Annotated in this window: 51 protein-coding genes (2 of these 51 only partly in view); 31 read left to right on the top strand and 20 right to left on the bottom strand. The window is 68.1% G+C overall.

Annotated elements, in window-relative coordinates:
• The 6 genes from ACFXHA_RS28230 to ACFXHA_RS28205 all read right to left on the bottom strand — a co-directional run.
• Positions 1-761, bottom strand: the 5' portion of a protein-coding gene (locus ACFXHA_RS28230) for a protein phosphatase 2C domain-containing protein (RefSeq protein ID WP_379361931.1). It extends 142 nt beyond the left edge of the window; 761 of the gene's 903 nt are visible here — the first part of the coding sequence; the start codon lies at positions 759-761; its stop codon lies off the left edge, out of view.
• 17 nt (positions 762-778) lie between these two features.
• On the bottom strand, positions 779-2,998 hold the full coding sequence (locus ACFXHA_RS28225; protein WP_379361929.1) for a tetratricopeptide repeat protein: 2,220 nt from the start codon (positions 2,996-2,998) through the stop codon (positions 779-781).
• Complete coding sequence (locus ACFXHA_RS28220; RefSeq protein ID WP_379361927.1) at positions 2,998-4,188, bottom strand: hypothetical protein; 1,191 nt, start codon at positions 4,186-4,188, stop codon at positions 2,998-3,000. The genes ACFXHA_RS28225 and ACFXHA_RS28220 overlap by 1 nt, the downstream gene beginning before the upstream one ends.
• 134 nt (positions 4,189-4,322) lie before the next feature.
• A complete protein-coding gene (locus ACFXHA_RS28215; protein WP_379361925.1) occupies positions 4,323-5,177 on the bottom strand; it encodes a PaaX family transcriptional regulator C-terminal domain-containing protein in 855 nt (284 codons plus the stop codon).
• Positions 5,174-6,385 carry a saccharopine dehydrogenase family protein gene (locus ACFXHA_RS28210; protein ID WP_379361924.1) on the bottom strand — a complete coding sequence of 404 codons (1,212 nt, stop codon included), beginning with the start codon at positions 6,383-6,385 and terminating at the stop codon, positions 5,174-5,176. The genes ACFXHA_RS28215 and ACFXHA_RS28210 overlap by 4 nt, the downstream gene beginning before the upstream one ends.
• Positions 6,382-7,398 carry an alpha/beta hydrolase family protein gene (locus ACFXHA_RS28205; RefSeq protein ID WP_379362298.1) on the bottom strand — a complete coding sequence of 339 codons (1,017 nt, stop codon included), beginning with the start codon at positions 7,396-7,398 and terminating at the stop codon, positions 6,382-6,384. Before ACFXHA_RS28205 ends, ACFXHA_RS28210 begins: the two co-directional genes overlap by 4 nt.
• 108 nt (positions 7,399-7,506) lie before the next feature.
• Here ACFXHA_RS28205 and ACFXHA_RS28200 point away from each other — a divergent pair, with 108 nt between their 5' ends.
• Positions 7,507-8,358 (top strand): acyl-CoA thioesterase, encoded by an 852-nt coding sequence (locus ACFXHA_RS28200; RefSeq protein ID WP_379361922.1) that lies wholly within the window; start codon positions 7,507-7,509, stop codon positions 8,356-8,358.
• Between the two features lie 13 nt (positions 8,359-8,371).
• Here ACFXHA_RS28200 and ACFXHA_RS28195 read toward each other — a convergent pair whose 3' ends face one another.
• Complete coding sequence (locus ACFXHA_RS28195) at positions 8,372-10,063, bottom strand: APC family permease (protein WP_379362297.1); 1,692 nt, start codon at positions 10,061-10,063, stop codon at positions 8,372-8,374.
• A gap of 192 nt (positions 10,064-10,255) precedes the next feature.
• Here ACFXHA_RS28195 and pdxT point away from each other — a divergent pair, with 192 nt between their 5' ends.
• From pdxT to ruvB, 8 genes are all read left to right on the top strand, one after another.
• A complete protein-coding gene (gene pdxT, locus ACFXHA_RS28190) occupies positions 10,256-10,891 on the top strand; it encodes a pyridoxal 5'-phosphate synthase glutaminase subunit PdxT (RefSeq protein ID WP_379361920.1) in 636 nt (211 codons plus the stop codon).
• Between the two features lie 53 nt (positions 10,892-10,944).
• On the top strand, positions 10,945-11,697 hold the full coding sequence (locus ACFXHA_RS28185) for a YebC/PmpR family DNA-binding transcriptional regulator (protein ID WP_379361918.1): 753 nt from the start codon (positions 10,945-10,947) through the stop codon (positions 11,695-11,697).
• A 71-nt stretch (positions 11,698-11,768) separates the two neighbouring features.
• Positions 11,769-12,296, top strand: coding sequence for an O-acetyl-ADP-ribose deacetylase (locus tag ACFXHA_RS28180; protein ID WP_379361916.1), 528 nt, complete (start codon positions 11,769-11,771; stop codon positions 12,294-12,296).
• Between the two features lie 84 nt (positions 12,297-12,380).
• Positions 12,381-12,827: a hypothetical protein gene (locus ACFXHA_RS28175; protein WP_379361914.1), complete on the top strand. Its 447-nt coding sequence runs from the start codon at positions 12,381-12,383 to the stop codon at positions 12,825-12,827.
• Between the two features lie 21 nt (positions 12,828-12,848).
• Positions 12,849-13,211 (top strand): hypothetical protein, encoded by a 363-nt coding sequence (locus tag ACFXHA_RS28170; RefSeq protein ID WP_379361912.1) that lies wholly within the window; start codon positions 12,849-12,851, stop codon positions 13,209-13,211.
• 120 nt (positions 13,212-13,331) lie between these two features.
• On the top strand, positions 13,332-13,916 hold the full coding sequence (ruvC, locus tag ACFXHA_RS28165) for a crossover junction endodeoxyribonuclease RuvC (RefSeq protein ID WP_379361910.1): 585 nt from the start codon (positions 13,332-13,334) through the stop codon (positions 13,914-13,916).
• On the top strand, positions 13,913-14,518 hold the full coding sequence (gene ruvA / locus ACFXHA_RS28160; protein ID WP_379361908.1) for a Holliday junction branch migration protein RuvA: 606 nt from the start codon (positions 13,913-13,915) through the stop codon (positions 14,516-14,518). Before ruvC ends, ruvA begins: the two co-directional genes overlap by 4 nt.
• A 6-nt stretch (positions 14,519-14,524) precedes the next feature.
• Positions 14,525-15,613 (top strand): Holliday junction branch migration DNA helicase RuvB, encoded by a 1,089-nt coding sequence (gene ruvB / locus ACFXHA_RS28155; RefSeq protein WP_379361906.1) that lies wholly within the window; start codon positions 14,525-14,527, stop codon positions 15,611-15,613.
• A gap of 20 nt (positions 15,614-15,633) precedes the next feature.
• On the opposite strand, the gene ACFXHA_RS28150 is transcribed toward ruvB, so the two are convergent.
• Positions 15,634-16,602: an NADP-dependent oxidoreductase gene (locus tag ACFXHA_RS28150; protein WP_379361904.1), complete on the bottom strand. Its 969-nt coding sequence runs from the start codon at positions 16,600-16,602 to the stop codon at positions 15,634-15,636.
• Between the two features lie 70 nt (positions 16,603-16,672).
• On the opposite strand from ACFXHA_RS28150, the gene ACFXHA_RS28145 reads away from it, so the two are divergent.
• The gene (locus tag ACFXHA_RS28145) at positions 16,673-17,671 is read left to right on the top strand and encodes a GlxA family transcriptional regulator (protein WP_379361902.1); all 999 of its coding nucleotides are present in this window, start codon (positions 16,673-16,675) and stop codon (positions 17,669-17,671) included.
• A 279-nt stretch (positions 17,672-17,950) separates the two neighbouring features.
• Here the strand turns inward: ACFXHA_RS28145 and ACFXHA_RS28140 are convergent, their stop codons facing one another.
• Positions 17,951-19,576 (bottom strand): DUF222 domain-containing protein, encoded by a 1,626-nt coding sequence (locus tag ACFXHA_RS28140; protein ID WP_379361900.1) that lies wholly within the window; start codon positions 19,574-19,576, stop codon positions 17,951-17,953.
• A 152-nt stretch (positions 19,577-19,728) separates the two neighbouring features.
• On the opposite strand from ACFXHA_RS28140, the gene ACFXHA_RS28135 reads away from it, so the two are divergent.
• Positions 19,729-20,946: a hypothetical protein gene (locus ACFXHA_RS28135; protein ID WP_379361898.1), complete on the top strand. Its 1,218-nt coding sequence runs from the start codon at positions 19,729-19,731 to the stop codon at positions 20,944-20,946.
• Here the strand turns inward: ACFXHA_RS28135 and ACFXHA_RS28130 are convergent.
• Together ACFXHA_RS28130 and ACFXHA_RS28125 are read right to left on the bottom strand one after the other, a co-directional pair.
• A complete protein-coding gene (locus ACFXHA_RS28130) occupies positions 20,940-21,509 on the bottom strand; it encodes a DivIVA domain-containing protein (protein ID WP_379361896.1) in 570 nt (189 codons plus the stop codon). The genes ACFXHA_RS28135 and ACFXHA_RS28130 overlap by 7 nt on opposite strands.
• Before the next feature lie 72 nt (positions 21,510-21,581).
• Complete coding sequence (locus ACFXHA_RS28125; protein WP_379361894.1) at positions 21,582-22,247, bottom strand: TetR/AcrR family transcriptional regulator; 666 nt, start codon at positions 22,245-22,247, stop codon at positions 21,582-21,584.
• 53 nt (positions 22,248-22,300) lie between these two features.
• Between ACFXHA_RS28125 and ACFXHA_RS28120 the strand changes: the two genes are divergently transcribed.
• From ACFXHA_RS28120 to ACFXHA_RS28095, 6 genes are all read left to right on the top strand, one after another.
• Positions 22,301-23,794, top strand: coding sequence for a flavin-containing monooxygenase (locus tag ACFXHA_RS28120; RefSeq protein ID WP_379361892.1), 1,494 nt, complete (start codon positions 22,301-22,303; stop codon positions 23,792-23,794).
• 204 nt (positions 23,795-23,998) lie between these two features.
• A complete protein-coding gene (yajC, locus tag ACFXHA_RS28115; protein WP_379361890.1) occupies positions 23,999-24,364 on the top strand; it encodes a preprotein translocase subunit YajC in 366 nt (121 codons plus the stop codon).
• A gap of 105 nt (positions 24,365-24,469) precedes the next feature.
• Complete coding sequence (gene secD, locus ACFXHA_RS28110) at positions 24,470-26,167, top strand: protein translocase subunit SecD (protein WP_379361888.1); 1,698 nt, start codon at positions 24,470-24,472, stop codon at positions 26,165-26,167.
• A 2-nt stretch (positions 26,168-26,169) separates the two neighbouring features.
• Complete coding sequence (gene secF, locus ACFXHA_RS28105) at positions 26,170-27,399, top strand: protein translocase subunit SecF (RefSeq protein ID WP_379361886.1); 1,230 nt, start codon at positions 26,170-26,172, stop codon at positions 27,397-27,399.
• 20 nt (positions 27,400-27,419) lie between these two features.
• Positions 27,420-29,138 carry an ABC transporter substrate-binding protein gene (locus ACFXHA_RS28100; protein ID WP_379361884.1) on the top strand — a complete coding sequence of 573 codons (1,719 nt, stop codon included), beginning with the start codon at positions 27,420-27,422 and terminating at the stop codon, positions 29,136-29,138.
• A gap of 35 nt (positions 29,139-29,173) precedes the next feature.
• Positions 29,174-29,746, top strand: a complete 573-nt coding sequence (locus ACFXHA_RS28095) for an adenine phosphoribosyltransferase (RefSeq protein ID WP_379362296.1) — start codon at positions 29,174-29,176, stop codon at positions 29,744-29,746.
• 4 nt (positions 29,747-29,750) lie between these two features.
• Here the strand turns inward: ACFXHA_RS28095 and ACFXHA_RS28090 are convergent, their stop codons facing one another.
• Entirely contained in the window at positions 29,751-31,166 is a 1,416-nt protein-coding gene (locus tag ACFXHA_RS28090; RefSeq protein WP_379361882.1) for a lipase family protein, read from the bottom strand.
• Positions 31,167-31,361: 195 nt separating this feature from the next.
• Here ACFXHA_RS28090 and ACFXHA_RS28085 point away from each other — a divergent pair, with 195 nt between their 5' ends.
• Entirely contained in the window at positions 31,362-32,552 is a 1,191-nt protein-coding gene (locus ACFXHA_RS28085; RefSeq protein ID WP_379361881.1) for a PucR family transcriptional regulator, read from the top strand.
• On the opposite strand, the gene ACFXHA_RS28080 is transcribed toward ACFXHA_RS28085, so the two are convergent.
• Positions 32,549-32,827, bottom strand: coding sequence for a hypothetical protein (locus tag ACFXHA_RS28080; protein ID WP_379361879.1), 279 nt, complete (start codon positions 32,825-32,827; stop codon positions 32,549-32,551). The genes ACFXHA_RS28085 and ACFXHA_RS28080 overlap by 4 nt on opposite strands.
• Positions 32,828-32,951: 124 nt before the next feature.
• Between ACFXHA_RS28080 and ACFXHA_RS28075 the strand changes: the two genes are divergently transcribed.
• The 5 genes from ACFXHA_RS28075 to ACFXHA_RS28055 all read left to right on the top strand — a co-directional run bounded on the left by ACFXHA_RS28075 (position 32,952) and on the right by ACFXHA_RS28055 (position 40,995).
• Complete coding sequence (locus ACFXHA_RS28075) at positions 32,952-34,931, top strand: peptidoglycan DD-metalloendopeptidase family protein (protein ID WP_379361877.1); 1,980 nt, start codon at positions 32,952-32,954, stop codon at positions 34,929-34,931.
• Positions 34,932-34,975: 44 nt separating this feature from the next.
• Positions 34,976-35,455, top strand: a complete 480-nt coding sequence (locus ACFXHA_RS28070) for an RrF2 family transcriptional regulator (RefSeq protein ID WP_379361875.1) — start codon at positions 34,976-34,978, stop codon at positions 35,453-35,455.
• Between the two features lie 62 nt (positions 35,456-35,517).
• Positions 35,518-36,723, top strand: coding sequence for an MFS transporter (locus ACFXHA_RS28065; protein ID WP_379361873.1), 1,206 nt, complete (start codon positions 35,518-35,520; stop codon positions 36,721-36,723).
• Between the two features lie 161 nt (positions 36,724-36,884).
• Complete coding sequence (locus tag ACFXHA_RS28060) at positions 36,885-38,483, top strand: ABC-F family ATP-binding cassette domain-containing protein (RefSeq protein WP_379361871.1); 1,599 nt, start codon at positions 36,885-36,887, stop codon at positions 38,481-38,483.
• 151 nt (positions 38,484-38,634) lie between these two features.
• Positions 38,635-40,995, top strand: coding sequence for a RelA/SpoT family protein (locus ACFXHA_RS28055; protein WP_379361869.1), 2,361 nt, complete (start codon positions 38,635-38,637; stop codon positions 40,993-40,995).
• On the opposite strand, the gene ACFXHA_RS28050 is transcribed toward ACFXHA_RS28055, so the two are convergent.
• Positions 40,971-41,603 carry a hypothetical protein gene (locus tag ACFXHA_RS28050; protein ID WP_379361867.1) on the bottom strand — a complete coding sequence of 211 codons (633 nt, stop codon included), beginning with the start codon at positions 41,601-41,603 and terminating at the stop codon, positions 40,971-40,973. The genes ACFXHA_RS28055 and ACFXHA_RS28050 overlap by 25 nt on opposite strands.
• Positions 41,604-41,662: 59 nt before the next feature.
• Positions 41,663-42,637 carry a dimethylarginine dimethylaminohydrolase family protein gene (locus ACFXHA_RS28045; RefSeq protein ID WP_379361865.1) on the bottom strand — a complete coding sequence of 325 codons (975 nt, stop codon included), beginning with the start codon at positions 42,635-42,637 and terminating at the stop codon, positions 41,663-41,665.
• 100 nt (positions 42,638-42,737) lie between these two features.
• On the opposite strand from ACFXHA_RS28045, the gene ACFXHA_RS28040 reads away from it, so the two are divergent.
• The 3 genes from ACFXHA_RS28040 (at position 42,738) to ACFXHA_RS28030 (ending at position 44,945) form a co-directional block, all read left to right on the top strand.
• On the top strand, positions 42,738-43,643 hold the full coding sequence (locus ACFXHA_RS28040; protein ID WP_379361863.1) for a patatin-like phospholipase family protein: 906 nt from the start codon (positions 42,738-42,740) through the stop codon (positions 43,641-43,643).
• A gap of 49 nt (positions 43,644-43,692) precedes the next feature.
• Positions 43,693-44,001, top strand: a complete 309-nt coding sequence (locus ACFXHA_RS28035; protein ID WP_379361861.1) for a pyrimidine/purine nucleoside phosphorylase — start codon at positions 43,693-43,695, stop codon at positions 43,999-44,001.
• Positions 44,002-44,072: 71 nt separating this feature from the next.
• Positions 44,073-44,945: an LLM class flavin-dependent oxidoreductase gene (locus ACFXHA_RS28030; RefSeq protein ID WP_379361859.1), complete on the top strand. Its 873-nt coding sequence runs from the start codon at positions 44,073-44,075 to the stop codon at positions 44,943-44,945.
• Position 44,946: 1 nt separating this feature from the next.
• Here the strand turns inward: ACFXHA_RS28030 and ACFXHA_RS28025 are convergent, their stop codons facing one another.
• Positions 44,947-46,095: an epoxide hydrolase family protein gene (locus ACFXHA_RS28025; protein WP_379361857.1), complete on the bottom strand. Its 1,149-nt coding sequence runs from the start codon at positions 46,093-46,095 to the stop codon at positions 44,947-44,949.
• Between the two features lie 62 nt (positions 46,096-46,157).
• On the opposite strand from ACFXHA_RS28025, the gene ACFXHA_RS28020 reads away from it, so the two are divergent.
• Complete coding sequence (locus ACFXHA_RS28020) at positions 46,158-47,102, top strand: helix-turn-helix transcriptional regulator (RefSeq protein WP_379361855.1); 945 nt, start codon at positions 46,158-46,160, stop codon at positions 47,100-47,102.
• Here ACFXHA_RS28020 and ACFXHA_RS28015 read toward each other — a convergent pair.
• The 4 genes from ACFXHA_RS28015 to ACFXHA_RS28000 form a co-directional block, all read right to left on the bottom strand.
• Positions 47,050-47,967, bottom strand: a complete 918-nt coding sequence (locus ACFXHA_RS28015; RefSeq protein ID WP_379361853.1) for an oxygenase MpaB family protein — start codon at positions 47,965-47,967, stop codon at positions 47,050-47,052. The two genes, ACFXHA_RS28020 and ACFXHA_RS28015, sit on opposite strands and share 53 nt — an antisense overlap.
• Before the next feature lie 84 nt (positions 47,968-48,051).
• Positions 48,052-48,882 (bottom strand): alpha/beta fold hydrolase, encoded by an 831-nt coding sequence (locus ACFXHA_RS28010; RefSeq protein WP_379361851.1) that lies wholly within the window; start codon positions 48,880-48,882, stop codon positions 48,052-48,054.
• A gap of 139 nt (positions 48,883-49,021) precedes the next feature.
• Complete coding sequence (locus ACFXHA_RS28005) at positions 49,022-50,089, bottom strand: NAD-dependent epimerase/dehydratase family protein (protein ID WP_379361849.1); 1,068 nt, start codon at positions 50,087-50,089, stop codon at positions 49,022-49,024.
• 46 nt (positions 50,090-50,135) lie between these two features.
• Positions 50,136-51,803: a fatty acid CoA ligase family protein gene (locus ACFXHA_RS28000; RefSeq protein ID WP_379361847.1), complete on the bottom strand. Its 1,668-nt coding sequence runs from the start codon at positions 51,801-51,803 to the stop codon at positions 50,136-50,138.
• Positions 51,804-52,223: 420 nt separating this feature from the next.
• Here ACFXHA_RS28000 and ACFXHA_RS27995 point away from each other — a divergent pair, with 420 nt between their 5' ends.
• The 4 genes from ACFXHA_RS27995 to ACFXHA_RS27980 form a co-directional block, all read left to right on the top strand.
• On the top strand, positions 52,224-53,270 hold the full coding sequence (locus ACFXHA_RS27995) for a 3-oxoacyl-ACP synthase III family protein (RefSeq protein ID WP_379361845.1): 1,047 nt from the start codon (positions 52,224-52,226) through the stop codon (positions 53,268-53,270).
• 4 nt (positions 53,271-53,274) lie between these two features.
• The gene (locus ACFXHA_RS27990) at positions 53,275-54,201 is read left to right on the top strand and encodes a hypothetical protein (RefSeq protein WP_379361843.1); all 927 of its coding nucleotides are present in this window, start codon (positions 53,275-53,277) and stop codon (positions 54,199-54,201) included.
• Between the two features lie 239 nt (positions 54,202-54,440).
• Positions 54,441-56,615 (top strand): LuxR C-terminal-related transcriptional regulator, encoded by a 2,175-nt coding sequence (locus ACFXHA_RS27985; RefSeq protein WP_379361841.1) that lies wholly within the window; start codon positions 54,441-54,443, stop codon positions 56,613-56,615.
• 166 nt (positions 56,616-56,781) lie between these two features.
• Positions 56,782-57,671: the 5' portion of a lipase family protein gene (locus tag ACFXHA_RS27980; protein WP_379361839.1), read on the top strand. Its footprint extends 475 nt past the window's final position; 890 of the gene's 1,365 nt are visible here — the first part of the coding sequence; its start codon is at positions 56,782-56,784; its stop codon lies off the right edge, out of view.

The following is a 57,671-nucleotide window of genomic DNA, read 5'->3' as shown; positions in this document are numbered from 1 at the left end:
AGGGTGGTGGCGGCCGGGAAGTAGTTCCACAGGCCGTCGCTGCACACCAGCACCACGCCCGGCCCGTCCGGGATGAACGTGCGGACATGGGGTTCGATGCGGTCCGCGTCCGCCCCGAGCCAGGCGGTCAGGGTGTGCGCGTCCGGCATGGACATGGCGGTCGCCTCGTCCACGCCGAGCTCCACCAGTCCGGCCGCGACGGAATCGTCGGTGCTCAGCTTGCGTGCCGGAGTGCCAGACGGTTCGCCGGTCAGCCAGTAGACGCGGCTGTCGCCGATGGACCCGACGGTGACCGCACCGCTGGTGACCACCGCGGTAACGATGGTGCACGACGGTGTGCGGTCACCGTTTTCGCCCAGCGCCGCTACCGCGTCGGCGGCCGCGCCGATGGCCAGGATGGTCGCCGCTTCGGCACCCAGCCCGCCGGTGAGCTCCGCGGCCAGCCGTTGCGCGGCGGTCGCGGCGGCACGGGCGGAGGCGTCGTCGGCGTGATCGGAGCTGGACACGCCGTCGCACACCACCAGGACGCGGACCCCGGACTCCAGCACCCGCAGCGCCATCGCATCCTCGTTGTGCGCGTGGCGTTTTCCACGATCGGTGACCGCGGCGACCACACCCAGATCCAGTTCGTGCCGATCGGGGACGGTCGCCACCACCTCGCCGGTCAGGTTCGCGCCGCAGTCCTCACAGAAGCGGTCGTCGTCGGCGACCGCGATCCCGCATTCCGGGCACACGCCGGTCTCCTCCGCTGTGGTCGTCATCACCCCTCGCATTCCCCTCACACCCAACTCAGAGGCCGAATCGCATTGGCCTGGTTGACCAGATCCCGCCGGGTCAGTTTGTCCGAGGACAGCCGGGCCAGTTCCCGATACCGCGATTCCAGCGCGCGGCGCAGCTCGTTGTCGTCGAAGCGGCAGCCCAGCACGGTGGCACCGGGTTCGACCGAGCGAGCGACGACCAGCACGCGGGCGGCTTCGAGCACGGCGATACCACGCCACGCCTTGTGTTCCGGATCCAGCGGCAGCGCCTCGAGCCGATGCCCGGCGGCCATCACATACCGTCCGAACCCGCCCGCCAACTGCGCCCCGAGCGCGGCGAGCTGGGCGGCGGTGTGATGGCTGGAGCTCGACGGCACCGAGTCGGCGGCCGTGATCGCGCCGTCGAAATCGCGTTCCTGCAGCCGGGTGCGTGCCAAACCGAAGGCGGCGCTGGGATACCCGTGGTCGGTGCGCCACACCTGTGCGTACAGCCGCGACGCCGCGTCGTGCTCGCCGGCGCACTCCCGGGCCGTGGCCAGCGCCAGCTGGGCGGCCGCCTCACCGGGCAGCATGTCGTACACGGTGTCGAAAGCGTCGCGCGCGGTGGTGAAGTCGCGTCGCGCCAGGGCCGCCAGTCCGCGATACCAGGTGATCCGCCAGTCGGCGTCCTCGGACTCCTCGAGGGCCGCGAGTTCGGTGAGCGCGGTGTCGATGTCGCCGGACTCGATGCGGGCGCGGATCAGCGCGAGGGCCACCTCCGGGGAGGAGATCGGCGCGGCCTGCAGCGCGGCCACCAGCAACGCCGGATCCCCGATGGAGGTGGTGGCCAGGAATCCGGCGGCCGGATCGGTGGGGTCCACCATCGGCACCGGCAGCGCCGCGGTGATCGCGTCGGTGGGCGGGGTGGCGGGCCACTGCTGCGGGTCCGACCCGAAAGCCGCGCGCTCCCCGCTGAATACGGTCGACAGCGCCGGGCGCGGTTGACCGTCCTCGGCCGCCACCACCTCGCGCAACACCCCGGTGACCTGTTCGGCCATTTCGGAGGCCGAGCCGAAGCGCTCGTTCGGGTCGGTAGCCGTGGCGCGTTCCAGCAACCGCCGGAACGACGGGAACTGCCCCAGCAGCGGCACTTCCGCAGCGGGCGGCAGCGTGTAGCGGTAGGCGCCCCGGTAGTCGAAGTTGAAGGTCAGCACGGCCAGTGTGCGGGCCACGGTGAACAGGTCCGATTCCACCGACGCGCCTTCGTCTTCCAGCTCGGGCGCACAGTAGCCGTCGGTCTTGAATCCGGCGCTGTCCTCGTCGTCGATCCGCCGCACCGCGCCCAGGTCGATGAGCTTGAGTTGCTCCTCGGTCTGGATCATGTTGTCGGGCTTGAAATCGCAGTACAGCAGGTCCATGCCGTGCAGATATCCCATGGCGGGCAGGATCTCGAGAATGTAGGCGAGCCCCTGCGCCAGCGGCATCGGCTGCAGCTGCCCGGCCGAATCCCGCTGGGAGCGGAGTTCTTTGAGCGAGGCCCCGCCGATGTACTCCATCACGATGTAGCCGACCGGCTCGTTGGTGCGCGGGTCGGGATGCTTCACAAAGTTGAAGATCTTGACGATGTTCGGGTGTTCCACCGTCGCCAGGAACTGCTGTTCGGCGAGCGCGGCGGCCAGGGCGTCGGCGTCGCCGGTGTCGAGCAGGCCCTTGAGCACCACCCAGCGATCACTGACATTGCGGTCGCGCGCCAGATAGATCCAGCCCAGTCCGCCGTGCGCCAGGCAGCCCAGCACCTCGTACTGCCCGGCCACCAGATCACCTGCGGTGAGCTTCGGAGTGAAGGAGTAGGCGCTGCCGCACTGCCGGCAGAAGCCCTCGGTACGCCCGGGCACGCCGTCGCGGCCGCGCCCGACCCGCTGATTGCAGCTGCTGCAGAAGCGTTCGTGCTCGGGCACCTGCGGATCCGACATCACCGCGGTCGACGGATCCCGGTACGGCACTTGCGGAATCTGCACCAGGCCCGCGCCCAGCCGACCCCGGCTGGATCGGGCGGTCCGAGTCGAGCGGGACGACGAGCGCGACGACCCACGCCGGCTCTGCCGCCCGGATCGGGAGGAACCCACTCCGGTCCCCGTCCCCGTCCGAGAACTCGGCGGCGGACCAGCGGCCACCGCCTGCGCTACGGGCGCGAGCCCGCACTCATCGCAGAAGCCATCCTCGATCGTGCCGCCACAATCGGGCCGCGAACACTTCGTCATCATCCTGCCGTCTTCTCGGAGATCGCCCGCTGATACTCGGCCACCGCCCGCGTGGCGGCGGCGAGATCACACGGCGCGGAATGCAATAGCTCATAGGCGCGCTGGTAGCACGCGTTAACCGCCGGGTCCTCGCTCAGCCGCAGCCGCGCGCCCTTGGCCCGGTAGGCGTCCACCCGGCCGCGCAATTCGTCGCGCCGATCCAACAGCGCCTGCGCCTGATCGCGCGCGGCATCGGCGGCGGTCCCGGCCTTGTCGATATCCCGGGCCAGGGCCACCACGTCGTCATTGAGCCGGGTCCAGTGCCCGCCGGCGTGATCGAGTCGGGCCAGCCGATCCCGCAGTGGGCCGGTCGGTTCCAGTGCGGGCGCGGTGAATCCGAGGATCTTCACGGAGGTGATCGCGGCCGCCGCCTGCGCCGCGCGGGCGACCGCTTCGGCCTCGTCGATGGCCGCGCCCAGCTGTGTCATCCGTCCGGCGACACCCGCACGGCGGGCCCGCAACTCCTCGAGCTTGGCCAGCACGTCGTCGAGATCCCGGGTCAGCCCGTCGGGATCGCCGTCGGCCAGCCCCAGCGGATCCGACATGCCCTGCGCGCGTGCGGTGTTCAACCGCGCTTCGACGGCATCCAGTCGCCCCGGCAGTGAATGGCCGACCTCGGCCAGCTCCAGTTCGTCCGCCAGCCGCCGCGCCTCGGCCAACCGCGCCCCTGTCCGATCCACACCCGGCAGAAAGGTCGACGACACCGTTTCGGCCGCCGCCGCCAGCCGCGCCACCTCCCGGTAGGCCGCGTTCATCTCGGCCACCAACTGCGCGAGCGTTATCGACCGGGTCACCGAGGCCGGGCCGAGCAGGTCCCGTTCGCCCAGCGGAATCGGTTGCGGCGCCAGCTCGACCGACGGACCACACAGCAACTCCGTCAACTCCGCCAGCTCCGCCGGATGCGGTCGGGCCCGCCGCCCGCGTACCTCGTGCGCCCGCGTGACGACCCGCTCCAACAGCCCCAACTGTGCCCACAACCAATCCAGCCGGGCCCGGCCCGCCGCCCATCGAGCGGCGCTGACACCTGTCAGCGGTACCCCGTCGAGAAACCGGACTCCCGGATGTTGCTCCAGCTCCGCGAGATTCACGCGGATCTCACCATGGTCGGCATCGAGCCGGGCCAAGGCCTGATCGACCTCGGCAATTGCCAACACTGGCACCCCCTGTTGCAGCGATATCCCTCATCCGGGCGTGAGCCCGTCAGCACATGCTGCCACCGCTGGGCGTAAGCAAACCGTAAGGATTTCTTGGAAGGTGGTGCGGCGGTCGCGCCGGGGCGGGGAGATTAGGTGGTTGCGGTGATGTCGGCCACCACGCCCGCATACCAGCGGAAGAGTCGAATCGGCGGCAGCGCAGCGGAATCCAGTGCCACCCAGCATTCGGCCACGGCCTTCCGCGCGGTCGTCCCGACCCAGTGGCGGGGGAGCAGTTCCGGCGGCAACAGCGGATCCGGTTCGAGTGCCCTGCTGAATTCGGCCGCCAAAGCGACGGCCAAGGTGAGGCATTCCGTGGGGTCGGCCGAAGGCAGTGTACGCAAGGTGTGTTCGGCGCTCGCGAGCAAGCGCTCGTGCCCGGCGGCCAGCCGCTCCAACGGCCACAGTCGCGCCGCCAGCGCCCGGACGGCCGTCACGCCGCCCACCTCGAGATCGCCGGTAGTCGCCGTCGTGAGCTGTCCTGCCACCCCGAGTCCGGCTGCGGCCGAACGAATCCGGTCCTCCCAGGCGTGCACCGAGACATACAGCCCACCCTGGATCGGCGCGCCCCCGAGCCCCACGATGGCGTCGCGCAGCCCGTCGCGGGCGGTGCGCTGGGACTCGGGCACCGCGAACGCCGCCAGATGCCACACCCCGTCCCAGCCCGCCTGCCCGCGATCCTGGGCATACATCAACCGCAGGTACTCGAGGTCGGGTTCCAGCACACCCCGGGTGTCGGCGGTGGCCCGCAGTACCGCCTTGCGTCCGCGTCCCTCATGGGTGAACTGCCCCTCGGCCACCAGCCTTTTGATGCACAACCGCACTTGCTGATCGCTCATGCCGAGCGCGGCCGCCACGTCGTAGAGTTCCCCGGCATCGATGGTGGCGTCCTCTCGGACCAGGCTCTCCACCAGCGTCCGCGTCGGAATCTCTGTCGCAATCGTCACTGCACCACCGGCTCTCGTTCGATGATCACGGGTGACCCGGCCACCCCGAGCTCTCGGCCCAGCTCCCGGAAGAACCGTCCGGCGTCGATGACCGCCTCGGGCGGATGCACCCCCGGCCGGCGAGCGCAGCCCTCGATCACCTGGGACATGCCCAGCGCCAGCGGTATCCCGGTGGCCCGCGCCATATCGTCGAACAGCCTACGGATGGCCGCCCCGGTCGCCCCGGAGCGGTCCAGGTGCGCCAGCACCCGGCATTCACGACCCGCCCGCCACCCGGACACGGCGGCGAAGAACGGCGGCAGGCTGCCGGGCCCCTGCGCGCGCACGGCCTTCGGCAGCGACCTCGCCAGCCGGCCCAGTGTCGGCTGCTCCAACAGTGCGGCGGCCGTCTCCTCGGTGAGCAGGCCCGCGTCGATGTCTCGGCGCAGCACCTCGAGATAGCCGAGCGTCCACGGCGTCACCACCATCAGATTGGCGGCGTCACCGACCGGCTCGAGGCTGCGCTGCAAGGTGATCGGCTCGGGATGCCCAACCGTGTACGCGGTCCCGCGTCGCCCGCCGGGCAGCTCCAGCGCGACCGGCCGCAGCGGGCGCTGCTTGGTCAACCGCCCCGCCGCCACCGCGGCAATGGTGCCGCTGCTCTGCTGCATCCAGTGCACGGCCGCCGCACTGGGCCGACCGTCCGACGACAGCGCGTTCTCCCCGCCCTTGTCCGGAACATCCACCGGCCAAGCGGTATACGCGTCGATCACGGTGTCGAGCCCGTCCGCTGCCAGCGCCGCGAGCAGATTGCTCACCCCCGGGCTGGCACCCATGCCCACCACCGCGCACACCCCCGCCACCCTCGCCTGCTCGTCGAGGTCGAGCATGTCGAGGGTCGGCTCCCAGTCATCACAGATATCCAGGTAGTGGGTGCCGGTATCGATCGCGGCGCGCAGCACCACGCGGCCGAAACGGTAATAGGGGCCAACGGTATTGAGCACCAGATCCACCTGCGACAGCGCATCCCGCAAGGCGGGCCCGTGCGTCACGTCGACCGTCAGCGCCGACACCGGCACCCGCGCATCGCAATAGCGCCGCGCGGCGGCGGCCGCGGCGGCACCGTCCCGGTCGGCGATCACGATCCGCTCGACTCCCAGCATCCGCGTGGCGGTCTCGACGGCGGCCGCGCCCATCGCGCCCGCTCCGCCCAGGGCGAGGACTCTCATGAGGCACTCCTGTGGTTCGGTGGTTGTTCGGCGTACCGGCGCAGCGCGTCGAGATAGCCGGGTGCATACAGGGATCGAGGCGCGAACACCGCCACCAGGAACGGCCGCACGCCGTCGGGCCGGTCGAGATCGAATTTCACGATGTTGTGCGAGGCATCGGGGAACGTCCGCACGGTGAGTAGATCCGGTGGCACCGATTCGCGGTAGACGCGCTCGGTTTCGGCGACATCGACATTGAGATCCCGCTCGCCGAGCAGTAGCAGCACCGGAATCCGCAGCCGCGGAAGGGTTTCGGAGACATCGGCGCGATAGTTCTGCCGGACGAACCACCAGCGATCCTCCGACATCGGCGGGGAATCCGTAGTCGCCGAACGATATCGGTCGTAGTTCGCGCCCTCGCGCAGCAGCGACAGATCGTTGTCCCGCCGCCGCAGTTCGGCGGCCACTTCCGCCTCGGGGGCATGCCGCTCCCGCAGCTCGGCCCGCAGGTTGTACTCACCCTGCCGCATCCAGTTCACGGCCGCGCCGACCAGCACCATGAACCGCAGCTCAGGATGCCGAACCGCGACCTCCGGCAGCACCCAGCCCGCCTGACTGATGCCCCACAGCCCGATCCGATTCACGTCGATCTCCGGCCGCTTGCGCGCCCAGTCCAAGGCCGCCTCGGTCTCGGTGGCCCGATCGTGCATGCTCTGATCGAGCCAATTGCCCGCCGCGCCATGAATTCCCGGCTTGTCCCATGCCAGCGACGCGTATCCCGCCGCGGCGAAGCTCTCCCACAGTGGCCGGTAGAACCCGTCGCGGTCGGCGTTCGCCGGTCCGTCGCCGTGCACGAAGACCACCAGCCCGAACGGCCCGTCGCCGTGCTTCGGCAGTGCGAGGGTGCCCTGCAGCGTCTGCGCCGCGCCGGTGATGGTGACCCGCTGCTCGCGAATATCGAAGTCGTTCGCCGCGATTACCCAGGCACCGGCCGAAACGGCCAGCGCGGCAACGCAACCGGTGGCGATGAGGATCCGTCGCTTCCAACCCATAAATCTATCGTATCAAAAACGAACGTATGAGAAATGATAGATAGCTGAGGATTGTTAGCCTGAGCGCGACCAAGGCGAAGGGACGAGTGCATGGCGACGATCGAAGAGGCGCTCGAAATAGAGCAACTCGAACGCGACATCTTCCGCGGCGCGTCCACCAAGACGCAGTTGCCGCGCACATTCGGCGGGCAGGTGGCCGGGCAGGCGCTGGTCGCGGCGGTGCGCACGGTGGATCCGCACTTCCAGGTGCACTCGCTTCACGGGTATTTCCTGCGGCCCGGCAATCCGGAACGGCCGACCGTCTTCCTGGTCGACCGCATCCGCGACGGGCGCTCCTTCGTCACCCGTCGGGTGACCGGGGTGCAGAACGGCGAGGCCATCTTCACCATGTCGGCCTCCTTCCACGTCGGCGACGAGGGCCCGGTGCATCAGGACGTGATGCCGAGCGTGCGGCCGCCGCTGGAGCTGGCCGATGCCAAGGAGTCGATGAGCCCGGAACGCCTGTGGGCCATGCGCGAATGGGAGCACTGGGACATCCGGACCATCCCGCAGGAGGAGGTGGACCGCCGCGAGGGCACCATCGCCCAGCAGCAGGTGTGGTTCCGCTACCGCCACCCGCTGCCCGACGATTCGGTGTTCCACGTCTGCACGCTCGCCTACATGAGCGATATGACGCTGCTGGGTTCCTCGAAGGTCATCCACCCCGACGAACCCACCCAGAACGCCTCGCTCGATCACGCCATGTGGTTCCTGCGCCCGTTCCGCGCCGACGACTGGCTGCTGTACGACCAGCAGTCGCCCAGCGCGGGCGCGGGCCGGGCACTGACCGGCGGGCGGATCTGGAACCAGGCGGGCGAACTGGTCGCCGTGGTCATGCAGGAGGGCCTGATCCGCACCTTCCGCGACCCGCAGGCCGCCTCGTACCCGCCCGGAACTGCCTGATTCACAGTCGTTTTCACGCCGTCTGCACGCGCAAGTGGCACACCACGGTGTCGTTCATCTTGCGCAGCACGCGCTCGAGCTCGTCACTGCGGTGACTCGGCAGCACGTGATTCCAGCCTGCGGGCGGCTCGATCTCGGCGATCACCACGACCTTGCGGCGGCCGGTGAAGTTGTCGCGCACATAGCGCGCCACCGGCCCGCCGACGGTCGAATCACCGTCCTCGAGCAGTACCAGCCGCACATCCGGATGCCAGGTCTCCCACTCCTTGGTGAAGACCGTGATGTTCTCGCCCGGCAGACACACGTGCACCGCGATCACGTCCCGGCCCAGCGACATGGCCGCCGAGAGCGCTTCCCGGCTGAGTTCCGACACCTCCGACACCGGCACCACGATCGCCGTCTCGGTGGCCTTCGGTTCGGCGGGCAGACACCCCGCGCCCCGGCAGCCCTCGATGCGGGTGTAGACCGTGCGGATCCGTTCCATGGCGATCACCAGCAGCGGCAGCACCACCACGATCAGCCATGCGCCCTCGGTGAATTTCATTGCGGTGGTGACGATCAGCGCCACGAAGGTGAGCACAGCGCCGAAGCCGTTGAGCGCCGCGCGCCATTGCCAGCCCGCCGTGCGCACATCCAGCCAGTGCAGGACCATGCCCCCCTGGGCGATGGTGAATCCGACGAACACACCGATGGCGAACAGCGGTACCAGCGCGTTCATATCGCCCCGCGACGCCGCCAGCAGCACGGCCGCGGACACACCCAGCGCGATCACGCCGTACCGATACACCTGGCGCTGCGAGCTGACCGCGAACCGGTGCGGCAGGCAGTTGTCGTCGGCGAGGATCTTCGTCAGCGTCGGCAGCCCGCCGTAGGAGGTGTTGGCGGCCAACGCCAGCAGGATCACGGTCGCGAATTGCACCACGTAGTAGGCGATTCCGTGGCCGAGCGCGGCTTCGGTCAACTGCGACAGGATGGTGGTGCCGTCGATCGGGTGGATCGAGAACTTACCGATCAGAATGGCCAGGCCGATCAGCATCAGGCCCAGCACCACGCCCAGGGCGACCTCGGCGTTCTGCGCCCGCTTCACCTTGGGGGCCGCGAAGCTGGGGACGGCGTTGGCAATGGCCTCGACACCGGTCAGCGCGGCGCAACCGCTGGAGAAGGCCTTGAGCAGCAGCAGGATTCCGATGGTGCGGGCGTTCTCGGCCACGGCCGCACCGGTTTCCACGGTCGCCGGGTGCGTGCGCAGCAGGCCCGCGACGATGACCACGAAGATGCCGAGCACGAACACCACGGTCGGGGCCATGAAGGCCCGCGCGCTCTCGCGGATGCCGTACAGGTTCAGGATGGTGATGCCTACCAGGACCGCCAGACAGATCCACACGGTATAGGGGAACAGCCCGGGGAACGCTGATGTCAGGGCGGCCACACCGGCCGCGATCGACACCGCCACATTCAGGATGTAGTCGACGATCAGCGAGGCGGCCGCCACCAGACTGGTCCGTCGGCCCAACCGCGCCTTGGCTACCGCGTACGCGCCGCCGCCGTTCGGGAAGGCGGCGATGACCTGCCGGTAGGAGAACGTGAGCACGGTCAGCAGCACCACGATCGCCAGGGTCACAGGCAGGGTGAAACCGAGCCCGACACTGCCCGCGGCGGCGAGGACCAGCACGATCGCCTCGGGGCCGTAGGCGACCGAAGCCATGGCGTCCAGGGAGAGTCCGGCCAGACCGGTCGAGACAGTCAGCCCGTGCCGAGGTGGCGGCGCGTCGACACCACCACGCGGTCCGGGCGAGGTTTGCGGTAGCAAATCAGTCACATCGGGCAGTGTTCACCTAAACGACCTTGTCGACACCCCTCCTAACGAATCTCTGACACCCCGGGTGAGCAGGGCCACATGACCGGGCAAACGTATGCTCGGGGCGTGAAACCGACGATTGGTGTGCTGGCTCTGCAGGGTGACGTGCGTGAGCACGTGCATGCGCTCGAGGCGTGCGGGGCGATTGCGGTGGCGGTACGCCGCGAATCCGAGCTGGCGGCGGTCGACGGTCTGGTCATTCCCGGCGGCGAATCCACCACCATCAGCAAACTGCTGGAGGTCTTCGACCTGCTCGAACCGCTGCGGCAGCGGCTGTCCGAGGGCCTGCCCGCCTACGGCTCGTGCGCGGGCATGATCCTGCTGGCGAGCGAGGTGCTCGACACCCGCCCGGACATGCAGGTGCTGCGCGGCATCGATATGACGGTGCGCCGCAATGCCTTCGGCCGGCAGGTCGATTCCTTCGAGACCGATCTGGAATTCGCGGGCCTGGATTCCGCTGTTCGCGCGGTCTTCATCCGGGCGCCGTGGGTCGAAGCGGTCGCCGACGGTGTCGAGGTGCTGGCCACGGTCCCCTCCGGTCCCGCCGCCGGTCGCATCGTCGCCGTCCGCCAGGGCAATGTCATCGCCACCTCCTTCCATCCGGAGGTCACCGGCGATCTGCGGGTGCACAAGCTGTTCGTCGACACCGCGGTGCGTCCGCGCGCCGGAGTCTGACGTACTCTCGAATGTCGGACACCATTCAGCCCCCTGAAACGAGGAAGTAGGGAATGAGCGGCCACTCCAAATGGGCCACCACCAAGCACAAGAAGGCCGGCATCGACGCGAAGCGCGGCAAGCTCTTCGCGAAGTTGATCAAGAACATCGAGGTGGCGGCCCGCACCGGTGGTAGTGACCCGGACGGCAATCCGACTCTGTACGACGCCATCCAAAAGGCGAAGAAGTCGTCGGTGCCCAACGACAACATCGAGCGCGCGCGCAAGCGCGGCGGCGGTGAAGAAGCGGGCGGCGCCGACTGGCAGACCATCATGTACGAGGGCTACGGCCCCAGTGGTGTCGCCCTGCTGATCGAGTGCCTCACCGACAACCGCAATCGCGCGGCCGGTGAAGTGCGCCTGGCGGTCACCCGCAACGGCGGCAATATGGCCGACGTCGGTTCGGTGTCGTACCTGTTCTCCCGCAAGGGCATCGTGACTCTCGACAAGGCCGGGCAGACCGAGGACGACATCCTCATGGTCGTGCTCGACGCCGGCGCCGAAGAGGTCAACGATCTGGGCGAGGAGTGGGAGATCATCTCCGACCCCAGCGACATGCTCGCGGTGCGCAGCGCGGTGCAGCAGGCCGGGCTCGACTACAACTCGGCCGAATCCGGCTTCCAGCCCTCGATGACCGTTGCCGCGGATGCCGACCTGGCCCGCAAGGTGTTCAAGCTCGTCGACGCCCTCGAGGACAGCGACGATGTGCAGAACGTCTACACCAACCTCGACGTGAGCGACGAGGTGCTGGCCGAGCTGGACGCCTAGCCCGGCAGAGCCACGACTACGCGGGCCGCATTCCCACCGGGAATGCGGCCCGCGTCGTGTTGAATCGCCTCATGCCTGAATTGCGCGCCGTGCGAGGCGATATCACCGAACAGCAGGTGGATGCGATTGTGAATGCCGCGAATTCCTCTCTGCTCGGCGGCGGGGGAGTCGACGGCGCGATCCACCGCAAGGGCGGTCCGGAGACCCTCGCGGCCTGCCGGGCGCTACGGGCCTCGCACTACGGAGGCGGTCTGAAGACCGGTCAGGCCGTCGCCACCACCGCCGGAAACCTCCCTGCACAGTGGGTGATTCACACCGTCGGCCCGGTCTGGTCTGCCACCGAGGACCGTTCGGCATTGCTGGCCTCCTGCTTCCGCGAATCCCTGCGCGTGGCCGACGAACTCGGCGCGCGGACCATCGCCTTCCCCGCAATCTCCACCGGCATCTTCGGCTGGCCTATGGACGACGGCGCCCGCATCGCCGTCGACACCGTGCGAACCACCCCGACCAAGGTTGAGCAGGTGAGTTTCGTGCTGTTCGGTGATGACGCCCTGAAAATCTTCGCGGGTGCGCTTCAGGGTGATCAAGGCCCGAAATAGGGGATTATCCCGATATGCACGAAAGCTCCTGTGCGACAAGATCGTTACCGGGTCGGGTCGCAGTTGAATGGAGTTGATTCACGCATGGCTCAACGGTTGTTGATCGGTCTCGGCGTGGCCGCCCTGATCACCGCCGCGGCGAGCGCGCTCGCCCCGGCGGCCTTCGCCACCGACCTGGCGGACGGCGTCTCGTGCGGCGATGGCAGCTGTCGCAACGACACTGACGATATCTATCGCATTCAGGTACGGGTGCACTGTTCGGGCTGGGGTGACGGGTACGAGACCTCGGTCTGGGTGAACAGCCACACCACCGAGCAGACCCAGGTCGGATGCAGCGGGCGCTGGGTGGACGGCGGTTACAGCATGGGCTCGCCCTCGATGAAGCCCGACGGCAGCTTCGGCTCGCCCACCATGGAAAAGCAGCCCGACAAGTTCGAGCCGAGCTACCTGACCGGCATCGACTATCTCAGCGCGTCGGTCGACAACACCAGTCGCCGCCGCCCTGACGCGCCCGCTGCCAACGGTTCGTGACATCGATAGGAGTTGATACACATGACTACTCGATTGCTGATCGGACTGAGCGCGGCCGCGCTGTTCACCGGTGCGGTGGGGGCGCTCGCCCCCGCGGCCTTCGCCACGGACCTGGCCGAGGGCGTCTCGTGCGTGGATCTCACCTGCCGCAACGACACCGACGACATCTACGTGGTCCGGGTTCGGGTGAACTGCACGGGCATGGTCGGCCCAGAGACCATGTCGATCGCCGTCAACCGCCACTCCACCCGGCACGTTTACGTCTCGTGCCCGGACAGCAAAGGGCCGTGGTCGGACAGCCCGCCTCGTACGAACTGGGTGACGAGCGTCGAATACCTGAGTGCCGTGGTCAACAACAGCATTCCCACGGGCTCCGCCGGGTAGTGCTGATCGCGGCCGGATAAGCCGAGCCCGCACCGGGATCGGCCGTGTCGATGGACAATGTCGCGGCGAGGGTCCGTTAGACTCTCGAACAGTTGTTCGTTCACGGTGAGAGGGGTTTCGGTGCGGGTGATGGGTGTCGACCCCGGTCTCACCCGGTGCGGGATCAGCATGGTCGAGGGCAGCATGGGCCGCCAGGTGACGATGATCCAGGTCGACGTGGTGCGCACCCCACCGGAAATGGATCTGGCGCAACGACTTCTGCTCGTCTCCGACGCGGCCGAGGCGTGGATGGATACGCATCGGCCGGAAGTCGTTGCCATCGAACGGGTCTTCTCGCAGAACAATGTGCGCACCGCGATGGCGACCGCGCAGGCCGGTGGCGTCATCGCGCTCGCGGCCGCCAGACGCCGGATCCCGGTGCACTTCCACACCCCGTCTCAGGTGAAGGCGGCCGTCACCGGCAACGGTTCGGCGGACAAGGCGCAAGTGACCGCGATGGTGACCCGTATCCTCGGGCTGTCCGTCGCGCCCAAACCCGCCGACGCCGCCGACGCGCTCGCCCTGGCCATCTGCCATTGCTGGCGTGCGCCCATGCTGGAACGCATGGCCAAGGCGGAGGCATTGGCCGAACGGCAGCGCAAACTGTACGAGGAAAAATTGGCCCAGCAGCGGGGTTCTCAAGGACGGAAGGCGGTAACGCGGTGATCGCGTCGGTTCGCGGCGAGGTACTCGAGATCGGACTCGACCATGTGGTCATCGAGGCCGCCGGAGTCGGTTACCGGCTCAATGCCACTCCCGCCACGCTAGCGAGTCTGACCCGCGGCGAAGACGCCCGGCTCTACACGACCATGATCGTGCGCGAAGATTCGATGACGCTGTTCGGTTTCGGCGACACCGAAACTCGCGAACTGTTCGTGTTGTTGCAGACCGTGTCCGGTGTCGGTCCGAAGCTGGCCATGGCCGTGCTCGCCGTCCTGGAACCCGAAGCACTCCGCAAGGCCCTGGCCGAATCGAACGTGGCCGCCCTGACCCGGGTGCCCGGCGTCGGCAAGCGTGGCGCGGAACGCATGGTCGTGGAGCTGCGCGACAAGGTGAATCTGGTTCCGGTGCAATCGGGTCCGCCCGGATCCGGTGCCGCCACCGCCGTCACTCCCGTGCGCGACCAGGTGGTGGACGCGCTCATCGGCCTGGGCTTCCCGGCCCGGCAAGCCGAGGGCGCGGTCGACGCCGTCCTGGTCGACGATCCCGACCTGGGCACCTCGCAGGCGCTGCGCACCGCGCTCGGGCTGCTCGGCAAGAATCGGTAGCACCCCATGGCCGAGGATTTCGAAGACTTCACCGACGACGAATCCGCCGTCTCCGCAAGCTATCTGCAGTCCGACGGCGAGATCGAGGCCAGCCTGCGCCCGAAGTCCCTGGACGACTTCATCGGCCAGCCCCGCGTCCGCGAACAGCTGGCCCTGGTGCTGCGCGGTGCGAAACTACGCGGCGGCACTCCCGATCACGTGTTGCTCTCGGGCCCACCGGGTCTGGGCAAGACGAGTATGGCGATGATCATCGCCGGTGAGCTGGGCACCGCCCTGCGCCTCACCTCGGGCCCCGCCCTGGAACGCGCGGGCGACCTGGCCGCCATGCTCAGCAATCTGGTCGAGGGCGATGTCCTGTTCATCGACGAGATCCACCGCATGGCCCGGCCGGCCGAGGAAATGCTGTACCTGGCCATGGAAGACTTCCGCGTCGACGTGGTCGTCGGCAAAGGCCCTGGCGCCACCTCGATTCCGCTCGACATCGCCCCATTCACGCTGGTAGGCGCGACAACCCGCTCCGGTGCGCTCACCGGCCCCCTGCGTGACCGCTTCGGCTTCACCGGCCACATGGACTTCTACGAGCCGGACGAACTGAAACTGATCCTGGAACGCTCGGCCCGAATCCTCGGCGTCCGACTGGAATCCGATGCCGCCGCCGAAATCGCGGGCCGCTCCCGGGGCACGCCGCGTATCGCCAACCGCCTGCTGCGCCGCGTCCGCGACTACGCGGAGGTCAAGGCCGACGGCCTGGTCACCACCGACATCGCGCACGCCGCACTGGCCGTCTACGACGTGGACGTCCTGGGCCTGGACCGCCTGGACCGCGCGGTCCTGAGCGCGTTGATCCGCAGCTTCAACGGCGGCCCGGTGGGCGTCTCCACCCTCGCCGTCGCCGTCGGCGAGGAATCCGCCACCGTCGAAGAGGTCTGCGAACCCTTCCTCGTGCGTGCCGGTTTGGTGGCCCGCACTCCCCGCGGCCGCGTCGCCACCGCGGCCGCCTGGGAGCATCTGGGCCTGGTCCCGCCTCCGGACCTGGTCTTCGGTTCCATCGAGGTCCGTCCGCGCGAACCCCAGTTGGACCTGTTCGAGCCGTAGGCGATTCAGTCGGCCGCGATTCAATCCACGGTCAGTACGAGCTTGCCGACCGTCCGTCCGGTGTCGCCCAGGGCATGTGCCTTGGCGGCATCGGACAACGGGAACGCACCCGCGATGGTGGGCCGCAGCGCACCGGATTCGGCGAGTGCACGCAGCGCATCCATCCCCGCGTGGTCGGCCTCGACCAGCAGCGACACCCCGCGAACGCCGAGTCGGGCAGCGGCGTCACGCAATTCGCTGCCGACGCCACCGCGAATCGCGACCACGATGCCACCCGGGCGGAGCGTGTTCAGCGAGCGGATGGCGTGCGCCTCGTCGATGGGGTCGAGCACGAAGTCGATGTCCCGCACGGTCTCGTTGACGTCCACCGCGTGATAGTCGATCGCCTCGTCCACGCCGATCGACCGCAGGAACTCATGGTTGGCCGCACTGGCCGTGCCGATCACATACGCACCAAGCGATTTCGCGATCTGAACCGCGAAATGCCCGACCCCGCCCGCCGCCGCGTGGATCAGAACCCGCTGTCCCGCTTGCACGTTCGCGGTGTCGACGATCGCCTGATAGGCGGTGAGAGCGGCCAGCGGGATCGCGGCGGCCTGCACGTGATCGAGATTGGCGGGCTTGCCGGCGAACGCGCGGGCGGTGACGGTGACATACTCGGCGGCCGCGCCGTGCCCGTGCGGGTAGGGGAGCATGCCGAAGACCTCGTCGCCCGGCTGGAACAGGGTGACACCGACACCCGTTGCCACGACCTCACCGGAAACATCCCAGCCGAGCACATACGGCGGGTCCGGCAGGAACAGGCCCTTCAACGCGCGATGCTTCCAGTCGGTCGGGTTGAGTGCCGTCGCGCGCACCCGCACCAGGATCTCGCTCGGACCCGGCTGCGGCACCGGCAATTCCACCTCGTGCAGTACCTCGGGACCACCGAGGACTTCCTGACGGATGGCCTTCATGGTGGTGGGGATGGTGATGTCCTTGTCGCTCATGCATCCCAGCCTGCCGTGCGACGAGCCCCCAGAAAATGGCACGATCGCCATTATTCGATAGAATCGTGCCATGCAGTGTGACGCCATCCCCGAGAACGCGCCCCCGCCGCACCGCGTCGTGGTGCTGGCCCTCGACGGCGCCTACCCCTTCGAGCTCGGCATCCCCAATCGCGTGTTCGGCACCGCCGACGGCCGCTACGAGGTCCTCACCTGCTCCCTCGACGGCCACCCGGTCCGCAGCAGCTCCGACTTCGACATCGCGGTCGCCAACGACGCGAGCGTGCTGAAAACCGCCGACACCGTGGTGATTCCACCGTGCGATGTGCTGACGATCCTGGAAGACGGCCTGCCACAAGAGGTTTCCGACCTCCTGACCAACCTCCGCCCCGGCACGCGCCTGGTATCCATCTGCACCGGCGCCATCGTGGTAGCCGCCGCCGGTCTGCTCGACAATCGCCCCGCGACCACCCACTGGAACTTCTCCGACCGCTTCCAGCGGATGTTCCCGAAAATCCAGCTCGACCCGAACGTCCTCTACGTCGACGACGGCGACATCCTCACCTCCGCCGGCGCCACCGCCGGAGTCGACCTGTGCCTGCACCTGATCCGCAACGACCACGGCAGCGAAGTCGCCAATATGGTCGCCCGCCGCTGCGTCGTCCCGCCCTGGCGCGAAGGCGGCCAAGCCCAGTTCATCGAACAACCCGTCCCGCCCGCCACCGCCGCGGGCACCGCCACCGCCCGCCAATGGGCCCTGGAAAACCTGCACCACCCCCTCACCATGTCGGACCTGGCCGATCAGGCTCGCATGAGCGGCCGCACCTTCGCCCGCCGCTTCCGCGACGAGGTGGGAATGAGCCCCGGCCGCTGGCTGATCCAGCAGCGCATCTTCCGCGCCCGCGAACTACTCGAAACCACCGAACTTTCCGTCGACCGCATCGCCGGCGAGGTCGGATTCGCCACGGGCGCTTCACTACGCCAACACCTCCACGAGGCAATCGGCGTCGCCCCGTCAGCCTATCGACGCACCTTCCGAACCGGCACAGCCATCACCGAGCCACTCGGCTGACCTCACGCACCTCACACAGACGCCGTTCCATCGAGCACATAGCGCCCTGGGCGCACCACCGCCCACTCGAAAAGGAGGGTAATGAAAGGCAGTAAAAGGTGATCCGTGCAGTCCGTCGGCCGGTAGGCGAGTCACGTCTCCCAAGTCGCGTCAGCTCAAGTCCGGTAGGGCAGGCGACGCAACCACACTGCCTGGTACATCCCACCGCGACGCAATCCCATTGGCGTGCAGTCACGCAAGTAGTCTTCCCCCCGAGTTACCTGGCCTCGAGCCGCCGAATCACATGTTGATCCGAGCCCGACGCGAAGCGAGGGCGCGTGCCTGCTCCCGACGCTGCGCCGGGGTGACGTACACCTGCACCAGCTCGGTCATGATGTTGACCGCGACCCCCGGATCGAAGATCGACCCGGTCGGCTCGGCGTCCGGCACCCCGGCGGCGGTGACCGGCGGCACGACGGTGGTGGGGAAGAGGTAAAGGCTGCCTTCGGGTTCGGTGATCGCGGATTCCCCGGTGGGCGTGCGCCATTCGACGACTCGGCCGGGGTGGTGACGGACGGTCCATCCGTTGGCGTGGTTGTCGGCGAGTGTCTTGAGCCGGTGGTGACGGCGGCAGCGGGCGCCGAGGTTGTCCTCGGTGGTGCGGCCCCCGGCGTGGGGGTTGGTGTGGTCGAAGCGGTCTTGGTGGTCGAGATCGCTGGCCGCGGCGGGAATATGGCAGCCGGGCGCACGGCAGATCCCGTCGATCGCGCGGGCTTGCCGCGCGGTGTGCGCGCCGGGCCGGTACCGCAATTCGGTGGTGTGGTCGGTGTTTTCGGCGTGCCAGGTGGTGGCGGGCAGGGAGGTAGCACCTGCAACGGCGGAGCCGGTTTCCGCACCAGCGGTGGTCGCAGTGCCAGTGGCAGCGCCGGTGGTGATGCCGTTGGTCAAGGTGGTCGCGATGAGGGGTGCCGCAGTGGGAGTGGCGGTCGCGCGGAAGGTTGTAGACGTGGTGGCGGGGCGGGGGTCGGTGATGATTTCGAAGCGGGCGTGGCGGGCGATCTGACGGGCCAAGTCGGGGTCGATCGCGCCCAGACCCGAGAGCAGGGCCGGGTTGTCTTGCAGACCGGCGAGGGTTTCGGCGGAGACGCCCACCTGGACAAGGGCTTTGCGCGCGACCGGGATATCGCCGGTCACAGCGCGCGGGCAATCCTCCAAGGCGCACTGGCACAGCAGGCGGCCGGTGCCGTCGGCCAAGGCGACGAGGGCGTCGGCGCGGCGTTGGGCGACGGTGCGGGGGTCCTTGGCGCAGCACTCGCGAGAGGCCATTTCGCGGAGGCGCTCGTAGAGGGTTTGGCCTCCGGCGGCGGGGAGGACGCCGTCGAGGAGGGCGGTCCCGTCGTCGTGGGCGGTGATCGAGACGTAGCGGTCGGCTTCGGCAGACTTGCGGCGCGCGGCCTGGCCGGCGGGGTCGGCTTCGAGCAGGCGGCGGCGGGCGGTGCGGCGGATGCGCTGCGGCTCAGCGTTTTCCGCGTAGGCGGCAAGGGAGGGTTCCAGTTCGGCGAGCAGGTCGTCGGAGGTGTTGGTCAGCGACTTGGTGATCGCGCGGGTTTGCGCGAGGTCGATACGACCGGCGGCGAAGGCTTCGCGGGTGGCGGTGCAGCGGTTCTCCAGATCCAGACCCAACCCGATGAGTCCATCGGCGGTACCCTGCGAAACCTTCAACGCGACACCGATTTCCGTGGCGGTGTCTTCGCCCGCGTTGAGGTTGCTGACACCGAGCTCGAGCTGCTGTTCACGGCGCAGGCGGTAAAGCGCGGTCATCAACGCGATCTCTTCGGCTTGCAGCGCAGCAATCTGCGAGTGCACGTCGCGCAGCTGAGCGACAACCGCTTGCGCGGTAGCCATCTCATCTGCGATATCAGTCATGTATTCGATCATACTTTCGAAACATGCGACACAACAGCATGATCAAAGCAACACGCACGGTAAATCTATGGCTAATAACCTGATTCATCGCCCACGGACATGTCGTACCCCTTGGCTACCTTGAGCTGTATCGAGATGGGGGAGGGAGTCTCATGGGGGCATCGGTCAGTTGGATAGCAGTGCGGGGCAAGGACTCCGCAGTGATCTGCCAGGAGCTCGGTTTGGAGCGAACGGGGGAGTGGTCCGATTCCGCCGAGTTGCCGTTCTCAGGCGCCCGCACCCGGGACGGTTGGTATCTGGTAGTCGACGACCGTGGCGATCAGCTCGAGGAGATGCTGGATCTGCCGGCGTGGTCGGCCGGGTGCGAGGTGATCAAGTTCGGAGTCGTGGAAGGGGCGGGTTACAGCGGGATCGAAGGCTGGGCGGACGGACGCCAGGTGTGGTTGGTGGAGGTCGATACCGATGGTGAGAGCCTGCTGGTGACCGGTGAGCTGCCGGCCGCGGCGGGCGCGCTGCGGGAACGACTGCGGCCGGATCCGGCGGATGACAATGCCGTGGACCTACCGATCTATCTGGCCGAAGCGCTGGTCGGCTACAGCTATTGCATGGGCCTGAACTCCAGCGAGCCCGAACCTTTCGAGGTGCTGCAACCACCGGTGACCGGAGACCTGCTGACGCGGTTCACCACCGGGCTCACCGAAGTCCTGGCAGAACTCGGCTTCGCCCGTGTCGATCCCCCCGACCCGGACCGCCGGTGGTTCACAGCAGCGGCGCCGATACCCGGCATGCAACTGGCCGTCGCGGCAGAGCTGACCCGAATCGCCAACGGCGGCATCAGAATCGACGGATACGGCGCGATCCTCTCCGAGCCCGGTGGTGCCCTACTGCGCGAACTGCCCGCCGAGGCCGTTCCCGACGGCCACGGTCGTGAGAACCTCCTGTTCGGCGAGATCGATCGCCTGTGGTTCGGTCAGGTCTCCAGGGAGTCCACGCCGTACTATTCCGGCCGAGTCCTCTCCGAGCCCGCCGCCGTCGACGGGGCGCTCGAGTGGTTCATGGAGTACGTGACCGGTCCGCTGGCCGAATTCTTCGCCACCACAGCCGATCCGGACTCCTTCCTGGCCGCCGCACGAAAGCCCGACGGTTACCGGCGAATCTCCGCCCGCAGAGTCCGAGGCACCGTTGCCTGGGCACTGTTGCACGACCACGCCGACGCCGCATCCGCTCTGACGTCCTGGTATCTGCGCCCCTATCGGCGACTCGGGGTGCGTCGCTTCGGCTTCGACCGCGGCGATTCCCACGATCGTGCCAAGGCCTTCGATCAAGCCCTGCGGCAACGATTTCCGGACTACGACAGGCTTCGTCAGTGACGGGAGACTTCGGAGTTCTCGAGTTGGTGCACCATCAGGTCGAGGAACGCGTCCACCTCGTCGCGGTGGTAGGCGGGTTCGCCCGGGATGGCCACCTGGAATCGGGTGTCCCGGATGTCCTGGGCGGTGAGCCCATTGGGGCCGTGGTGGGCCAGCGTCGCGGCGAGCCGGTCGAGGAACGCGCCCACCTCGTCGGCGAGATAGCCCGGAAAACCGAATGGGGGCGCGGAGAACTGGATACGCAGGACGTCGTCGTGGGTCAGCGGGTCGTGGGCGCGCCGGGCCGGGATGCGCCCACGCCCTCGGCGTAGTTCCTCGAGGACGATGCAGATGTGGTCGAGGAAGTCGTCGACCTGCTCGATGTCGTAGCCGCGTTGTCCCGGCGCGGGAGCGTCGAACTCCACCAGCCGGATATCGGCGATGCCGAGGTGATCGCGCCCGAGCATGGTGTCGGCGATGCGCGCGCAGAAGGCGTCCACCTGGGCCGGGTGATAGCCGTGATGCCCGAACGGCGCGGGGCCGAACCGGGTGCGGCGGACGTCGTCGGGGGTCACTCGCGCCATTGTGCCAATGACTTCATGTCCGAATTACTTCCGCCCCTTGCGGATCCGACCGCAACGGACAAACGAGTCGGTTCAGTGCTTGCGAACCCCGTCGATCAGCAGATGCCGGATGGCATGGCTGAGATCGTCCACCGCCTTCGCATCCGGCGTCCGGATGCCGTGCACGATGGCCGCCAGCAGCATCCCCGTCACCGCCCGCGCGGTATTGACGGTGTCGAGATCCGCACGCAGATAACCCCGTTCGACCCCGTGCTCGAGATATCCGGCGGTCAGTGAGTCCGCGGTGTCCAGCAGTCCGTAGAGCCGCATGGTCAGTTCACTGTCGATCCCGGTCGCCTGGAACAGCAGCAACTGCGCGACCCGCTGATCCTCGAGGAAGATCCGGTTCAACGCGTCACCGATGCGGTCGACCTGCGCCCGGTACTCCTCCAGGCTGTCGGCGGCGTCCGGCGCGTTGTCGGTGCCCAGCGATTCGATGATCCGCGCCGCCAGATCGTCGATGACGTGATCGATGATGTCGCGTTTGTTCTCGAAGTACCGGTAGAACGTCCCGTGCCCGATGCCCAGCACACCGGCGATGTCCGCGATGCCGGTGGCGTGATAGCCCTTCTCGGCGAAACACCCGAAGGCGGTGTCGATGATCTCCTGGCGGAGTTCGGCCTTGCGCCGTTCGATTCTCGAGGATGGCTTCGTCACAGGCCCGATGATACGGTGATCACAAACGGAATGAGATGTCATTCCGTGACATGAGCATCAGTTGAGTTGAACAACACTTCTGCAGGAGGTTCGGCGTGGCACCTCAGTACGACGCCATCGTGGTCGGTGCCGGTTTCGGCGGGATGGGCGCGGGCATCGAGCTGGATCGGCTCGGCCTGAGCAACTTCGTCATCCTCGAACGCGAGGACGACCTGGGCGGCACCTGGCATGTGAACCACTACCCGGGCCTGGCGGTCGACATCGCCTCGGTCACCTACTCGTACTCGTTCGAGCCCAACCCGAACTGGTCGCGCCTGTTCGCGCCGGGCGCCGAGCTCAAGAAGTACGCCGAGCACGTCGCCGACAAGTACGACCTGCGCCGGCGCATGCGCTTCAACACCGTCGTCGGCGGCGCGCGCTGGGATGAAGAGCAGCAGCACTGGGTGGTCGCCATCGAGGGCGGCGAATCGCTGACCGGGCGCTACCTGATGACCGCCACCGGCTTCCTGTCGCAGCCCTACACTCCGCCGTTCCCCGGCATCGACACCTTCGCGGGCAAGATCATCCACACCACCGCGTGGGACAACGACTTCGATCTGACGGGTAAGAAAGCCGCCATCGTCGGCACCGGCGCGACCGCCGTGCAGCTCATCCCCGAGGTCGCCAAGAAGGCGTCGGCGCTCACCGTCTTCCAGCGCACCCCGATCTGGGTGGTGCCCAAGTTCGACACCGCGATCCCGCGCCCCGTGCAGAGCCTCTTCGCGCGAGTCCCGTTGACGCAGAAGGCCGCCCGCCTGGCGAACACCTCCATGCTGGAGGCGCTCATGGTCGTCGGCGTGCTGCACTTCAAGCAGGCCAAGCCGCTCAACAAGGCCGCGGCGATCCTGGCCAAGGCACACCTGCGGAACTCGGTGCGCGACAAGGAGACCCGCAAGAAGCTGACGCCGAACTACGATTTCGGCTGCAAGCGGCCCACCTTCTCGAACACCTACTTCACCACGTTCAACGAGCCGCATGTGCGCCTGGAGACCAACTCCATCGATCACGTGGAAGCCGACGGCATCGTCACCGCCGACGGCCACAAGACCGAGATCGACACCCTGATCCTGGCCACCGGCTTCAACCTGTGGGACGTCAACTTCCCCGCCATCGAGATCATCGGCCGTGAGGGCCGCAATCTCGGAAAGTTCTGGCGCGACAACCGTTTCCAGGCGTACGAGGGCATCAGCGTGCCGAAGTTCCCGAACTTCGTCAGCCTCAACAGCCCGTACTCCTACAGCGGCCTGTCCTACTTCACCACCATCGAGGCGCAGATGAAGCACATGGCGCGCCTGTTCGGGGAGATGTTCCGCCGTGGCGAGCAGGTGTTCGAGGTGACCGAGCAGGCCAATGCCGGGTTCCTCGATCGCGTCACCGACAAGCTGGGTTCCTCGGTGTTCTATGGCGGCGAGTGCTCGACCGCGCGCAGCTACTACTTCAACCAGCATGGTGAGGCCGCGCTGTTGCGCCCGACCAGCACCCTGAATGCCCATCGGGAAGCGGCGAACTTCCCGCTCGACGACTACACCTATGGGGCGCAGTCGGCCTGAGCGGGACTGCGCGGTCGGCATAGTCGGCGGTCGACCGCGCAGCTCGGCGGGTACTGCCGGATAACTCCGTGGGGTAGCAACAGATCAGCCCTGCGCGAAACACCGCCCGTCGGATTGCAGGTCGGCGCGCCGTCTCTCAGGGTGTACTGGCAGACTGTCCTGCACACGCACGATCCGACCTTCGACTAGGGGCTGACTTCGACGATGGACCTTTTGCTGCCGCTGCTACTGGTTGCTCTGCTGATCCCGATGTTCCTGGGAGTGCGCCGCCAGAAGCGAGAGATGGCCAAGGTCAACGAGATGCGGGACGCGCTCAAGGTCGGCGACCAGGTCGTCACCACCTCGGGCCTGTTCGCGACCGTGGTCGATATCGACACCGACGAGGAGACCGTCGACCTCGAGATCGCCGAGGATGTTGTCACCACCTGGAAGCGCAGCGCGATCCTCGAGATCCGCCCGGCCGAGACCGAGGCCGATGAGGCCACCGAGGACTCCGAGCCGACCGAGGCCGTCGCCGATGAGCAGGTCGTTGCGGCCGACGCCGACGCACCGAAGCTGACCAAGGACTGAACACACCCCCGCGCCATCGGCCGCCCGACCCACCCGGCGGCCGGTGGCGCTGCGGTGTGTAAACCGCACGTTCCACCCCTGACCCCCGCCTAGGAGATAAGTACTGTGCCACCTTCTCAGGGAACGGCGCATCCAATGCGCCTGCTCGGCGTCTACGCCGCGCTGGTGGCTTTGATGTTCGGCCTGATCTATCTGACCGGCGACAAGGCACACACCCCGAAGCTCGGCATCGATCTGCAGGGCGGTACCCGGGTCACGCTGACCGCGCGCACCCAGGACGGCGCGAAGCCGAGTCAGGACAGCCTCAAGCAGGCTCAGTCGATCATCGAGAAGCGCGTCAACGGTCTCGGCGTCGCCGGGTCCGAGGTCGTCATCGAGGGCGACAACCTGGTCATCACGGTGCCGGGTGCGGATGGCGCGCAAGCCAAGTCGCTGGCGACCACCGCGAAGCTGTATGTGCGTCCCGTGTTGAGCCAGCAGCCCGCCGCGAAGGGCGGTCAGCAGCCCCCGGCCGCGCAGCCCACCACGCCGCCCGCGACGCCGCCGACCGAGTCGGCCGCGCCGACCACTCCGGCGGCACCGAGCAGTGAAGCGCCCGTGACCACGGAAGCTCCGCAGAACCGGGTGTTCCCGGCGCAGGCTCCGACCACGCCGAGCCCGACTCCCACGCCGCCCGGCGGACTGACCCCGCAGCAGCAGACCCAGCAGGACATCGCGGCCGCGCAGAAGCTGCGCCAGAGCACCGATCCGCAGATCCAGGCCATGGCCATGGCCAGCCTCGATTGCTCGAAGCCGGATCCGTTGCAGGGCAACGACAAGCCGGACCTGCCGCTGGTCGCCTGCTCCACCGACGGCAACTTCGTCTACCTGCTGGACAAGAGCGCGCTCGACGGCCAGGAGATCAGCAACGCCACCTCCGCCTACGATCAGCAGCGCGGCTGGGTGGTCAACGTGGACTTCAAGTCCGGCGGTTCGGACACCTGGGGCAAGCTGACGACCCAGTACCAGGGCAAGCAGCTGGCCTTCGTGCTCGACTCGAAGGTGGTGAGCGCCCCGTCCGTGACGGCGGGTGGTCAGTACGGCGGCAACACCCAGATTTCGGGCAGCTTCAACTCCAAGACCGCGAAGGAACTGGCGAACACGCTGAAGTACGGTTCGCTGCCGCTGTCGTTCGCGACCTCCGAGGCGGAGACGGTGTCGGCGACCCTGGGTCTGTCCTCGCTGCACGCGGGCCTGATCGCCGGTGCGATCGGTCTGGTGGCGGTGCTGATCTACTGCCTGCTCTACTACCGCATGCTCGGCTTCCTGGCCGGTTTCTCGCTGCTCGCGGCGGGTGTGGCGGTGTTCGCGCTGATCGTGTTGCTGGGCAGGTGGATCGGGTTCACCCTCGACCTGGCCGGTATCGCGGGTCTGATCATCGGTATCGGTATGACAGCGGACTCGTTCGTGGTCTTCTTCGAACGAATAAAAGACCAGATGCGTGAGGGTCGCAGTTTCCGCTCGGCGGTTCCGCGCGGCTGGCAGCGGGCTCAGCGCACCAACCTCTCGGGTAAGACGGTGTCGCTCATCGCTTCCGCGGTGCTCTACCTGCTGGCCGCCGGTCAGGTGAAGGGCTTCGCCTTCACCCTCGGTCTGACCACCGTGCTCGACGTCATCGTGCTGTACCTGGTGACCTCGCCGCTGATGATGCTGGTCTCGCGCTCGCCGTTCTGGGCGAAGCCGTCGGTGAACGGTCTGGGCGCTATTACTGAGCTTGCACAGGAACGCAAGGCCTCGGCCGGTGTCCTGGTGAAGGAGGCGTGATCATGGCCAAGTCCTCACCCGTCGCGGTGGATGCCGACAGCGAACTCGATTACGAGGGAACGGCTTCCGGCAAGAAGCACAGCCTGTTCGAGCGGTTGTACACCGGCACCGGCGGTTTCGAGATCGTCGGCAAGCGCAAGGTGTACTACGGCATCGCCGCGGTGCTCATCGCGATCGCCGCGCTCAGCATGGGCGTCAAGGGATTCACCCTCGGCATTGACTTCGCCGGTGGTACCCGCATCCAGCTGCCGGCGGCCGCCGATGTCACCACCTCGAAGGTGGACGACGTCTACCGGGCCGCGATCGGTCACGACCCGGTGACCACCCAGAAGGTGGGCTCGGGCTCCTCGGCCACCATTCAGCTGCGGTCGGACTCGCTCAAGCCCGATCAGTCCGACAAGCTGCAGAACGCGCTGTTCGACACCTTCCATCCGAAGGATTCGAGCGGTACGCCCAACCGCAACGCGATCAGCATCGCCGAGATCAGTTCGACCTGGGGTGGCCAGGTCACCCACAAGGCGTTGCTGGCGCTGGTGGTGTTCGTCGTACTGACGATGATCTACATCGCGATTCGCTTCGAACGTGACATGTCGATCGCGGCGATCGGCTCGCTGTTCTTCAACTTGATCGTGACCGCCGGCATCTATTCGCTGGTCGGTTTCGAGGTGACGCCCGCCGCGGTGATCGGTCTGCTCACGATTCTGGGTTACGTGCTCTACGACAACGTGGTCGTCTTCGACAAGGTCGAGGAGAACACTCGCGGCGTGCTGCACCTGACCAAGCACACGTACGCGGAGAAGGCGAACCTGGCGGCCAACCAGACGCTCATGCGGTCGATCAACACCACCGTCATCGGCATCCTGCCGATTATCGCCATGCTGGTGATCGCGGTGTGGCTGCTGGGTGTCGGCACGCTCAAGGACCTGGCGCTGGTGCAGCTGGTCGGCATGATCGTGGGTGGCTACTCGTCGATCTTCTTCGCGGTGCCGATCCTGGTGTCGATCAAGGAGACCTGGGGTCCGGTCGCGGCGCACACCAAGAAGGTGCTCGGCCGCCGTGAGGGCGGGGCCAAGGCGCGCGTCGGCGCGGCGGCGGCCGACCGGGCGGGTGCCGCGGGTCGTGGCGATGTGGTGGCCAGCGGTGCCGCCCGCGATCACGCGCCGCGCAATCAGACGGGTGCCCCGCGTCCAGGGGCCCGGCCGAGTGGGAAACGACAGCAGCGACGGCACTGACGCGCAGGGGGTTTGCGACGGTGAAGCACAACCACAAGGGACTGCGCCGGACCGCCGTCGCGCTGGTGGCGGGTTCGCTCGCCGCCGGCGCGCTGGCCGGATGCTCGTCCAAGAATCAGGTGCCCTCCATCGGCTACGGCGTGGACGCGGTCATCGCGAGCTACAACGGCAGCAGCACCCTGGGCGCCAACAGCGGTGCGGCCGCGGTGTTCTCGCGGGTGCTGACCGGTTTCTTCTACACCGGGCCCGACGGACAGCCGGTGGCCGACACCGACACCGGGACGGCCAAGGAGGTGCCGGGCGACGCGCAGACGATCCAGTACCGGCTCTCGCCCGATGGCGTGTATTCCGACGGTGTCGCGACCTCCTGCGACGACCTGGTGCTGACCTGGGCGGCCCGCAGCGGCCGGTTCACCAAAGCCGGTCCGGGCGGGCCGGTTCCGCTCTTCGATGCCGCGAGCACCGACGGCTACCGCGATATCGAGCGGGTGGACTGCCAGGCCGGGTCCAAGGACGCGACCGTGGTCTTCCGGCCGGGCAAGCATTATTCGGCGTGGAAGACGCTGTTCAACGCGTCGGAGATGATGCCCGCGCACGTGATCGCCACCCAGGTGAAGATCCCGAACGTGGTGGCCCCGGTGCAGACCGGTGATCAGCCGACACTGGAGAAGATCGCCGATTTCTGGAACAACGGCTGGAAGCTGACGCCCGGCAAGCTGGATCAGTCCCTGCTGCCGTCCTCGGGCCCGTACCGGATCGACTCCTTCAGCGACAAGGACGGTCTGCTGCTGGTCAAGAACGAGAAGTGGTGGGGCAATGCGCCCAAGACGCCGCGAATCGTGGTGTGGGACCGGCATTCCGACCTGAAGTCCAAGGTGTCGGACAAGTCGGTCGGCGTGCTCGACGTGGGTGCGGGGTCGCTCGGCGACGTCAGCCTGAGCGGGTTCACCAAGCAGAACCTGCCCGGCCGTGGCGTCGAGCAGCTGGTACTGGGTACCGGCGGCGTGTTCGGTGCGGCCGACGCGCGCCGTGCCTTCGCGCTGTGCGTGCCGCGTCAGGCCCTGTTCGACAAGTTCGGGCATCCCGACTACGACGTGAAGCTCGGGCTGGGTGCCGGACCGTTGAATTCGCGGACCGTGCCGCAGGATTCGGTGTACTACCCGTCCATCTCGGGTGCGGGGGACAAGTACAAGGGCGGGGATGCGACGGCGTCGCAGGCCGCGTCGTCCTCGGGCATCCAGAATCAGACCGTGCGCGTCGGCTATGTGAAGCCCGACGAGCGGCGCGCCGCCACCGTCGCGGCCATCGCCGATGCCTGCAAGGCCGCCGGGATCACCGTGATCGACGCGGGCGCACCGGATTTCACGGCCTCGCAGCTCACCGAGGGCAAGGTGGACGCCGTGCTGGGCGGCACCGCGGGCATGCCCGGACCCTCGGGCACGCTGTCGGCGACCGACGCCATCGCCTCGCTGCGCACCGGTGCGGGCCTGAATTTCGGGCGTTTCGGTAACGGCCGCTACGATGCCATCGCGGATCAGCTTGCGGCCGAGGACAACTCCGCCACGGTGCTGAATCTGCTGACCGAGCAGGAGAACCTGCTCTGGAGCGATATGCCCTCGATTCCGCTGTTCGCCGCACCCCGCACCATCGGGTTCGGGGACGGCATGGAGAACGGGATCGCCAGCCCCACCCGGGCGGGCGCGGGCTGGAATATGGATCGCTGGGTGCTGAAACGGTGAACGCCGATGGCGTGGTGAATGAGGAGCGGGTGCAGATGAGCAAGCACGAGATGTTGGAGACGGCCGAGGTGGCGGGAGTGCGGGCGGCACGCGCCGAGGAAGCCGTGCAGCGGTTGACCCGCTGGCACGACGATTTCCCCACCCCGGGTGTGCGTTTCGCGGATCTGACGCCGGTCTTCGCCGATTCCGAGGGGTTCCGCGCGGTGCTGGACTGCCTCGCGGCGTGCGCCCCGGACGCGGATCTGGTGGCGGGTGTGGATGCGCGTGGCTTCCTGCTGGGCGCGGGTGTGGCGGCCATTCTCGGGACGGGTGTGATCGCGGTGCGTAAGGGCGGGAAGTTGCCGCCGCCGGTGATCAGCCGTGAGTACACGCTCGAATACGGTTCCGCGGCACTGGAAATCCCGGCCGACGGTATCGATTTGAAGGGCCGAAAGGTTCTTCTGCTCGACGACGTGCTCGCCACCGGCGGAACCCTTGCGGCTGCAGCCGAGCTGTTCACCGCCGCCGGAGCGCAGGTGGCCGCGGCGGCGGTGGTGCTGGAGCTGGAGTTCCTGAAGGGCCGGGAGCGTCAGGGCGATTACCCGGTGACCTCGATCGTGAAGCTCTGACCGATCAGCGGTTGGTCCCGATCGCCTGACCGATCAGGGCCTGCACGGCGGTCGGCAGGATCTCGCCCAGGGTTTGCCAGAAGCGGGGTTCTGCCATCACGAAGGTCGGATCGGTGATGGTGCACCCCTGTGGGGCGGCCACACCGTTGAGCCGGTCGCGCAGCCAGTGGAAGGCGCCGGGCAGTTGCCCGGCGACTCCGGAGATGTGCTCGGCCACCAGTTCTCGTTCGTAGACGACGCTGGGCGCGCCCTCGGCGCAGTACTTGTCCACCAGCCGATCGACCCCGGCATTGGGCAGGATCTCGTCGTACTGGGCGTGATAGATGTACACGGGCATGGACGGGGTGGCCTGGCCGAGGGAGTTCTCGGCGATGAAGCGCTGCACGGCGGGGTGTTGCAGCGGATCGCCGTGATAGCTCATCGCGCCCAGGTAGTCGTAGAACGGCACCAGCGCGGTGCCTTCCGGGTGGCACAACACCTGCCTGGAGGAGATCAGCAGTTGGGTGACCGGGTCGACCACGTTGTCGCGCAACATGTCCCGGACCTCCGGGTACTCGCCGGCGATCCCGGCGAAGACCCCCATGATCAGACCGGTGTACAGGCCGCGGTTGTTGTGTCGCAGCGCCTCGGGATAGTCGGCCGCGGCCAGCCCGCCCGCCGCGACGCCGACGATATTCAGTTCCGGCGCATAGTCTTTCGCGATCTCCGCGGCGAAGGACGAGGGGACGGTGCCGCCCGAGTAACCCCACAGGGCGGTCGGGGTGGCCTTGCCGGAAAGCTGTGCGGGGGAGAAGTTCTCGGCCGCGCGGATGCCGTCCAGGGTGGTCTGGGCATTGAGTTTCGAGGTGCCGTAGGACGAGTGCGGGCCCTCGTAGTCGGGGATCACCACCGTCCAGCCCTGACCCACGCCCGCGGCGATGGGAATCATGGTCTCGGCGGCGTTCACGTAATCGATGGGCAGGCCACCGGATTGGATCACGTACGAGGGTGCGCAGTACTGGGCCGCGCTGTCCTCGGCGATCTGATAGGACAGCAGCTTGCGGCCACCCTCGGGCGCGGGTGCGCGCGGGACCAGGACCGTGGTGACCGTCGAGATCGCCTCCCCGAAGCTGTTGGTGGTGCGGTAGGACAGTTGCCAGGCATCGATATCGAGCTGCACGAACCCGAAGAACGCCGGATTGATGCGGCGCGCCCGCAGGATCTCGCCGGGCTGCGCGGCGGCGACCTGGCCTGCCGGTGGCGAGTAGAAGTCGTCCAGTTCGGGCGGCAGCGTGAACGCCGGTGCGGGCTCCACCGCGACGTCCTGCTCGGCGTGCGCGGGCCCGGCCGCCTGCGCCGCCGAAATCAGCAGTCCGACAGCCGCGCCCGCCGCGACCATCCTTCCCAGTCCATGCAGCCGTCCCCATCCATGACCGGTCATCGGTCCTCTTTCCTCTGCCACGACAATGTGGGCTAAACCGTCTCAGACGAAGGCGGTCGCGGTCTGTGTGCGCGAACTCAGGGTTGAGCACCGGTATTTGTTCGGATGACAGGATCGATGCCGCGGCCGGTGAGTATCCGCCCTGCTGGATTCATTTGCCGTGCGAACGGATTCGGTCGCGGTCACAATGTCCCGGTGACCACCGCACCCGAAGACCCCGCGCGCTTCGCCGAGTTCCTGGCCGAACATCTGACCGAGGCCGCCCGGGAGATGGTCGCGGTGATCGTGCGCACCGTCCCCGACTACGAACAGCTACCCCGGGAACTGGTCGAGCAGGACCTGATTCACCGTGCCGAGGACAACCTGCGTTTGTTCGTGCATCTGCTGCGGGAGGGGCGCGAGCCGCGGCCGGACGAACTCAACGGGATGATCGACATCGGGGTGCGCCGGGCTCGGGAGGGCATTCCCCTGGACGCGGTGCTGGCGGTGTATCACCAGGGGGCGCTGGCGGCCTGGAACTTCCTGATCGCGCACGCGAATACGGCCGACGAACGCGAGGAGTTGCTGGCGGCCGTGCCCCAGCTGCTGCGCTATCTCGGCCTGGTGATTCCCGGTGTGGCCGGGTCCTATCTGCAGGAACGCCAGGATTTGCACTGGGAGCAGCGCGAGGCCAAACGTGCACTGGCGCAAGCGTTGTTGCAGGGGAAACCGGCCGAATTGCTGGCCGCGCGGTTCGGCGTCGTGCTCGGGGGTTATCACGTGGTGGCCCTGCGCACCGCCGACGCGGCCGCCACCGAGGACGGGGTGCGCCCGGCCATGCGGGTCATCCACGGCGAGATCGACGCCCTCTCACCGCACGCGCTGACCATGCTGGATCGGGCCGGCGGCTGGGTGCTGGTGCCGGTGAACGAACCGGTTGCTCGCCTCGATGCCGCGGTGGCCCGCATCGCCGCCGTCGCCAGTGTCCGGGTGATAGCTGGAACGGCGACCGCGGCAACGGTTTCGGAGATTCCGGTGCGGGCCGAGGAGGCGGGGGAGATCGCCCGGCTGGCGCTGGGACTGGGTCGACCGACCGGTGTGTACGGCATGGCCGAACTCGCCCTGCAATATCAGTTCGCCCGTCCCGGCCCCGCCCGGGCCTGGTTGCTGAGCTTGCTCGCCCCGCTGGCCGACCATCAGCATCTGATGGACGCGCTGCGGGCGTATCTGGCCCACGACCACAATCGGGTCGCCGCCGCCGAGTCGCTGGTGGTGCATCGCAATACGCTGAACTATCGCCTCAATCGCATTTCCGCCCTGACCGGCTACGATCCGGGCCGCTCCGAGCACACACCACTGTTCGCCGCGGCGCTCACCGCGTTCGATCTCTCCGCCGCCGACCTCTAGCGGGCCACGACACGGGCGATGAAGCCGGTCACTACCAGCCAGAACACCGCGGCCAGTCCGTAATTCAGGATGATGTCGAAATCGGTACTGCCGGTGTGGAACAGCCCGGGGAAGAACAATGCGAGTGGTTCGGCGAGCCCCTTGATGAAGGTGAAGAACTTGTTGGACTGATCCGCGTTGAGGATCAGCAGCAGGATGTACACGCCCTCGATGAGGGCGAACAGCGCGCCGACGCCGCTGATGATGCGAGCGGCGTGGACTTCATTTCGGGCCACGTACGGCATACGAGAGGGATGCCCCGTGTGAACTAGTTGAAACTGACACGCACCTCCGTGAAACCGCGTGTCGCTCATGGCATGATGTCCGGGTGATCACCGCGAGGGCCGGGAGCGGTCGGGCGTGAGTCCCAAACATCTCGTGGGTGCGGCGGTCGGCCTGATCATCGGGCTGATGACGCTGGTACTGGTCATTATTCTGCCCTCGACCGAGACCAGTTGCGGCCCCGCCACTCCCGGCATTCCCACCGCCACCTCGGCGCGCACCGAACCCAACTGCCCGTCGACCGGATCGCCGGCCGAGGCCGGGCTGGCCGACGGGGCGCTGCGGGTGCTGCGCTGCACGGTCGCGCACTTCGGGATGATGGATATGCGCGGCATGGTCGACGATCCGTCCAGTCCGGATCTGAAGGCCGGGCGCGCGGTGGAATTCATCGTCGGCTCCGACACCGGCAAGGGCGACGCCATCGTGTCGTTCCTGCAGGAGAACGCCGCCGCCTTCCGCGTCGACTACCTGATCTGGAAGCAGCGCAGCTGGACTCCGGGCGCGGCGGCCGGCACCGAGTGGAAGCCCCTCGACGATCGCGGCGACGCGGCCCGCAATCACCTGGACCGGGTGCAGGTCAGCATCAAGGACGCGGTGGCGACCTCCACCGTGCCCGCGGTGGGCGACGCCTCCATGGCGGCCATGCCGGGCACGGTCAACGAGGCCGGCAGCCTGACGGGGGCCGGGCGGCACCAATATCCCATTGTCCCAGGGGTGTTCACGGTCAGCGATGTGTTCGGGGCACGCGGCGGTACCCACATGGGTGTCGACCTCGCCGCGCCCGCCGGGACGCCCATCTACGCGGCCGCGGACGGATTGGTGGTGGCCTCGGGCGCGGCGTCGGGATTCGGCGACTGGGTCGTCATCGACTCGCTCGACGAGAGCGGCCGTCGCTATTCGACCGTGTACGGCCACATGTACGACAACGGCATCTTCGTGCACACCGGCGATATCGTGCAGATGGGCCAGCACATCGCCGATGTCGGCAGCAATGGCGAATCCTCCGGTCCGCATTTGCATTTCGAGCTGGTACCGGGCGGACGGTTGACGGGTGGCCATCAGGTCGACCCCATGCCGTGGCTGGCCGGCGGCAGCGTCCCCGCCCCGAGCTCGCCCTACTGCGAGAACGGATTCGGTACGGCCGGCGGCAATCTCGCCTCCGGCAAGGTGCCGCCCGAACTCGAGATCTGGTACCGCCGGGCGGGCTCACTGTGCCCGGAGATCAGCGCCTCGCTGCTGGCGGCGCAGGGGCAGGCCGAATCCGGCTTCCGATCCGACGCGGTTTCCCCGGACGGGGCGCAGGGCATCGCGCAGTTCATGCCCGGCACCGCGAAAGCGCTCGCCCCCGACGGACAGCCCTACATCATCGACGCGGACGGCGACGGCGTGGCCAGTGCGCTGGAACCCGCGGACGCCATCATCGGCCAGGGCCGCTACATGTGCGCCATCGCCAAGACCATCGAGGGTTGGATGGGCGAGGGCAAGGTCTCCGGCGACCTGACCGCGCTCACCATCGCCGCCTACAACGCGGGCGAGGGCGCGGTGCTGGCCTCGGGTGGTATGCCCGATCAGATCGCGCGGCACTTCACCGAGACCCGGCCGTATGTGGCGCGCATCCTGGCCGCCGAACCCGGATTCCGCAGCCTCGGCAGCGAAGGGCGCTTCCAGGCCGATGAGAACGCCGACCTTGGCGCACAGATCGTGGCGGCCGGACAGCAGTGGCTCGGCACGCCGTACGTGTTCGGTGGTGGTGGAGCGGGCGGACCCAGCAACGGTGGTTTCGATCAGGCCGGGTTCACCGCCGCGGCGGTCTTCGCGGCCAGCGGAGGCAGCAAGACGCTGCCGGGCACCGCGGAGCAACAGTGGGAACAGGGCACCGACGTCGAGTTGATCAATGCCAAGGCCGGGGATCTGGTGTTCGGATCCTTCGGTCCGCGTGGGCCTTCCGATGTCGGCATCTACACCGGCAGTGGACGCATGCTGCACGCCGAATCGGGGGGCAAGGTGGCCGAGGTGCCGCTGTCCAACGGCATGAAGGCGCGGCGGGTCACCCGCTGAGTCGCGGTTGGTTCGGGTAACCGGGACATGTAGTATCCCTTTTCATGTTGATGGGCGAGGGTGTCGAGTGGGGATTGCACTGCTGCCTGGTGCTGGCCTGGCTCGAGGACCGCGCGCCCATCGCTACCGCCAGGCTCGCCGAAATGTACGAGCTGCCACCGGAATACCTGAAGAAGCGGCTGCAACCGCTGGTTCGGGAGGGCATCCTCGAATCCGTGCCCGGTGCGCGCGGTGGCTACCGGCTCGCGCGCGCCCCGGAGCGCATCACCTTCATGGACGTGGTCGCGGCGGTCGAGGGTCGCACCGGCGCGTTCCGCTGCACCGAGATTCGCCGCCGCGGCGCCGGTGCGGCCGCCGCGGACTCGGAATTCGGCAAGATCTGCGGCATCAGCAAGGTCATGGGTCGCGCGGATCTGGCCTGGCGGCGCGAGCTCTCCGCGCAGACCATCGCCGACATGGTGGCCGAGACCTCGCCCGCGGCCGCGAAACGGGCCCGGGATTTCTACGAGCGAACGAACGCCTGAGCGCTACCGCTCGGTCAAGCAACCCGGCCGCAGGGCCGGGTTTTTTCGGAAGGAGATTCGGGATGACAAATATCCCGATTAATGCACGCGTGGCTACGGGTGAGTCTGCGGACTCGTCGAAAGGTCTGGGACGCACGGTGATTCTGGCGGCCGGAACATTCGCTGTCGGCACCGATGCCTTCATCCTGGCCGGATTCCTGCCGGAACTGGCGGGGGCGCTTCGGGTTTCGACGGCCACGGCCGGGCTGGCGGTGACGGTGTTCGCGGCCACCTACGCGCTGGGTTCACCGGTGCTGGCCACCCTGACCGCGCGGCTGCCCCGGCGCGCGCTGCTGGTCTCGGCGCTGCTGGTGCTGGGGCTCGCGAACCTGGGATCCGCACTGGCCCCGACCTTTTCGATCCTCCTGATCACCCGCATCCTCGCCGCGATCGGGGCTTCGGCATTCACGCCGAACGCGGGCGCGGTGGCCGCCGCGATGGTGCGCCCGGAAATGCGGGCCCGAGCGCTGGCGGTGGTCATCGCCGGACTGACCGTCGCGACGGCGCTGGGCGTGCCGATGGGGGATGCCATCGGGCAGTGGCTGGGCTGGCGGTCGGCCCTGGCCGGGGTCGCCGGATTGTGCCTGCTGGCCGCGATCGGTGTCGCTGTGCGGGTGCCCGCGCTGCCTGGCAGCCCGTACGTCCCGCTGCACACCCGGCTGTCGGTGCTGCGCAATCCGTCGGTCGCGACGGTGCTGCCGCTGACCGTGCTCGGCATGACCGCCGCCTACGTCGTCTACGCCTACGCGGTGCCCGCCTTCGGCGCATTGGGAATCAGCGCGTCATCCACCGCGTGGATGCTGGCGTCGTATGGCACGGGTGCGATTGTCGGCAGCCTGTACTCGGGCTACGCGACCGACCGGTGGGGAACCACGCGCGTGCTGACGGTCGGCTGCCTGACCTTGGCCGCGGCGCTGGGCGTCCTGGGCGTGCTCGCCGCCGCGCACTGGACCGTGCCCGCGCTGGTGGCGCTGCTCGCCGCCGCCTGGGGCGCGTCCAGTTTCGGCCAGTCACCGGCTCAGCAGCACCGCCTCATTGCGGCCGCCCCGCAGGAATCCGGTCTGGTGGTGGCGTTGAACGCGTCGTGCATCTACCTGGGAATCGGCGCGGGTTCGTTGCTGGGCGGCGTGATGATCGGCCACGGCGTCGCGGCCATGTTCGCGCTCGCCGCGGCACTGGCGGTGGTGGCGCTGGGATATCTGCGGCTCACCACGTCGGTCGCCCGCTGAGACCCGGATCTCGGAATATGTTCTTGCATCGGCTCGTTGGTTCCGGTTAACGTATTCGAGTTCTATTCCCGTCCGATCGGAGTCATGCCGTTGCTCTTCTGAGGTGATCGCCGAGTGGCCCGCAGTCGCGCGCCGCATTCGCTCATCTTCGGGAGGCCTGCATGCCATTACCTGTTATTTCTATTTCCGATCTCACCTTCGCGTGGCCGGACGGCACTCCGGTTTTCGACGGTCTCGACGCCCTGCTCGGACCCGGTCATATCGGCCTGGTCGGTGCGAACGGCGCGGGGAAATCAACCCTCTTCCGGCTGGTCACCGGTGAATTGCGGCCCGTGCGCGGTTCGGTGACCGTGCCGGGGCGGCTGGGGTATCTGCGGCAGGATCTCGGGCTGGCCACCGGGCAGCGCGTGGACGAGGTGCTCGGGCTGGCCGGGATTCGAAAGGCATTGCACCGCATCGAATCCGGGACGGTCGACGACGCCGACTTCGAACTCGTGGGTAATTCCTGGGATATCGAAGAGCGTGCGGTCGCGCTGCTGGCACGGCTCGGATTGCATTATGTCGCAGGGGATATCGCCGATCTCGATCGGCGGCTGGATACCTTGTCCGGTGGGGAGACCGTACTGCTCGGCTTGGTCGCCGAATTGCTACGGGAACCCGATGTGCTGTTGCTGGACGAACCGACCAACAACCTCGATGGCGTGGCGCGGCAGCGGCTTTACGAGGTGGTCGGCCAGTTCCCCGGCACCGTGCTGACCGTCAGCCACGATCGGGAGTTGCTCGATCGGGTCGACGCCATCGCCGAACTGCGCCAAGGCGAGATCCGTTTGTTCGGCGGCAATTTCACCGAATACGAGCGGATCATCGCCGTCGAGCAGGAGGCCGCCCGCGCGGCGGTCCGGGACGCGCGCAGCGATATGCGCAAGCAGTCGCGGGAGTTGGTCGAGGCACGGATCAAGCTCGATCGCCGGCTGCGGACCGGGGCCAAGGCCGAGGAGGAGAAGCGGGTTCCCAAGATCGTCGCCCACAATCGCAAACGCGAGGCTCAGGTGTCGGCGGGCAAGCTGCGCAACAACCACATCGGCAAGGTCGAAGGGGCCCGGGATCATCTCAGCGAGATGCAGGAACGGGTGCGTGACGACCGCGAGATCCGGATCGAGTTGCCCGATACCCGGCTGTATCCGGGGCAGGACGTGCTCGAACTGGTCGACGAGCGCCTGGCGTGCGGGCCGACGGTGACGGTGAAAGTGACCGGGCCCGAACGCATCGCGCTCACCGGGCGCAACGGCATCGGGAAAACCACGCTGCTGCACCGGATCCAGCAGGACGGGCCGAAGGTCGCGTGGCGAATGCTGCCGCAGCGGCTGGACGTGTTCGACGAATCGCGTTCGGTGTTCGAGAATGTCGCGGCCGCCGCGCCGCACGCCTCGGCCGAACAGATCCGGGCACAGCTGGCCAGGTTCCTGTTCCGGGGCGGTGACGCCGACGTACTCGCCGGAGCCCTGTCCGGCGGGGAGCGGTTGCGGGCGGCCTTGGCCATGCTGCTGCTGGCGCAGCCCGCGCCGAAGCTGCTGCTGCTCGACGAGCCGACCAACAACCTCGATCTGCCGAGTCTCGCGCATCTCACCGAGGCGCTGGCGGCCTTTCAAGGCGCGCTGATCGTGGTCAGTCACGACCCGCGATTCCTCAGCGACATCGGCGTGACACGGCGGCTGGAACTGACCGCCGGCGGGCTGGTGGAGTCTGCGGATGAACAGTGAGCTGACCGGGTACAGTTCAACGCTCCAAGGCTGTTCGGGCTGGCGGCGTCGGCTGTCCCGGTCGGTATTCGTTTCCAGGACTAAAGTGGATGATCTGGGTGGTTGAACGGTCCGATATGGTTTTCCGATCGAGGCCGCGAGCGGAGGTGGCATGACACAGAATTTGGAGAAGGCGAACTCGGGGCAATCGCCCGAGAACGGGTCCGCCACTCCGGCGTCCAATGGACAGGCCGCTGCTCGCAATTCCACCGCCGTTCCCACCTCCGCCTCCCGTCGCGTCCGGGCGCGCCTCGCGCGTCGCATGACCGGGCAGCGCGGCATCGCCGCCGTCAAGCCGGTGCTCGAGCCGCTCGCCACCGTGCACCGTGAGCTGTACCCCAAGGCGAATCTCGCTCTGCTGCAACGGGCTTTCGACGTCGCCGACGAGAAGCACGCACACCAGTTCCGCAAGTCCGGTGACCCGTACATCACGCACCCGCTGGCCGTCGCGAACATCCTGGCCGAGCTGGGCATGGACACCACCACGCTGGTGGCGGCGCTGCTGCACGACACGGTCGAGGACACCGGGTACTCGCTCGACGAGCTGACCGCCGAGTTCGGCACCGAGGTCGCGCACCTGGTCGACGGCGTCACCAAGCTCGACAAGGTCAACCTGGGTGCCGCGGCCGAGGCCGAGACCATCCGCAAGATGATCATCGCCATGGCGCGGGACCCGCGCGTGCTGGTGATCAAGGTGGCCGACCGGCTGCACAACATGCGGACCATGCGGTTCCTGCCGCCGGAGAAGCAGGCCAAGAAGGCACGCGAAACCCTCGAGGTGATCGCGCCGCTGGCCCACCGGCTGGGTATGGCGACCGTCAAGTGGGAGCTCGAGGATCTCGCGTTCGCGATCCTGCACCCCAAGAAATACGACGAGATCGTGCGCCTGGTCGCCGACCGTGCGCCGTCGCGCGACACGTACCTGGCCAAGGTGCGCGCCGAGATCGTGAACACGTTGGCGGCCAGTCGAATCGACGCGGTCGTGGAAGGCCGTCCGAAGCACTACTGGTCGATCTATCAGAAGATGATCGTCAAGGGTAAGGACTTCGACGACATCCACGACCTGGTCGGTATTCGTATTCTCTGCAACGAGGTGCGCGACTGCTATGCCGCGGTCGGTGTCGTGCACTCGCTGTGGCAGCCGATGGCCGGGCGGTTCAAGGACTACATCGCTCAGCCGCGCTACGGCGTCTACCAGTCGCTGCACACCACCGTGGTCGGACCGGACGGCAAGCCCCTGGAAGTGCAGATCCGCACCCAGGACATGCACCGGACCGCCGAGTTCGGCATCGCCGCGCACTGGCGGTACAAGGAGACCAAGGGCAAGCACTCCAACGACTCCACCGAAGTCGACGATATGGCGTGGATGCGTCAGCTGCTCGACTGGCAGCGGGAGGCCGCCGACCCGGCGGAATTCCTGGAGTCGCTGCGCTTCGACCTGAAGTCGCCGGAGATCTTCGTGTTCACGCCCAAGGGCGATGTGATCACGCTGCCGCAGAAATCCACCCCGGTGGACTTCGCCTACGCCGTGCACACCGAGGTCGGGCATCGCTGCATCGGCGCGCGCGTCAACGGGCGACTGGTCGCGCTGGAACGGCAGCTGGAGAACGGTGAGGTCGTCGAGATCTTCACCTCCAAGGCGCAGAACGCCGGACCCTCGCGGGACTGGCAGAACTTTGTGGTGTCCCCGCGCGCCAAGGCCAAGATCCGGCAGTGGTTCGCCAAGGAACGCCGTGAAGAGGCTCTGGAAGCCGGCAAGGATGCGATCAGCAAGGAGGTCCGTCGCTCGGGCCTGCCGCTGCAGCGCCTGATGAGTGTCGACGCCATGAGCGCTCTCGCCCACGAACTGCACTACACCGACATCTCCGCTTTGTATGCGGCCGTCGGCGAGAACCAGGTGTCCGCGCATCACGTGGTGCAGCGGCTCATGGCGCAGCTCGGTGGCGTCAGCGACGTCGAGAACGAATTGGCCGAGCGGTCAACGCCTTCCACGGTCCCGTCGCGCCAGCGCACGACCGGCGATGCGGGCGTGGAGATTCCGGGCGCGCCCGGCACCGTCTCCAAGCTCGCCAAGTGCTGCACCCCGGTCCCCGGTGACGAGATCATGGGCTTCGTGACTCGAGGCGGCGCGGTCAGTGTCCACCGCACCGACTGCACCAACGCGGACTCGCTGCGCGCGGAACCCGAACGCATCATCGAGGTGAAGTGGGCCCCGTCCCCGTCGTCGGTCTTCCTGGTCGCCATCCAGATCGAGGCTCTCGACCGGACGCGTCTGCTCTCGGACGTGACGAAGGTGCTGGCCGACGAGAAGGTCAACATCCTTTCCGCTGCGGTCACCACTTCCGGTGATCGAGTCGCCATCTCCAAGTTCACCTTCGAGATGGGCGACCCGAAACACCTGGGTCACCTGCTCAATGTCGTCCGAAACGTGGAAGGCGTCTACGACGTCTACCGGGTGACGTCCGCCGCGTAGAGCAGGATTCCGGTCTTCTCGGCGAGGCGGACGAGTGTCGTTGTGCGCGTGCGGGTTACGAACCCCAGGTAGCCACGGTGGCGATCCTCGTCGACGATGAGGAACGGCACGAGTTCGGCGCGGCCGCCGTAGCGTGCGACCGCGCGCAGCAGCGACGGGATGAGCTCGTCGTACTGCTCGCTGTCGACACCCTCGAGATCGAGGTCGGCCAGCGTCCGCCTGCCGTCCGATGGCCCGAGTAGGACCTCGAGCAGCGCCGTGCGCGCTTTGCGATGGTCTTCCGTCCACTCCACGACGAAGCGGACGGTGGTGGACAACCGCGGTCGATCGGGGGCGATCAGCACGGCAACGGTCACCAGGTCGGCCCGGAAATCCGCGAGTTCCCGGTCCCTGAGGTGCTCCTCCGAATCGGAGCGGGAGGCGCCGTCCGGCTGCCAGGGTGTGCTGCGGGCCGGACGCAGGTCGATCGCGATGGCCACCGCGGCCACGATCCAGCCCACCACGCAGAACGCGAATTGTGTCGGGTGCGCGGCGAATCCGTCATTGTCGACGTCGTGCCACCAGGCCATGGTCATGACGACGACCACGAAACCAACTACTGTCACCAACTACCGCACACCTCCGCCGATCTGGGTTGTCACCCTAACCGGCGGGTCGGACAAGGTGTCTACCCGGCGCGCAGCAGGGGCTGGGTGGTGCAGCGGAAGGCGCCGCCGAAGATGCGGGAGACGGCGAAGTCGATGTATTCGACGGTGATGCCGCGTTCTTCCAGCTGCTTGCCGACCTGCTCGAATTGCGGGTCGGTGATATAGGTTTCGGCGTTGACCGGCAGGCCGTTGGTGGCCATGGCGGCGGCCTCGTCCTCGGTGACCTCGATGCGGTCCCAATCGCGCAGGCGCGGTGGGAGACCGTCCGGCAGGCGGGCGGGGCAGACGATCAGCAGGCCCTCGCGGACCAGGCTCAGGGCGCAGTCCAGGTGCAGGACGTGGCGGGGGAGCCGGACCGGGGTGACGGTGAAGCCGTGCGGGCGAAGGTACTTCGCGAGCCAGGCGATACCGAGGGCGTTGGTCGCCATTCCGGAGATGCCGACGAAGATCTCCGTGCCCAGGACCAGGACGTCACCGCCTTCGAGGAAGGGGCCCGGCCCGGGAAGTCCGATACCGGGGCGGGGGAGCGCGACGTAGTGCGCTTGTGCGGGCATGACGCGTTCGAGCAGCAGGTCGCGGCTGGGAAGGATCTCGTCGCGGCGGTGCGGGAACTGCAGCACGCCTTCGATGACGTGGTCTCCCACGGTGAACCAGGGGTCGCGGACGAAGAAGTTGGCGTAGCCGCCGGGCCCGGCGGCCGCCTTCTCGGCTCCGGTGAACAGCCGTGGGCGCAGTACCTCGACGCCGTGCCGGCGCAGCACGGACGCCAGTTCCTCGCGTTCGGCCTCCCACCGTTGCTGCTTGTCGGGGTAGACCGCGCCGAAGTCCTTGCCCCACACCGCATCCATGAGGTCGGCCGCGGACGGTTCGACGGGGATCTCGGGGCCCACCATGGCGGGGTCGGCGGGGGCGCGGAATTCGCTCTGCGAGACCACCACCGTGCGCAGCGGTGCGAATTCGCTCTCGACCCGGACCTGTGCGATGTCACCGGACATGGGAGAAGACGATAATCGCCGGTTCGCCCGGCCCGGCGGTCCCGCGCACACCAGCGAGTCACATTTGCGGGACATTCGCTGTGAGTCGTAGGGTCGGGGCGTGGCCACCGAAGGCAAGCGCGTCAAACTCGCACTGGGCAGCGGCGGGGCGCGTGGATACGCGCATATCGGGGTGATCGCCGAGTTGCAGGAGCGCGGCTACGAGATCGTCGGGGTAGCCGGATCCTCGATGGGTTCGCTGGTCGGCGGGTTGTTCGCGGCCGGGCGGCTGGACGAATTCACTTCCTGGGCAACGGCTCTGGGTCAGTTCGAGGTGGCGCGGCTGCTGGATCCGGCGTTCAGCGAGCCGGGGGTGATCCGGGCCGGGAAGGTGCTCGACCGCATTCGGGAGATGCTGGGCGAATTGCGTATCGAGGATCTCGCGATCCCGTATGTCGCGGTGGCGACGGATCTGACGACCGGTCGGTCCACCTGGTTCCGGACCGGGGGACTGGACGCCGCGATCCGCGCCTCGATCTCGATTCCCGGGTTCATCACCCCGGTGCTGGTGGACGGCCACGTGCTGGTCGACGGTGGGGTCCTCGACCCGGTACCGGTGGTGGCGACCATGGCGCTCGGCCCCGCGGATCTGACCATCGGCGTGGATCTCTCGGGCCCGCCCGATCCGGCCTACGACCGTGCGCTGCCGCGCCCGAACTGGTTCACGCAATGGTGGCGCGGCCTGGGTGCGGGCAGGACGGCGGCCGAGGCTCCCGTCGAACCACCGCCGCCCCTGAGCAGTGTCCGGGCCACGGATGTGGCGCAGCGGGCCATCGATCTGATGCTCGCGCAGATCACCCGGCAGCATCTGGCCGCGCACCCGCCGGATCTGCTGATCTCGGTGCCGCAGAACATCTGCGGCACCATGGATTTCCATCGGGCGGAGACGATCATCGAACAGGGGCGGGCGCTGGCGGCGGTGGCACTGGATACGCTTCGCGAGGGCGCGGTGCCGCCGGTCTCCTAGTGCGCCCGGCGCTGCGGATTGCCCGGATGTCGCCGGGTACGATCGCCGCATGAAGTTCGAGAATGTCACCGTCACCAAGCGCGCCAATGTCTACTTCGACGGCAAGTGCGTCAGCCACAATATCGAGCTGGCCGATGGCACCAGCAAGTCCGTCGGTGTCATCCTCCCCGCCACCCTGACCTTCAACACGGGCGCGCCGGAGATCATGGAGCTGCTCGAAGGCTCGTGCAATGTCACCCTCGCCGGTGCGACCGAAGCCACCGCCTACAAGGGCGGCGAGACCTTCTCCGTGCCGGGCGACTCCAGCTTCGTCATCGAGGTCCTCGAGCCCGTCCACTACGTCTGCCACTTCGGCTGAGTTTCGAACCCGCGTGGCCCGGTCTCTTCGTGAATGAGGCCGGGCCACTGCTTTTTTGGTAGGCATGAGGCATGACGACGCTGGGTGCGGTGTTCCGGCCGCAGAATCCACCGGAGCGATTGCGGGACGTGGTGCGGGCGGCCGAGGAGTCGGGGCTCGACGAACTGTGGTTGTGGGAGGACTGTTTCCTCGAGGGCGGGATATCCACGGCGGCAGCGGCATTGGCGTGGAGTGAACGGTTGCGGGTCGGGGTCGGGGTGTTGCCGGTGCCGCTGCGGAATGTAGCGATCACGGCGATGGAGATCGCCACGCTCGAGCGGATGTTCCCGGGGCGGGGGATCTGGGGTGTGGGACACGGGGTACAGGACTGGATGGGGCAGGTCGGCGCGCGGGTCGCCTCGCCGGTGACCTTGCTGCGCGAATATCTCGATGCCTTGCGTGGATTGCTCGACGGACAGCGGATCACGGTGAAGGGTCGCTACGTTCAGCTCGACGATGTCGCGCTGGACTGGCCGCCGGTGTCGGCTCCGCCCATCCTGGCCGCGGCGAAGGGGCCGAAAACCCTGCGCCTGGTGGGAGAGTCGGCCGACGGGGTGGTGCTCGACAATTCCAATTCGGCAGAGGGCGTTCGGGTCGCCGCCGAAATCTTATCCGCCGTCCGACCCGAATCGGTTGCCGCGCAGCCATATCCGATCGTCGTCTATCTTCTGGCCGCCACCGGGCCGGGCGCGGCGGAGCGGGTGGCGGCTGAGTTGCGCGTCAAGGACCGCGACAAGATCCCCGATGTCGGTGTCGCGGGCGATGCGGAGGCTCTGGCGGAGACGGTGATTCGCTGGGCCGAGGCCGGAGCCACCAGCGTGGTGCTGCAGCCCACCGCCGATGAGCCGGACCCGATCGGCTTCGTACGTTTCGTCGCCGAGCAGGTCCGGCCGCTGGTGCCCTGACTCAGCGCAGGTCGCGGAAGAACTCGCGGACGTCGGCCACCAGCAGTTCGGGTTCTTCCATGGCCGCGAAATGTCCGCCGCGATCCACGTCCACCCACCGGGTGATCGTGTTGGCCTCCTCGCAGTAGCGGCGGATGCACACGTCGTGCGCGAAGGACAGGACCCCGGTCGGGACACCCGAATTCACGCCGGGCGCAATCCAATCGCCGAGATTGGCATAGCCGACGAAGGCCGCCGAACCGGCGGTGGCGGTGAGCCAGTAGATCATCGCGGTGGTCAGCAGCCGGTCCCGATCGATGATCTTGTCGGGCACGACGCTGCGCGGATGCGTCCATTCGCGGAACTTGTCCATGATCCAGGCCAGTTGCCCCACCGGCGAATCCGTTAGACCGTAGGCGAGTGCCTGGGGCCGGGTGGACTGAATCGCGATGTACCCCATCTCTTCCTGCATGAACGCCTGCATGCGGCGGATGCGGTCCTGCTCGAGCTCGGTCAGTTCGGCGAGATCGTTCATGGCATCCGGCGGCGGCAGGTTGGTGCCGCCGTTGACGTGCACGCCGATCACCCGATCGGGTGCGTGCCGCGCCACTTCCGGGCTCACCGCGCCGCCGATGTCGCCGCCCTGCACGGCGTAGCGGTCGTAGCCGAGCCGGTCCATGAGGGCGGCCCACACCCGGCCGATCCGGGCTCGGCTCCAACCGGTTTCGCTGACCGGTCCGGAGAATCCGAAACCGGGCAGCGACGGGATGACCAGATGGAACGCGTCGGCCGAATCGCCGCCGTGCGCGCGCGGATCGGTGAGCGGGCCGATGATGTCGAGGAAGTCCGCGATCGAGCCGGGCCAGCCGTGGGTGATGATCAGCGGCACCGCGTCCGGTTCGGCCGAGCGGATGTGCAGGAAGTGGATGCGCTGACCCTCGATCTCGGTCAGGAACTGCGGATAACGGTTGAGTTCGGCCTCCGCGGCACGCCAGTCGTAGCCGGTGCGCCAGTGTTCGACGAGTTCACGCAGCCAATGCACGGGGACTCCGGTGTCCCAGTCGTCGCCGGGCAGCGGTGCGGGCAGCCGGGCATGGTCGAGCCGGGCGCGCAGGTCATCGAGTTGCGGCTGGGGGATATCGATCCGGAAGGGCGTGATGTCGTCGCTCATGAGAAGAACGCTAGAAGCCGGTTAGGACAGCTCCGGCCCTAGCTCGAGGCAGAATCGACAGCATGCTGGAAACCTCCGCTCGACTGCTGCGGCTGCTGTCGCTGTTGCAGACTCCGCGCGAGTGGAGTGGCGCGGAACTGGCCGCGCAACTCGAGGTCGATATCCGCACCGTCCGCCGGGATATCGAAAAGCTGCGCGGCCTCGGCTATCCCGTGCACGCGGTGGCCGGCACCGCCGGATATCGGCTGGGCGCGGGCGCGCAACTGCCGCCGCTGTTGCTCGACGACGAGGAGGCCGTCGCGGTGGCCATGGGTTTGCGCACGGCCGCGGGCGGCACCATCGCGGGGATCGAGGAGAGTTCGCTGCGGGCGCTGGCAAAACTCGAGCAGGTGTTGCCGTCACGGTTGCGGCATCGCGTGAGTGCCCTGCAGGCGGCGACGGTGGCCGTGCCGGCGGGTGGGCCGCGCGTGGACCCGGACACGCTGACCGTCATCGCCGCGGCCATTCGCGATCAGCATCGGCTGCGTTTCGACTACCGCAACCACGAGGGCGAAGCCTCGCGTCGCACCACCGAGCCGCATCGCCTCGTGCACACCGGTCGTCGCTGGTATCTGATCGGCTGGGACGTGGATCGGGAGGGCTGGCGCACCTATCGGGTCGATCGGCTCACCCCGCGCATCCCGACCGGCCCCGGCTTCACGCCCCGGGAGGCTCCCGACGCGGCCGAATTCGTCTCGCACGGTGTCACCACCGGTGCCTACCGATATCAGGCGCGGTTGCTGCTGCACGCCCCGATCGAGGTGGCCGCGGAGCGGATCGCGCCCACGGTCGGCGTGCTCGAGGCGGTGGATCCGAAATCCTGTGTGCTGCACACGGGTGCGCATTCCCTGGATTCCATCGCCTCCTACCTGGTGCACTTCGGGTTCGAGTTCCGTGTCCTGGAGCCGCCGGAACTCACTGCGCGGCTTCGGGAAATGGCCGCGCTGCTGGGGCGGGCGACGCAGTGACCGATGCGTAGGCGGCTGGATTCTCGCGGTATTTCCGCATGCCGGACCAGGATTCGGGAATGTAGCGCATCCGCTGCGGGGCGAGCTGCCAGGTCAGCCGCACTGCCCGGCGGAAGACCTCGAAGGCGGCCTGATCCCATTTCGTCCAGCGGTAGCCGAGCAGTTCGCGCGCCTGCGGTGGCATGGTGGCATTGGAGATCCAGACGCCGATGCCCATGACGGGCAGCCGGGTCAGCCGCCACAGCGCCTGTGGAACACCGGGCGGCGCGGGCACTTTCGCGCGGTGGATGGCGGCGGCGAAGTCGGTGGTCGTATTGCGGCCCAGCACTTCCCGCCACATGTGTTCCCAATATCGCTGGTAGTTCTCGGGATCCCCGAAGGCGGGCCGTTCGCTCATCCCGTAGAGCCGCCACCAGCTCAAGCCTTCGGCGATGAGCTGCCGCTGCTCGTCCTCGGTGAGCGGGGTGCCGAAGAATTCCTGGGTGGCGATGATGGATTCGTAGAAGGTGACGTGCGTCCACCAGAACACGTCGGGGTCCAGTGCGTGATACCGGCCGCCGTCGGCGTGGCTGCCCTTGATCGGCTTGTGGAAGTCGCGCACCGTGGCCGCGTGTTCGACCGGTCGCGGTTCGTAGATCATGGCGTGAATCGGCTTGATGGAGCGGTCGAATCGGTCCATCGGGTCACGGAAGAAGTTCGAATGCTCCTGCAGCGCCGCGTCGAGCACGGGATGCATGTTCTGCAGGGTGCCCGCGCGGCCCAGGATCAGCATCGATCGGATGTCCCCGAAATGCTTCCAGGTCAATGACTCCGGCCCCAGCGCCGCAGCCACGTCCCAACCGTCGGCCTTGATGAATCGGCTCATTGCCGAACTCCCTCCCGTGCACGTGATCTCGCACACGGTATCTGGCAAAGGCTCCAACCAGATCGAGAATTCCGGACGTCGTGCTCAGCCCGCCAGCGCGGTCCGGGTCGCGGAACGGATTGCGGTGGTGACGGTTTCGGGCTCCTCGAGCATGACCAGGTGGCCGCAGTCGGGCAGTTCGATGGCCTGGGCGGGGCACAGCGTCCGGTTCAGGCGGTCACCGGCGGCCGCCGACAGCACACGATTCTTCGCACCCCAGATGGTGGTGACGGGCGGGAAGCTCGGGCCCGGACGGAAGTCGTCCAGCACCGCCAGCGTCGACAGGTCGCGGGTGGTGGCGGCGGGCGGCAGCAGGCGGCTGGGTTCGCTCCAGCGTCGGCGCAGGCCGGCGAAGGTCGCGCCATCCATGTGCCGGCCGCGCGGGCCGAGTTGCTCGCGCACCACGAAACCGGCGGCGAGGCCGGGCAATCGGATCGCGCGGGTGAGCGCGTCGAGCGGCAGGTGGGCGGCGACGCGGGCGGTCCGGCCGGTGAGGGTGGGGGCCAGGGTGGCGGCGGTGAGCGGATTGCACAGCACCAGGGCGCGCACATTGCGTGGCTCCCGGCGGGCGTACAGCAGTGACATCGCGCTGCCGAAGCAATTGCCCACCATGATGAGGTTGGTCAGACGGTGCGCGTCGATGAACTCCGACACCATGCGCAGGTAGTTCTCGACGGTGTACCCGGTCGCGGGCGTGTCGGAATCGCCGTAGCCGAACAGGTCCAGTGCGTACACGCTGTGCGAACCTGCCAGATCCCGCATCTGATTGCGCCAGATGTGGCGGTCGCCGCCGAGATTGTGCAGGAACAGGATCGGATCGCCCGAACCGGCATGGTCGTACGTGACGGACACGCCGTGATAGTCGAACTCCGGCATCGGGCGCTCTCCTCATTGAGTGCGGTGCTGCGTTGCGGCCCCGAGGGCCGTCAGCACCGACTCGCCCTCGCGCAGTAGTGCCCATGCTAGCCGGTACCGGCCGTAACACAAGTCTTTGCGGAGAGCGCCCTGACGCTGGTCAGCGTGTGGATCCGGCGATCACCCCCGCACTGCGGATCCAGGATTTCAGTTCGGTCATGCCGGTGTCGCGGTCCATTACGGGCCGGTATCCGAAATCGCGGGTGGCCGCGGAGGTGTCGTAGGTGCCCGAGCGGGTCATCACCGCCACCGAGTAGCGCGACAGCGGCGGTGTCCAGTGCTCGGCGAGATACGGTATGCGCCGCAGGTTTTCGATGAGGTCCACGATCAGGGTGACCATGCGCGGGTCGAGGGTGCGGCTCGGCGCGGCGTAGCCGAGGTCGGTGGCGACCTCGCCGAGGAAGCGCCACACGTTCGTCTGCTCGGCATCGGCCACGAAATACGGCTTGCCGCCCACGTTCTCGCTGGTCGCGGCGAGAACGGCGGCCTCGGCGATATTGTCGACGTGGCAGAGCGAGGCGTAGACCTCGCGTCCGGACGACAGATCCGGCAGGGTGCCCGCCGCGGCGCGGTCGAGCAGCCGGATCAGCGGACCTGACCGGTCGCCCGCACCCCAGATGGCGCGCGGGCGCAGTGCACAGGTGGTGAACTCCGGCGTATTCGCCTGCAGCACCAGGCGTTCGGCGGCCGCCTTGGTCTCGCAGTAGTAGTTGAGGTAGCGACTCGGATACGGAACCGACTCGTCGATATCGATCTGGTCGCCGCCGTCACGGTCCATGAGCGCGCTGGGACTCGAGATGAACACGAAGCGCTGTGCACCGCCGGCCCGCGCCGCGGTGAGCAGCCGGGCGGTGGCGGCGGTGTTCTCGGCCCAGAAGCGGGCGCGGGTGCCACGCTCGTCGACCCGGGCGGCACTGTGGAAGACGATATCCACGCCTTGCGCCGCCCGATCCAGGGATTCGGGATCGCTCAGGTCGCCGAAGACACGCTCGACCCGGTCGATGACCGGGGCCAGATCGCGCAGATTGCTGGTGGGCCGCACCAGAATCGACACCTGGTGGTCCTCGTGCACCAGCCGACGCGCCAGCGCGCCGCCGAGGAATCCGGACGCCCCGGTCACCAGCACCTTCATGATGCCCGCCGCATCGGCTGGTGCCGGCTGGCCCATTCGTCGGCCACCATCCGCACGACCACCTCGATCAGGGCTAGCGTTCTCATGACTTGCCACCCAACTGCTTGGCCGCCCAGACGGTCAGCTTCTCGCGGCCGATCTTGGCGTTGTGGCGGATGTCCACCGGGAACTTCGGGTGGAACAGGAATTCCGTCACCGGCTTGGTGATGTCGTATTCGTCGCGGCGGCCGCGCAATTCGCGTTCGACGGCGGCCTGGTCCGCGCCTGCTTCGAGCTCGACGCACAGCACCGGCTGCTGGGCGCCGCGTTCGCCGACGCCGACCAGCGCGGTGCGCGCGACGCCTTCGAGGGTGTTGAAGACCTGTTCCACCTGCACGGTGAACATGGGCCCGGTCTCGGTGTCGAGCCGCTGGGATTTGCGCCCGCAGAACCGGATTCGGCCCGCGTCGTCGATCCAGGCGAGATCGCCGGTGCGATGCCACACCGTCTCGCCGTCGGCGATCTTGCCGATCCGATTGGCCGCCTGCGGCCACAGGTAGCGCGTGCTGACGTTCGGTCCGGACACCACCAGTTCGCCGATCCCGCGCGAGGCCGCCAGATCCGCGGAGCGGGCCTCCACATCCGACCACTCGGGCAGCGGATCGTCGGTGACGGCGATGACGCGCGCCGACACGTGCAGCGCGGGTCGCCCGACGCATACGCCGTGCCCGTGATGGGCCTGCTCCACGAGATCGCCCAGCAGCTCCCGGGATTCGATGGTGGCCATGGGCAGCGCCTCGGTGGCCCCGTACCCGGAGTACACCTTGGCGTCCTCGGGCAGCACCTGCCGCAGCGCGGCCACACACCAGTCGGGGACGGGCGCGCCGCCGGAGTAGATGCTCTGGATGGTGGGCAGCGCCGCACCGGTCTGCTCGATGTGCGCCAGCAGCGGGATGATCACCGCCGGCGAGGCGAACATGGTCCGCACCGCGAAGCGCTCGACCGCGTCCACCACGTGCGCGGGATCGGTCGCGCCGACCTGCGAGGGGATCAACGGCGGTAGCACGCACCGGGATCCGAGCAGCAGTTCCAGAATGCCCGCCACCGGCGCGGTGATCAGCGAGGTGCCCGGCGGGACGTGTTCGCGCGCGTCGTCGACCTGCTCGATCATGGCGGCGAGATTGCCGTGGGTGAGGATCACCGCCTTGGCCGGGCCGGTGCTGCCGGTGGTGTAGGCGATGAGCAGTGGCTCGTCGTCGGGTCCGGGTTCCCGCTCGGGCAGCGTGGAAGCCGGTGTGCGGCCCCAGCTTTCGAGGGTGGGGCCCTGCCACCAGGAGCGGCCGACCGTGACGGCGACGCGCACCTTGCGGAAGTAGGCGCGGAACACGATGCGCAATGCCTGCGCCTCCACGACGCCCACGAAGGCTTCCGCGTCGGCGGCCTGCAGGCAGCGCAGCATCTTGAACATGCCCATGCCCGGATCGATCACGACCGGCACCGCGCCGATCTTGAACAGCCCGTAGAGGACTGCGTACAGCTCCGGTCCCGGGCGCACCAGCACGATGGTGCGCACGCCGCGGCCGACGCCGGCCTCGGTGAATTTCTCGGCAATGGTGTCCGACCAGGCGTCGAGTTCGGCATAGGTGAGTTGCTCGTAGTTCGGCAGGCCGGCCCGATTCTTGCCGTTCGGATAGATCACCGCCTCCCGCTCGGGATGGGCGGCGACGATATCGCGAAAGCGATCGAGGGCACGCCAATAAATGGTGGGCAAGGAATGCGACACACTTCCCCCAGTGAATTGTCGAGGAATGCGATGAATGTATCGGTGAGGCTACACGCGGTGTCTTCGAACCGCCACCGGTGGCGAACCGTAATCACTTGATATACAACAGTTTTAGTGTGTCCTCGGGTACCGACACGGGTTCTTCGCCTACCCCTATTCCACCCCCTACGGGTGTGCCGTCGATGCCCTGTCCGATGGTGTTTGTCCAGCGAAATTACGTCGAAACAGGGCTTGGCCCAGTGTGATTCGTGTGACGCGTGTGACATGGCGCTACTGCTCGGTACGGTAGCGTTTCACTCGGCATCGGGGCTACGGGATATCAGCGCGGCCGGCTCGGGGGACACCGAATTGCGGCCGTCGCAAACCAAATTCGACCGGACACGCACAGTCCAGAGAGCAGGGGGCCACATGCGTACACGCTTCGAATCGATCGGTGCGTACACACCCAGCACGATTCGCTCCACCGAAGACGTGATCAACAGCCTTTCCGTGCCCAGGGCATTGGACCTGGAGCGAATTACCGGAATCAAGAATCGGCGCGTCCACGATTCCGATCCGGAGAATTACGAATCGTCGTTCGTGCTGGCGCGCAAGGCGATCGAGGACTGCCTGGAGCGCTCCGGCTATGTCGCCGGTGAGCTGGATGTGATCATCTCGGTGTCCATCACCCGCTTCACCGGGCCCGGACAGTTCTGCTACGCACCGTCCTTCGCCGCCCAGCTGGGTGCGGCCATCGGTGCGACCGGGGCACTGCACTTCGATCTGTCCAACGCCTGCGCGGGGATGATCACCGGGGTGCTGATGCTGGACCGGATGATCAAGTCCGGGGTGGTGCGCCGGGGCCTGGTGGTCAGTGGCGAGCAGATCACGCCCATCGCCGAGACCGCGGTCCGCGAGATCAGCAAGCCCTACGACCCGCAGTTCGCGGCGCTCACCGTCGGCGACGCGGCGGTCGCGGTGGTGGTCGACGACCGGGGCAACGACGACGACGAGATCCACTACATCGAGCTGATGACCACCTCGGCCGGCGCCGAGCACTGCATCGGGCAGCCCAGTGACAAGACCACCGGCATCGCGATGTACACCGACAACCGGGCGCTGGCCAGCGAATCCCGCTTCCTGCAGGGTATTTCGCGGATGGCCGACTTCCTGTTGGAGACCGGGCGGGCCTGGGAGAGCGAGAAGTACGACTACTGGATTCACCACCAGTTCAGCGGCCCGGCCATCGAATACATGAGCTCGCTCACCGAGCGGCACTTCGACACCCCGATGCCGCAGGCGCTCAACGTGTACTCCGAATACGGCAATACCGCGTCCACCTCCCACTTCCTGGTGCTGCGGGAACACCTGGCGCAGCGGAAGATTCCGCGTGGCTCGAAGGTGCTGTTGATCCCCGAGGCGTCCGGTGTGGTCTCCGGGCACCTCGCCGCGACCATCTCCCGGCTGGAGGCCTGAATTCATGAGCACCGCAATCGTTTCCGCCGCCGTGTGCACCGACACCGACACCGGTAGCTACTTCGAACTGGCGTCCCGTGCCGGGCGGCAGGCGCTGGCGGCGGCGGAGGTCGCCCCGGAGCGGGTCGGCCTGGTCATCAACGCCGGTGTCTTCCGCGACAGCAATATCGCCGAACCGGCGGTCGCCGCGCTGATCCAGAAGCGGCTGTCCGTGGGCCTGGAGTACGCGACCGGGAGGGTGCCCGCGTTCTCCTTCGACCTGCTCAACGGCGGGACCGGAGTCGTGCACGCGCTCATGGCGGCCCACTGCTTCACGGGACTCGGCGATGTCGAATACGCGCTGATCGTCGCCGGTGACACCCATCCCTCGACCGAGCGCGGGCGCGAGGACTTCCCCTACGCCGCCGGTGGCGCGGCCATCCTGCTGCACGCCACCGAGAGCGCGGGCGGGTTCGGGCGGATCTACACCAGTGAGACGCCGGTGAGCGGGCCGACCGCGTGGGCCGACCTGGACAATGCGGGCACCGACGGGCGCAATGCGCTGACCGTACGGAGTGGCGTCGGTGATCCGCTCGCCCTCGCGGAGCAGGCGCTGCGCGCCTGCCTGGACGGGGAAGGGCTGGATCCCGGCGAATTCGCCACCGGCGCAGCCGTCCTGCTGGCCCCCGCGCCTCTGCCCGGCTTCCGGGAGCGGGTGGCCTACCGGGTGGGTCTGCCGTCCTCGGCGGTCGCGGGCATCGACCCGTTCGTGGGCGACCCGTACTCGGCGAGCCCGGTGCACGCCTACCTGAGCGCGGCCGGGCAGGGCATGCTCGACGAGGCGCGCGCGGTGGTGTTCCTGGCGGCGGACGAGAATTCGGCGGCCGCACTGGTCTATCGCCCGCAGGCGCTCATCACCGCTGACACCATGTCGCAGGTAAATGTGAAATAGACTGTTTGACAGTAGATTTCATCCGGTGAATTCGCCCCGGCGGGCAGTGCTCGCCCGGCCGGGGCCACCGGAACCGTTGTGCCCCGGCTGATCCTGGGCGCCGTACGCGCCCTCGCTGCAATGATGCCGCTCTCGCACACCGAAGCTCCGCCGTGCCATGTCGCTCAGCCGGGCGCATCCGATCGGTGAAGGGACGTCAGATGGCGCGGTCGGTCGCTCGGGGCCGAGGGGAGATGCCGGTGGGGGCCGGCGGGAGGGGGAACTGTCCGGTCGCCACACCGGACGCGGTGCGACTACGGGTCGCGCGGGCGGTAGCGGTGCTCGGCGCCGCCGCCGACATCGACCGGGTGGCGGCACTGCTGGACGCGGATGCCGACGAAATCCACACGGTGGTCACGGAATTGGCGAATGCCGGGCTGATCGTGAGGCCGTGCCGGGCGCACCCGGAGATGGCCGCGCGGGTACTGCGGGAACTGCCCGCCGACGAGCGGCGGGCGCTGCACGCGGCTGCCGCCGAACTGCTGTGCCGTGCCGGTCTGCCCGCCGAGGTAGTCGCCGAGCATCTGGTCGCGGCCGGCGACGCGCGCGGATCGTGGGCGGCGCAGGTACTGATCGAAGTCGCCGACAATGCCTATGACGCGGACGAGCTCGACAGTGCGGGAACACATCTGGAGCTGGCATACCGGGCCAGTCGGCGCGCCGACGAACGGGCGGCCATCGCCACCCGGCTGGTCGGGGTGGAATGGCGGCTCAATCCGTCCAGCCGCACCCGCAATTTCGGGCGGCTCAAGGCAGCCTTGCGCACCGGGCGCGTGCCCACCGCCGACCTGCCCATAACGGTGCTGCAAATGCTGTGGCACGGCTATGTGCTGCACGCCGACCACGCGCTGCTGCGGCTGCGGCGTGGGTCGGAGGGCGCGGGAACCGACCGCATCGAGTTCCTCGGCGCCTGGCTCCGCTACACCCATCCGGTCACCGCCCAACGACATCCCTGGACGGAGCCCGAGCCGCCCACACCGAACCGTGATTCTGCACTGCCCGGGCAGGGTTCAGCACTGCCTGGCCGTGATTCGGCACTCCCGGGCCGGGGTACGGTGCCGCCGGGTCGGGGTTCGGTACCGCCGGAGATGGGTTCAGCGCTCCGTGGACGAGGTTCGGCGCCGTACGGCCGGGATTCGGCGCTGTTGGAACGGGATTCACCGCATCGGCAGGCTGCGGCGCTGCTGCGTGGACTGTGCGAGCAACGTCCGGCCGCGGCGACTGCCACTGCCGCGCAACGGATACTGGCCCAGCATCGGCTGACTCCCGCGACCGTGGAGGTGTTGGTTGCGGCGGTGGACTGCCTGTTACATACCGACCGCCTCGATGCGGCCGACGCGTGGTGCACCGCCCTGCTGGCCGAGGCCACAGCGCGGCGCGCACCGACCTGGCAGGCGCTGTTCGCCTCGGCGCGCGCGGAAACACTGCTGCGCAAGGGGAATTTGGAGGAGGCGGCCGGACATGCGCTGGTCGCGTTGAATCTGCTGCCCGCCGAACAGCTCGGTGTGTGGCTGGGGCGGCCGATCGCGGTGCTGGTGCGGGCCCGCACCGCCCAGGGCCGCCACACCGAGGCCGCCGCGCAGCTGGAGCGGCCGGTCCCGCGCGCGCTGTTCGAATCCCGGTTCGCGCTGGGCTATCTGCGCGCCCACGGCGAACACTGCCTGGCCACCGGACGACCCGACGAGGCGCTGCGGCACTTCCGGCGGTGCGGCCGGCTGATGGACGAGTGGGGCATGGACTTCCCGTGGCTCGCGCCCTGGCGCAATGATCTGGCCGCGGCCAGTCTGCGCGCCGGACAGCACTGGCAGGCACAGAATTTCGCGACCCGGCACCTGGACGCCATCGGCGGGGCCGAAGCCCATCACACCGGCGGGGTGTCGCTGCGGCTGCTGGCTGCCACCAGCGATCCGCTGCGCCGGGTCACGCTGCTGCGGCGGGCGGCGGCGCTGGCCCGCACCGGCGGCGATGAGCTCGAATTGGCCACCGTGCTGGCCGATCTCGGCGACGCCTACCGTGCGCTCGGCGAGGCCGACCGGGCGCGACCGCCGCAGCGGGAAGCGGCGCGGCTGGCCGCGGCCTGCGGATCGGAGCCGCTGCTGGCCCGGTTGCGCATCGACCCCGGCCCGGTCACGGCCCGGGAAGGGGTGAGCGCCGGGGGATCCGAGGCGCTCAGTCCCGCCGAGCGGCGGGTGGCGGAGCTGGCGGCGTCGGGCAGTCGCAATCGCGATATCGCCGAGCTACTCGACATCACCACCAGCACCGTGGAACAGCACCTGACCCGGGTGTACCGCAAACTCGCGGTCGCGCGCCGCTCCGAACTGCGCTTCGCGCTGGCCGCCGCAGGGGAGTCGGGGGCACGCACGGCCGTCGGATGACGAAGGGCGCAGCGCCGGACCGACCGGCGCCGCCGAGGGGCGAACCGGCACTGTCGGGTGATCTACCGGTGCTCTCGCCGCACACGAATGGTGCTGACGAGTGACGAACGCGCCGTCGGGTGGCCGACGGTGCCGTCGGATAGGCAACGGTCGAAAGGGGATTGGCATGATCGCGTCTCGGTCCGGGGGAGAATCGGCGTCCGAGGGAACATCGGCGGCGCGGGTGGCGAACCGTCCGCCGCTGCCCGAAAAGGATCCGTTCTACCGGCGGCCGCGCGGTCTCGACCGGGTCGCGCCGGGGGCGATCCTGCGGTCGCGGCCCGTGGAATTGGCGCTGCTGGGCGTGGTGCCGCAGCGAATCACCGCCACCCAGTTGCTGTTTCGCAGCACCGATCTGCGCGGCCGGGCCGAGGCGGTGGTCACCACGGTGCTCCTGCCGTACGGGGCGGATCCCACCGTGGCGCGGCCGATCGTCTCCTTTCAGTGCGCCATCGACGCGGTGGCCTCGAAATGTCTGCCCTCGTACGCTTTTCGCCGTGGCGCGCGGGCCTTGGGCTCGGTGCCGCAGTACGAACTGCTGCTCATCGAGCACGCGCTGACCCGCGGCTGGGCGGTGTCGGTGCCCGATCACGTGGGTACCGCGGGACGGTTCGGCGCACCCCGCGAACCCGGCCACCGCACCCTCGACGGACTGCGCGCCACGCTGAGTTTCCTGGATCGGCCCGTCGATACGCCCGTGGCGCTGTGGGGCTATTCCGGTGGCGGGCTGGCCACGGCCTGGGCGGCGGAACTAGCGGCGAGCTACGCGCCGGAGCTGAATATTCTCGCCGCCGTGCTGGGTTCACCGGTCGGCTCGCTGGAATCGACCTTCTTCCGGCTCAACGGCTCGACCTTCGGCGGACTGGCCACCCTGTGCCTGGCCGGACTGCGCCGCGCCTATCCGGCCTTGGATCGCGCGCTGCGCGAGCAACTCGACACCGCGTCGCTGGCGCTGCTGGATCGCGCCGAAACCACCGCCACCGTGCCGCTGCTGTTGCGCAGCACCGGTACCCGCCT

The sequence above is a fragment of the Nocardia sp. NPDC059240 genome (assembly GCF_042753865.1).
Lineage (GTDB): Bacteria > Actinomycetota > Actinomycetes > Mycobacteriales > Mycobacteriaceae > Nocardia.
The sequence above is the reverse complement of the archived record's forward strand: the minus strand, read 5'-3'. Positions and strand labels throughout refer to the sequence as shown.

Bases quoted from the DNA above. Each gene is read 5' to 3' on its own strand.
- ACFXHA_RS28170 (WP_379361912.1), top strand. From the start codon at position 12,849: ATGACTACTCGATTGCTGATCGGACTGAGCGCGGCCGCGCTGTTCACC.
- ACFXHA_RS28225 (WP_379361929.1), bottom strand. From the start codon at position 2,998: ATGACGAAGTGTTCGCGGCCCGATTGTGGCGGCACGATCGAGGATGGC.
- ACFXHA_RS28140 (WP_379361900.1), bottom strand. From the start codon at position 19,576: ATGACTGATATCGCAGATGAGATGGCTACCGCGCAAGCGGTTGTCGCT.
- ACFXHA_RS28015 (WP_379361853.1), bottom strand. From the start codon at position 47,967: ATGAGCCGATTCATCAAGGCCGACGGTTGGGACGTGGCTGCGGCGCTG.
- ACFXHA_RS28090 (WP_379361882.1), bottom strand. From the start codon at position 31,166: ATGACCGGTCATGGATGGGGACGGCTGCATGGACTGGGAAGGATGGTC.
- ACFXHA_RS28095 (WP_379362296.1), top strand. From the start codon at position 29,174: ATGAGCAAGCACGAGATGTTGGAGACGGCCGAGGTGGCGGGAGTGCGG.
- secF (WP_379361886.1), top strand. From the start codon at position 26,170: ATGGCCAAGTCCTCACCCGTCGCGGTGGATGCCGACAGCGAACTCGAT.
- ACFXHA_RS28125 (WP_379361894.1), bottom strand. From the start codon at position 22,247: ATGACATCTCATTCCGTTTGTGATCACCGTATCATCGGGCCTGTGACG.
- ACFXHA_RS28195 (WP_379362297.1), bottom strand. From the start codon at position 10,063: ATGGCTTCGGTCGCCTACGGCCCCGAGGCGATCGTGCTGGTCCTCGCC.
- ruvB (WP_379361906.1), top strand. From the start codon at position 14,525: ATGGCCGAGGATTTCGAAGACTTCACCGACGACGAATCCGCCGTCTCC.
- ACFXHA_RS28060 (WP_379361871.1), top strand. From the start codon at position 36,885: ATGCCATTACCTGTTATTTCTATTTCCGATCTCACCTTCGCGTGGCCG.
- ACFXHA_RS28210 (WP_379361924.1), bottom strand. From the start codon at position 6,385: ATGAGAGTCCTCGCCCTGGGCGGAGCGGGCGCGATGGGCGCGGCCGCC.
- yajC (WP_379361890.1), top strand. From the start codon at position 23,999: ATGGACCTTTTGCTGCCGCTGCTACTGGTTGCTCTGCTGATCCCGATG.
- ACFXHA_RS28180 (WP_379361916.1), top strand. From the start codon at position 11,769: ATGCCTGAATTGCGCGCCGTGCGAGGCGATATCACCGAACAGCAGGTG.
- ACFXHA_RS28175 (WP_379361914.1), top strand. From the start codon at position 12,381: ATGGCTCAACGGTTGTTGATCGGTCTCGGCGTGGCCGCCCTGATCACC.
- ACFXHA_RS28045 (WP_379361865.1), bottom strand. From the start codon at position 42,637: ATGTCCGGTGACATCGCACAGGTCCGGGTCGAGAGCGAATTCGCACCG.
- ACFXHA_RS28055 (WP_379361869.1), top strand. From the start codon at position 38,635: ATGACACAGAATTTGGAGAAGGCGAACTCGGGGCAATCGCCCGAGAAC.
- ACFXHA_RS28035 (WP_379361861.1), top strand. From the start codon at position 43,693: ATGAAGTTCGAGAATGTCACCGTCACCAAGCGCGCCAATGTCTACTTC.
- ACFXHA_RS28200 (WP_379361922.1), top strand. From the start codon at position 7,507: ATGGCGACGATCGAAGAGGCGCTCGAAATAGAGCAACTCGAACGCGAC.
- ACFXHA_RS28145 (WP_379361902.1), top strand. From the start codon at position 16,673: ATGCAGTGTGACGCCATCCCCGAGAACGCGCCCCCGCCGCACCGCGTC.
- ACFXHA_RS27990 (WP_379361843.1), top strand. From the start codon at position 53,275: ATGAGCACCGCAATCGTTTCCGCCGCCGTGTGCACCGACACCGACACC.
- ACFXHA_RS28185 (WP_379361918.1), top strand. From the start codon at position 10,945: ATGAGCGGCCACTCCAAATGGGCCACCACCAAGCACAAGAAGGCCGGC.
- ACFXHA_RS28135 (WP_379361898.1), top strand. From the start codon at position 19,729: ATGGGGGCATCGGTCAGTTGGATAGCAGTGCGGGGCAAGGACTCCGCA.
- ACFXHA_RS28010 (WP_379361851.1), bottom strand. From the start codon at position 48,882: ATGCCGGAGTTCGACTATCACGGCGTGTCCGTCACGTACGACCATGCC.
- ACFXHA_RS28005 (WP_379361849.1), bottom strand. From the start codon at position 50,089: ATGGGCCAGCCGGCACCAGCCGATGCGGCGGGCATCATGAAGGTGCTG.
- ACFXHA_RS28150 (WP_379361904.1), bottom strand. From the start codon at position 16,602: ATGAGCGACAAGGACATCACCATCCCCACCACCATGAAGGCCATCCGT.
- ACFXHA_RS28020 (WP_379361855.1), top strand. From the start codon at position 46,158: ATGCTGGAAACCTCCGCTCGACTGCTGCGGCTGCTGTCGCTGTTGCAG.
- ACFXHA_RS28130 (WP_379361896.1), bottom strand. From the start codon at position 21,509: ATGGCGCGAGTGACCCCCGACGACGTCCGCCGCACCCGGTTCGGCCCC.
- pdxT (WP_379361920.1), top strand. From the start codon at position 10,256: ATGACCGGGCAAACGTATGCTCGGGGCGTGAAACCGACGATTGGTGTG.
- ACFXHA_RS27995 (WP_379361845.1), top strand. From the start codon at position 52,224: ATGCGTACACGCTTCGAATCGATCGGTGCGTACACACCCAGCACGATT.
- ACFXHA_RS28070 (WP_379361875.1), top strand. From the start codon at position 34,976: ATGTTGATGGGCGAGGGTGTCGAGTGGGGATTGCACTGCTGCCTGGTG.
- ACFXHA_RS28030 (WP_379361859.1), top strand. From the start codon at position 44,073: ATGACGACGCTGGGTGCGGTGTTCCGGCCGCAGAATCCACCGGAGCGA.
- ACFXHA_RS28025 (WP_379361857.1), bottom strand. From the start codon at position 46,095: ATGAGCGACGACATCACGCCCTTCCGGATCGATATCCCCCAGCCGCAA.
- ACFXHA_RS28065 (WP_379361873.1), top strand. From the start codon at position 35,518: ATGACAAATATCCCGATTAATGCACGCGTGGCTACGGGTGAGTCTGCG.